At 60.9% G+C, this 56,761-nt stretch carries 50 protein-coding genes (2 of these 50 only partly in view); 31 read left to right on the top strand and 19 right to left on the bottom strand.

Translation table 11 applies throughout. The annotated features are described in order from the left end of the window. A protein-coding gene (locus tag HMPREF2604_RS09790) for a DNA-directed RNA polymerase II (protein ID WP_070564893.1) crosses the window boundary here: on the top strand, positions 1-705 show its 3' portion. 228 nt of this gene lie to the left of the window's left edge; only the last 705 of its 933 coding nucleotides appear in the window; its start codon lies off the left edge, out of view; it ends in the stop codon at positions 703-705. Between the two features lie 50 nt (positions 706-755). Here HMPREF2604_RS09790 and manA read toward each other — a convergent pair whose 3' ends face one another. After that, on the bottom strand, positions 756-1,985 hold the full coding sequence (gene manA / locus HMPREF2604_RS09785; protein ID WP_070564891.1) for a mannose-6-phosphate isomerase, class I: 1,230 nt from the start codon (positions 1,983-1,985) through the stop codon (positions 756-758). A gap of 9 nt (positions 1,986-1,994) precedes the next feature. Beyond that, positions 1,995-2,948: an exopolyphosphatase gene (locus HMPREF2604_RS09780; RefSeq protein ID WP_246818412.1), complete on the bottom strand. Its 954-nt coding sequence runs from the start codon at positions 2,946-2,948 to the stop codon at positions 1,995-1,997. 29 nt (positions 2,949-2,977) lie between these two features. On the opposite strand from HMPREF2604_RS09780, the gene cobA reads away from it, so the two are divergent. Next, positions 2,978-3,706 (top strand): uroporphyrinogen-III C-methyltransferase, encoded by a 729-nt coding sequence (gene cobA, locus HMPREF2604_RS09775; RefSeq protein WP_070564881.1) that lies wholly within the window; start codon positions 2,978-2,980, stop codon positions 3,704-3,706. Positions 3,707-3,728: 22 nt separating this feature from the next. Here the strand turns inward: cobA and HMPREF2604_RS09770 are convergent, their stop codons facing one another. The 4 genes from HMPREF2604_RS09770 to HMPREF2604_RS09755 are packed head-to-tail and all read right to left on the bottom strand — an operon-like array spanning position 3,729 to position 7,366. Beyond that, positions 3,729-4,745, bottom strand: a complete 1,017-nt coding sequence (locus tag HMPREF2604_RS09770) for a sulfite exporter TauE/SafE family protein (protein WP_070564878.1) — start codon at positions 4,743-4,745, stop codon at positions 3,729-3,731. Then, positions 4,738-5,430 carry a sirohydrochlorin chelatase gene (locus tag HMPREF2604_RS09765; RefSeq protein WP_070564874.1) on the bottom strand — a complete coding sequence of 231 codons (693 nt, stop codon included), beginning with the start codon at positions 5,428-5,430 and terminating at the stop codon, positions 4,738-4,740. The genes HMPREF2604_RS09770 and HMPREF2604_RS09765 overlap by 8 nt, the downstream gene beginning before the upstream one ends. 20 nt (positions 5,431-5,450) lie before the next feature. After that, a complete protein-coding gene (locus HMPREF2604_RS09760; protein WP_070530860.1) occupies positions 5,451-5,699 on the bottom strand; it encodes a hypothetical protein in 249 nt (82 codons plus the stop codon). Next, positions 5,696-7,366 carry a nitrite/sulfite reductase gene (locus HMPREF2604_RS09755; protein ID WP_070564870.1) on the bottom strand — a complete coding sequence of 557 codons (1,671 nt, stop codon included), beginning with the start codon at positions 7,364-7,366 and terminating at the stop codon, positions 5,696-5,698. The genes HMPREF2604_RS09760 and HMPREF2604_RS09755 overlap by 4 nt, the downstream gene beginning before the upstream one ends. Positions 7,367-7,595: 229 nt before the next feature. On the opposite strand from HMPREF2604_RS09755, the gene HMPREF2604_RS09750 reads away from it, so the two are divergent. Beyond that, positions 7,596-8,948 carry an FAD-dependent oxidoreductase gene (locus HMPREF2604_RS09750; protein WP_070565242.1) on the top strand — a complete coding sequence of 451 codons (1,353 nt, stop codon included), beginning with the start codon at positions 7,596-7,598 and terminating at the stop codon, positions 8,946-8,948. Between the two features lie 193 nt (positions 8,949-9,141). Here HMPREF2604_RS09750 and HMPREF2604_RS09745 read toward each other — a convergent pair whose 3' ends face one another. Together HMPREF2604_RS09745 and HMPREF2604_RS09740 are read right to left on the bottom strand one after the other, a co-directional pair. After that, complete coding sequence (locus tag HMPREF2604_RS09745) at positions 9,142-10,509, bottom strand: phosphomannomutase/phosphoglucomutase (RefSeq protein WP_070530873.1); 1,368 nt, start codon at positions 10,507-10,509, stop codon at positions 9,142-9,144. Positions 10,510-10,557: 48 nt separating this feature from the next. Beyond that, complete coding sequence (locus HMPREF2604_RS09740; protein ID WP_083299235.1) at positions 10,558-11,001, bottom strand: DUF3499 domain-containing protein; 444 nt, start codon at positions 10,999-11,001, stop codon at positions 10,558-10,560. Between the two features lie 93 nt (positions 11,002-11,094). Between HMPREF2604_RS09740 and HMPREF2604_RS09735 the strand changes: the two genes are divergently transcribed. Then, complete coding sequence (locus tag HMPREF2604_RS09735) at positions 11,095-11,565, top strand: metallopeptidase family protein (RefSeq protein ID WP_070564863.1); 471 nt, start codon at positions 11,095-11,097, stop codon at positions 11,563-11,565. Between the two features lie 128 nt (positions 11,566-11,693). Here the strand turns inward: HMPREF2604_RS09735 and HMPREF2604_RS09730 are convergent, their stop codons facing one another. The 3 genes from HMPREF2604_RS09730 to HMPREF2604_RS09720 form a co-directional block, all read right to left on the bottom strand. Next, positions 11,694-11,942, bottom strand: a complete 249-nt coding sequence (locus HMPREF2604_RS09730; protein ID WP_005528147.1) for a WhiB family transcriptional regulator — start codon at positions 11,940-11,942, stop codon at positions 11,694-11,696. A 489-nt stretch (positions 11,943-12,431) separates the two neighbouring features. Beyond that, complete coding sequence (locus HMPREF2604_RS09725; RefSeq protein ID WP_070522520.1) at positions 12,432-13,526, bottom strand: mannose-1-phosphate guanylyltransferase; 1,095 nt, start codon at positions 13,524-13,526, stop codon at positions 12,432-12,434. 56 nt (positions 13,527-13,582) lie between these two features. Continuing rightward, positions 13,583-14,458, bottom strand: a complete 876-nt coding sequence (locus HMPREF2604_RS09720; RefSeq protein WP_070565257.1) for a glycosyltransferase family 2 protein — start codon at positions 14,456-14,458, stop codon at positions 13,583-13,585. A gap of 89 nt (positions 14,459-14,547) precedes the next feature. Between HMPREF2604_RS09720 and HMPREF2604_RS09715 the strand changes: the two genes are divergently transcribed. Genes HMPREF2604_RS09715 through HMPREF2604_RS09705 form a run of 3 tightly spaced genes read left to right on the top strand, consistent with a single transcriptional unit; the run spans position 14,548 to position 17,691 of the window. After that, positions 14,548-16,200, top strand: a complete 1,653-nt coding sequence (locus HMPREF2604_RS09715; RefSeq protein WP_210384679.1) for an LCP family protein — start codon at positions 14,548-14,550, stop codon at positions 16,198-16,200. Positions 16,201-16,245: 45 nt separating this feature from the next. Continuing rightward, positions 16,246-16,944 (top strand): TIGR03089 family protein, encoded by a 699-nt coding sequence (locus HMPREF2604_RS09710; protein WP_070564858.1) that lies wholly within the window; start codon positions 16,246-16,248, stop codon positions 16,942-16,944. 24 nt (positions 16,945-16,968) lie between these two features. After that, positions 16,969-17,691, top strand: a complete 723-nt coding sequence (locus tag HMPREF2604_RS09705) for a sulfite exporter TauE/SafE family protein (RefSeq protein WP_070564855.1) — start codon at positions 16,969-16,971, stop codon at positions 17,689-17,691. Between the two features lie 88 nt (positions 17,692-17,779). On the opposite strand, the gene HMPREF2604_RS09700 is transcribed toward HMPREF2604_RS09705, so the two are convergent. Together HMPREF2604_RS09700 and HMPREF2604_RS09695 are read right to left on the bottom strand one after the other, a co-directional pair. Beyond that, a complete protein-coding gene (locus tag HMPREF2604_RS09700) occupies positions 17,780-18,400 on the bottom strand; it encodes an endonuclease domain-containing protein (protein ID WP_246818411.1) in 621 nt (206 codons plus the stop codon). 486 nt (positions 18,401-18,886) lie between these two features. After that, positions 18,887-19,768, bottom strand: a complete 882-nt coding sequence (locus tag HMPREF2604_RS09695; RefSeq protein ID WP_246818410.1) for a LysR family transcriptional regulator — start codon at positions 19,766-19,768, stop codon at positions 18,887-18,889. Between the two features lie 130 nt (positions 19,769-19,898). On the opposite strand from HMPREF2604_RS09695, the gene HMPREF2604_RS09690 reads away from it, so the two are divergent. From HMPREF2604_RS09690 to HMPREF2604_RS09680, 3 genes are read left to right on the top strand one after another with little or no spacing between them, the layout of a single operon-like run. Next, entirely contained in the window at positions 19,899-21,554 is a 1,656-nt protein-coding gene (locus tag HMPREF2604_RS09690; RefSeq protein WP_070565236.1) for a thiamine pyrophosphate-dependent enzyme, read from the top strand. A gap of 12 nt (positions 21,555-21,566) precedes the next feature. Continuing rightward, a complete protein-coding gene (locus HMPREF2604_RS09685; protein WP_070565234.1) occupies positions 21,567-22,901 on the top strand; it encodes an aromatic amino acid transport family protein in 1,335 nt (444 codons plus the stop codon). Positions 22,902-22,914: 13 nt separating this feature from the next. Beyond that, entirely contained in the window at positions 22,915-23,955 is a 1,041-nt protein-coding gene (locus tag HMPREF2604_RS09680; protein WP_070565231.1) for a histidinol-phosphate transaminase, read from the top strand. Here HMPREF2604_RS09680 and HMPREF2604_RS09675 read toward each other — a convergent pair. After that, a complete protein-coding gene (locus HMPREF2604_RS09675; RefSeq protein WP_083299234.1) occupies positions 23,952-24,719 on the bottom strand; it encodes a TetR/AcrR family transcriptional regulator in 768 nt (255 codons plus the stop codon). The genes HMPREF2604_RS09680 and HMPREF2604_RS09675 overlap by 4 nt on opposite strands. Positions 24,720-24,767: 48 nt before the next feature. Here HMPREF2604_RS09675 and HMPREF2604_RS09670 point away from each other — a divergent pair, with 48 nt between their 5' ends. From HMPREF2604_RS09670 to HMPREF2604_RS09655, 4 genes are read left to right on the top strand one after another with little or no spacing between them, the layout of a single operon-like run. Then, positions 24,768-26,279, top strand: a complete 1,512-nt coding sequence (locus HMPREF2604_RS09670; RefSeq protein ID WP_070565224.1) for a flavin monoamine oxidase family protein — start codon at positions 24,768-24,770, stop codon at positions 26,277-26,279. 2 nt (positions 26,280-26,281) lie between these two features. After that, complete coding sequence (locus HMPREF2604_RS09665) at positions 26,282-27,226, top strand: universal stress protein (RefSeq protein ID WP_070565221.1); 945 nt, start codon at positions 26,282-26,284, stop codon at positions 27,224-27,226. Beyond that, complete coding sequence (locus HMPREF2604_RS09660) at positions 27,223-28,776, top strand: APC family permease (RefSeq protein ID WP_070565218.1); 1,554 nt, start codon at positions 27,223-27,225, stop codon at positions 28,774-28,776. The genes HMPREF2604_RS09665 and HMPREF2604_RS09660 overlap by 4 nt, the downstream gene beginning before the upstream one ends. Positions 28,777-28,801: 25 nt before the next feature. Beyond that, positions 28,802-30,178, top strand: a complete 1,377-nt coding sequence (locus HMPREF2604_RS09655) for an NAD-dependent succinate-semialdehyde dehydrogenase (protein WP_070565215.1) — start codon at positions 28,802-28,804, stop codon at positions 30,176-30,178. Positions 30,179-30,253: 75 nt separating this feature from the next. On the opposite strand, the gene HMPREF2604_RS09650 is transcribed toward HMPREF2604_RS09655, so the two are convergent. Both HMPREF2604_RS09650 and gabT (HMPREF2604_RS09645) read right to left on the bottom strand, forming a co-directional pair. Beyond that, positions 30,254-31,483, bottom strand: coding sequence for an aromatic amino acid transport family protein (locus HMPREF2604_RS09650; protein ID WP_070565212.1), 1,230 nt, complete (start codon positions 31,481-31,483; stop codon positions 30,254-30,256). Between the two features lie 78 nt (positions 31,484-31,561). After that, positions 31,562-32,890: a 4-aminobutyrate--2-oxoglutarate transaminase gene (gene gabT / locus HMPREF2604_RS09645; protein WP_070565209.1), complete on the bottom strand. Its 1,329-nt coding sequence runs from the start codon at positions 32,888-32,890 to the stop codon at positions 31,562-31,564. A gap of 117 nt (positions 32,891-33,007) precedes the next feature. Here gabT (HMPREF2604_RS09645) and HMPREF2604_RS09640 point away from each other — a divergent pair, with 117 nt between their 5' ends. Continuing rightward, a complete protein-coding gene (locus HMPREF2604_RS09640) occupies positions 33,008-34,453 on the top strand; it encodes a PucR family transcriptional regulator (protein WP_070565206.1) in 1,446 nt (481 codons plus the stop codon). A 4-nt stretch (positions 34,454-34,457) separates the two neighbouring features. Here the strand turns inward: HMPREF2604_RS09640 and HMPREF2604_RS09635 are convergent, their stop codons facing one another. After that, positions 34,458-35,945, bottom strand: coding sequence for a helix-turn-helix domain-containing protein (locus HMPREF2604_RS09635; protein WP_246818408.1), 1,488 nt, complete (start codon positions 35,943-35,945; stop codon positions 34,458-34,460). Between the two features lie 150 nt (positions 35,946-36,095). Between HMPREF2604_RS09635 and gabT (HMPREF2604_RS09630) the strand changes: the two genes are divergently transcribed. The 7 genes from gabT (HMPREF2604_RS09630) to HMPREF2604_RS09600 all read left to right on the top strand — a co-directional run bounded on the left by gabT (HMPREF2604_RS09630) (position 36,096) and on the right by HMPREF2604_RS09600 (position 45,933). Further along, positions 36,096-37,421 (top strand): 4-aminobutyrate--2-oxoglutarate transaminase, encoded by a 1,326-nt coding sequence (gene gabT, locus HMPREF2604_RS09630; protein WP_070565199.1) that lies wholly within the window; start codon positions 36,096-36,098, stop codon positions 37,419-37,421. 35 nt (positions 37,422-37,456) lie between these two features. Continuing rightward, positions 37,457-38,905 carry a flavin-containing monooxygenase gene (locus tag HMPREF2604_RS09625; RefSeq protein WP_070565196.1) on the top strand — a complete coding sequence of 483 codons (1,449 nt, stop codon included), beginning with the start codon at positions 37,457-37,459 and terminating at the stop codon, positions 38,903-38,905. Positions 38,906-38,920: 15 nt separating this feature from the next. Next, on the top strand, positions 38,921-39,901 hold the full coding sequence (locus HMPREF2604_RS09620; protein WP_070523356.1) for an alpha/beta hydrolase: 981 nt from the start codon (positions 38,921-38,923) through the stop codon (positions 39,899-39,901). 99 nt (positions 39,902-40,000) lie between these two features. Further along, the gene (locus tag HMPREF2604_RS09615; RefSeq protein ID WP_070523365.1) at positions 40,001-41,311 is read left to right on the top strand and encodes a YkvI family membrane protein; all 1,311 of its coding nucleotides are present in this window, start codon (positions 40,001-40,003) and stop codon (positions 41,309-41,311) included. 32 nt (positions 41,312-41,343) lie between these two features. Then, positions 41,344-43,062 (top strand): helix-turn-helix domain-containing protein, encoded by a 1,719-nt coding sequence (locus HMPREF2604_RS09610; protein WP_070523368.1) that lies wholly within the window; start codon positions 41,344-41,346, stop codon positions 43,060-43,062. Positions 43,063-43,179: 117 nt separating this feature from the next. Further along, positions 43,180-44,298, top strand: a complete 1,119-nt coding sequence (locus HMPREF2604_RS09605) for an alcohol dehydrogenase catalytic domain-containing protein (protein ID WP_070523370.1) — start codon at positions 43,180-43,182, stop codon at positions 44,296-44,298. Between the two features lie 102 nt (positions 44,299-44,400). Next, on the top strand, positions 44,401-45,933 hold the full coding sequence (locus tag HMPREF2604_RS09600; protein ID WP_070530937.1) for a permease family protein: 1,533 nt from the start codon (positions 44,401-44,403) through the stop codon (positions 45,931-45,933). Positions 45,934-46,099: 166 nt separating this feature from the next. On the opposite strand, the gene HMPREF2604_RS09595 is transcribed toward HMPREF2604_RS09600, so the two are convergent. Next, positions 46,100-46,789 (bottom strand): TetR/AcrR family transcriptional regulator, encoded by a 690-nt coding sequence (locus tag HMPREF2604_RS09595; RefSeq protein ID WP_070708197.1) that lies wholly within the window; start codon positions 46,787-46,789, stop codon positions 46,100-46,102. A gap of 144 nt (positions 46,790-46,933) precedes the next feature. Between HMPREF2604_RS09595 and HMPREF2604_RS09590 the strand changes: the two genes are divergently transcribed. From HMPREF2604_RS09590 to HMPREF2604_RS09580, 4 genes are read left to right on the top strand one after another with little or no spacing between them, the layout of a single operon-like run. Continuing rightward, on the top strand, positions 46,934-48,442 hold the full coding sequence (locus HMPREF2604_RS09590; protein WP_070523376.1) for a flavin monoamine oxidase family protein: 1,509 nt from the start codon (positions 46,934-46,936) through the stop codon (positions 48,440-48,442). 13 nt (positions 48,443-48,455) lie between these two features. After that, positions 48,456-49,346 carry a universal stress protein gene (locus tag HMPREF2604_RS13730; RefSeq protein ID WP_083299233.1) on the top strand — a complete coding sequence of 297 codons (891 nt, stop codon included), beginning with the start codon at positions 48,456-48,458 and terminating at the stop codon, positions 49,344-49,346. Further along, positions 49,343-50,878 (top strand): APC family permease, encoded by a 1,536-nt coding sequence (locus HMPREF2604_RS09585; protein ID WP_070565194.1) that lies wholly within the window; start codon positions 49,343-49,345, stop codon positions 50,876-50,878. Before HMPREF2604_RS13730 ends, HMPREF2604_RS09585 begins: the two co-directional genes overlap by 4 nt. An 8-nt stretch (positions 50,879-50,886) precedes the next feature. Beyond that, positions 50,887-52,260 (top strand): NAD-dependent succinate-semialdehyde dehydrogenase, encoded by a 1,374-nt coding sequence (locus HMPREF2604_RS09580; protein WP_070565191.1) that lies wholly within the window; start codon positions 50,887-50,889, stop codon positions 52,258-52,260. Between the two features lie 47 nt (positions 52,261-52,307). Here HMPREF2604_RS09580 and HMPREF2604_RS09575 read toward each other — a convergent pair whose 3' ends face one another. Continuing rightward, positions 52,308-53,489, bottom strand: a complete 1,182-nt coding sequence (locus tag HMPREF2604_RS09575; RefSeq protein WP_070523385.1) for an acyl-CoA dehydrogenase family protein — start codon at positions 53,487-53,489, stop codon at positions 52,308-52,310. A gap of 87 nt (positions 53,490-53,576) precedes the next feature. On the opposite strand from HMPREF2604_RS09575, the gene HMPREF2604_RS09570 reads away from it, so the two are divergent. The 5 genes from HMPREF2604_RS09570 to HMPREF2604_RS09550 form a co-directional block, all read left to right on the top strand. Then, entirely contained in the window at positions 53,577-53,987 is a 411-nt protein-coding gene (locus HMPREF2604_RS09570) for an acyl-CoA thioesterase (protein WP_070523388.1), read from the top strand. A 77-nt stretch (positions 53,988-54,064) separates the two neighbouring features. After that, positions 54,065-55,036 carry an NAD(P)H-dependent flavin oxidoreductase gene (locus HMPREF2604_RS09565; protein WP_070523392.1) on the top strand — a complete coding sequence of 324 codons (972 nt, stop codon included), beginning with the start codon at positions 54,065-54,067 and terminating at the stop codon, positions 55,034-55,036. Between the two features lie 2 nt (positions 55,037-55,038). Beyond that, the gene (locus HMPREF2604_RS09560) at positions 55,039-55,839 is read left to right on the top strand and encodes an enoyl-CoA hydratase-related protein (protein ID WP_070523396.1); all 801 of its coding nucleotides are present in this window, start codon (positions 55,039-55,041) and stop codon (positions 55,837-55,839) included. Between the two features lie 234 nt (positions 55,840-56,073). After that, on the top strand, positions 56,074-56,454 hold the full coding sequence (locus tag HMPREF2604_RS09555; protein ID WP_209167619.1) for an MmcQ/YjbR family DNA-binding protein: 381 nt from the start codon (positions 56,074-56,076) through the stop codon (positions 56,452-56,454). 55 nt (positions 56,455-56,509) lie between these two features. Beyond that, on the top strand, positions 56,510-56,761 hold the 5' portion of the coding sequence (locus tag HMPREF2604_RS09550) for a MarR family winged helix-turn-helix transcriptional regulator (RefSeq protein ID WP_070530955.1). It continues 195 nt past the right edge of the window; only the first 252 of its 447 coding nucleotides appear in the window; the start codon lies at positions 56,510-56,512; its stop codon lies off the right edge, out of view.

Raw genomic sequence — 56,761 nt, 5'->3', positions numbered from 1 at the left:
GTCGCCGCGCCGGCGGAGGATCCCTACCTGGCACCGAATGCCGTGGTGAACCGCACGGAGCCGGTTGGCCCCACGGCCGTCTACCGCCCGGACAATGTTTCCTCACTGCAGAACCAGCAGCCGCAGGCAACTCCGAACAATCCGTACCCGCAGGCGCCGGTCAGCACGGCCCCTGCCGTGCCGCCAACGGACGGCTCTACTCCGGCCTCCGAAACACCGATTCCGGGTACTCCTCAGCAAAGCTCCGAGCCCACTCAGCCGTCGGCCACGCCGGAATCTCAGACCGCCGTGCCGCAAGAGGGCCCAGTGGAGGACCAGGACGGCAACCAGCCCGCTGAGCAGCCGCAACCCAAGGAACCTACGCCCTCGCAGAACACTGGAGTTCCTGAACCGCTTGGCTCCTTCATCCCGCACCCCGCCGGGTTCACTCAGAACGCGCCCGCGCCTGATGCGGAGCCGAAAGCGCAACAGGGCGAGCCTATCGATGCCGCTCCACAGGGCGGCGAGGTACAAGGCGCCGATGTAGTGGAAGCAGTGGAGCGCGAATCCGCGGCTTACCGCACCAACGAGGCCGCCCCGACTCCCGCCGCGCCGACGGATGATGCTCCCGCGGCGGAAGAGCCTTCCGCAGCGACCCCCACCGCTGCTCATTTAGCCGACAACGGCGAAACTACCGCCGCATCAGCATTGACGCAGTCCGCCTAATACCCGCGCCGTTAACTCAACGGCAGCAGAGTTAACGAAACAGCCGCAGACTAAACGCGGGCGATAAACACCTCGGCGTCTTCGCCACCGGTGGAACGAACGATGGCGGCCGGGTCGCTAGCGGGAATCCACGCCGCGTGACCCGCGCCAAGGCTGACGTTTTCTGCCTCGGCATTGCTCAGTGCCACCGAGCCGGAGGTGCACAACACAATCATGGGGCCATCGCTGTCGACCTCGACGCTCTCCTCACCAGAAAGCTCGACGCGATCCAGCAGGAACTCCTCAATCGGCACTGGGTAGGACCATGCCTCTGCACCCTTTATGCCTCCTGTCTCGGCTGCGTCTTTCAGGTCCACGCGCGGATCTTCTGCCGCCTGGTAGGTGAGGACTTTAACCAGCTCGGGGACGTCAACAAACTTCGGGGTCAGGCCACCGCGCAGCACGTTATCGGAGTTAGCCATGATCTCTACACCCAGGCCAGAGACATAGGCATGCAGCTGCCCAGCGTCAAGGTAAATCGCCTCCCCCGGCTGCAGGACGATGTGATTGAGCAGCAACGCGCCCAACACGCCGATATCCCCCGGATATTGCTCGTTGAGCTTGGCCACGGTTGCCATCACGGTGGCCATCCACGGCTCGCCCGCCTGGTTGCCGCGCAGGCGCTCGCCCGCCGCTACCACCGCGCTGATCAGCTCCTTGCGCTTGGCACCCGGGATCGTAATCCACGTGGTAAACAGCGCGCGGAGGCTGTCGCCTTCAGCGGCAGGATCGGTGTCGAGCATGCCCTCGTAGTGAGCCAGTTCTTCGCAGTCCAAGGCCGCAAAGAGGCTGCGGGTCTGCGCTAGCGGACGGAAACCCGCCATGGCGTAGAACTCCGTGAGCGCCACGATGAGCTCTGGCTTGTGGTTGTCATCCTTGTAGTTGCGGTTTGACGCCGTGAGGTCGATTCCCGCCGCGTTCTCGCGGGCGAAACCTTCCTCGGCCTGCTGCTTCGAAGGGTGCGCCTGCAGCGACAGCGGCTCTGCAGCCGCCAAAATCTTCAGCAAGAAGGGAAGGCCGGCGCCATACTTGTCAGCCACCCGCTGCCCCAGCTGGCCTTGCGGATCCGCCGCGATGATCTCATCCAGCTTTTCTCCCTCAATCGTTGAGGGATCCGCCGGGTGCGCACCAAACCACAGCTCAGCAACCGGGCTTTGAGCCTCGGGCTCGCCGAGCAGCGTCGGAATCAGCGTGCGCGAGCCCCACGAGTAATTGCGGGCAGCACTGGTGAGCAACTTCATTGACTTCCTCTATTTCACGTCGTAGGCGGTCGCGGCATAACTGCGCGTAATCAACTGCAGCGCGCGGGCCAATTCCCCACAGGAGGTATCGGCGCTCGCCGCTGCGAACGAGTGGGGAAGGTTCGCCTCTTCCTGTCCCCATAAAACAATTTTCAAGGGTACCAAAGGCTCTTCCGATTCAAACGGGTCATAGAAGATGTCCGTCGGATTTGTCTGCAGAATCGGCCCTAAGCCTTCCGCGTCGACGACGGTCCCGCCTAGCCCATGGACTGCCCACAGCGTGCCCGCCATGCGGGCAACGAGAGCGTCGAGGTGCACCCGCGTGCGCTCCTCCGAGAACGCATAGGGATCGGGTCCACAGCTGTGGATGATTCGTCCGCCTTCCACAAATTCACGCAACGCGCGCCCGGGGTTCGTCGTGGAATCGCGCTGCGGTGACAGCGCTTCCAGCTCGCGGTCCACGGCATCGGCAACGTCCTCCAACCGGCGGGAGACCAACACCGGGTCTTCGCTTAACACCGCGCTCACCGCATGCACTGCCGTGATGGCGCGCACCGGTGAAATCCCTTCGGCCGTGGGAAGGGTGTCGATGACGACGGTGTCCTCGGGAGCATCCTCGATCTCATTCAGCAGAATCGTCGACGCCCCTCGGCGCGCGGCGTCGTGCAGCGCGCGCTCTGCCCATGGGCTATCCCCCGCCACCACCACGACGTCGAGGGCACCGACAAAGAGCGGCAGCGATTCGCTGACCATGATGGGAACCTCAGCGGGCTCGGCTAGGCCCACGGCAACGTGGGCAGCGGCGCGGGAAACCTGGTCCGCGGCAAGGACGACGATACTGCGCGGGCGCAGCCCACCCAACACGCGAGCCAGCTCCGGTACGGCGGCGGCCACCACGCGAGCTTGGGCACCTTCGTGGGCGATGTCGAAGAAGCTCACGGATTCGGGGTCATAGAAAGTCATAGGCCCGAGCATAGCTAGGATGAGTGGCCATGAGCATTCATCCGGTAGTCCTTGTCGGCGGCGGCCCTGGCGCGTGGGATCTCATCACCGTGCGCGGCATGCGGGCGCTGCAGGAAGCCGAGGTCATCGTGGCTGATCACCTCGGCCCCACCGCCCAGCTGGATAAGCTGTGTGATGTTGACGCCAAGGAGCTTATCGACGTCTCCAAGATCCCCTACCGCGCCCAAGTGGCCCAGGAGCGTATCAACGAGATTCTCATCGAGCACGCCCGGGCAGGCCGCCGCGTGGTGCGTCTGAAGGGCGGCGATCCTTATGTATTTGGTCGCGGCTTCGAAGAGCTCACCGCCCTTACCGCCGCGGGTCTCCCGGTGGAGGTCATCCCCGGCGTGACGTCGGCTGTGGCCGTCCCCGCGCTGGCAGGAACGCCGGTGACCCACCGTGGCGTCGTCCATGCCTTCACTGTAGTCTCCGGGCACCTGCCGCCAGGCCACCCCAAGTCCTTGGTGGATTGGGCAGCACTCGCGCGGTCTGGGGCCACGCTTTCGGTCATCATGGGTGTGAAGAACGCGGCGGCCATTGCCACCGCGCTGATCGACGCCTCCCTTTCCCCCCACACCCCCGTGCACATCATCCAGGAGGGCTCCCTCGATGGTGAGCGGGCCTTCCACTGCGAACTCGCCGAGCTAGGCGCAACCATGGAGGAGAACTCGGTGGCTCCCCCAGCGGTCATCGTTATCGGCAAGGTCGCCGGACTCTAGTCAACGCCAATACGGCACGTTCCTAGGATCGCGGCGAGCTCACTCCGACGGGTTCTGAGTCCTCCGCTGGAGTGCCGGCCGGAAAGCCATCGCGTCCGGTCGGCTCCGTGGTTTCGACAACGCGGCTGCCGCCCCGCTGGGGCGCGGTGCTGGAACCGCTGTGCTCGTTTTCCTTGCCGCTAGCGCGGCGCGCACGGCGGGCATTTCCCCACACGGTCACCGCCACGCCCAGAACGAACGCGATGGACTGCACGATGAGAGTCTGCGGGTGCTGCAGGGCCCACCCCAAAGCTTTGGGGATGTTGAGCGCCACGATGGCAGTTCCGACGAATCCACCGAGGAGTGTGGGATTGATGCGGGAAATGAGCCACGCCGCAACCGGCGCAGTGATCGCCCCGCCGATAAGCAGGGCCACGACCGCGGCAGCGTTGGCCACGATTTCTTCCCAGAGGCCAACGATGAAGCCTGCCGTCGCGCCAAAGGTAACAAGGAATTCTGCGGTGTTGACGGTGCCGACAATGCGCCGCGGTTGTTCGCGGCCGACCGCCAACAGTGTCGAGGTGGAAATCGGGCCCCATCCGCCGCCACCCGAGGCGTCGACGAAGCCTCCCAGCACTCCGAGGCCGGCGAGGAAAGGAGTCGAATGCGGCCGGGATTCTCGCGGTGCGGCGCTGCGCGTTCGCGAAAAGCGCCAGACCAGGTTGATGCCCAAGACGATGAGGATGGCGGAGGTTACGGGCGCGGCTGCTTCCAGTGAGAGGTTGGACAGAACCGTCGCCCCGACGAAGGCAGACAGGCCTCCCGGCACACCGAGCTTGAGCACGGTGGGCCAGTGCACGTTGCCGAAGCGCCAGTGGCTGATTCCGGAGACCAGGGTGGTGCCGAGCTCCGAGGTGTGTACCACGGCGGAGGCCGTTGCTGGGCCCAGACCAGCCAGCAGCAGGATGGTCGTGGAAGTTACGCCAAAGCCCATGCCGATGCCGCCGTCGACAAGCTGCGCGGCAGCACCCGCCAGCGCGATGAGGATGAGGCTACGCATGGGCCACCTCCGCATAGCGGTGCGACACAATTCCGGCGAGCGCCTCCCCCAGGGGCGGGAGCACACACCTAGACTGGCCGCCGCCATCCCCGGAATCCGTGTCGAGTCGGTCTAGGAGCAGTCCTGGGCTCACGAAGAGCGGCACGACGACTTCCTGATTCCCCTCCGGCCCCACGGGCCGGCGCTCGCCGCGCGTAGCAAAAGAGACCTCCGCCGCGCAGCCGGTGAGCTCGCCCACGCGCCGCGCCAGATCAGCTACCGCAGCATTAGCACGCTCATCGGAGGAACCGACGGAGTACACCACGACGGTATCCGTTCCTTCCGGCACCTGCTGCGCGAGCAGCCTTGCCATATCCTCCCCGGTGCCGAGGCCGCGTGCTTGGCGGAGGGTGACTCCGGAGGCCGCGGAGGCCTGGGCCAGTGCAGCGGGGACGTCGACGCGCTGGTGGTAGCCCTCTGTAAAAAGCAAGGGCACAACAATCGCCTCGCGCACGCCTTGTTCAGCAAGGTTGTGCGCGGCCTCTTCGAGGGGAGGATCGTTGAACTCGAGGTGCGCGGCGGTGGCTGGCGCACCGGCAAGCTCGCCGGCAGCGCGGGTCAGGGCCGCCACGCTCGCTGCGGCCGCGGGATGGCGCGAGCCGTGCGAGAGGGTCAGCAGTGCGGTGGTGGAATTCGGGGCTGTCATGACTGGGCGGTGTCCTTTTCCTAGGCGGTGGCGGTGGAGTGGCCGCGGCGAGCGAGGGAGCGCTGCAAAGCCTCCGTTGAGGACACCGCCAGCGCGGGCGCTACCGGGGCATCGTCTTGGCCGTGGAAGCGTACGGAAAAGATGCGGAGGCATTCTTCGCACTTCCAGGCGAAGTCATCTTCTTCATCGGGGAACAGGTTGGTCCCAGCGCAATAGGGGCAGTAGGCGGGATGGTTGCGGTTGGGGTTGGGCTTGCGGCGGAAATTCATTGCAAGTCCTCCTCGTCCGCGCGCAGCACCCAGTGGCGGAACTGCTCGCCGTCCTCGCGCTGCTCCTTGTATTTATTGACCAAGCGGATGACATAGTCGGGGACTTCATCGGCCACCACCTTGTGCCCGCGCAGCTTGCGCCCCCAGTCTGGGGATAGGCCGAGGGCACCACCTAGGTGAACTTGGAAGCCTTCAACGCGATTGCCATCAGAGTCAGTGACTATCTGTCCCTTCAACCCAATGTCCGAAACCTGCGAGCGAGCGCAGGCATTAGGGCAGCCGTTGAGGGCGATGGACAGCGGCACGTCAAGGTCGCCAAGGGTATCTTCCAGGATATCGACAAGCTCGATGGCGCGGGCCTTGGTGGTCACGTGCGCGAGCTTACAAAACTCCAGGCCGGTGCAGGAGATGACGCCGCGGCGAAACTCCGAGGGCTGTGAGTACAGGCCCGTCTCATCCAAGGCACGGGACAGGGCGGGGATATCCTCTTCTTCTACGTCGAGGAAGAGCAGCTCCTTCATCGGGGTCGTGCGGATGCGAGTGATTCCGAATTTCTCGGCCACGTCGGCGATGGCGATGAGCTGCTCGCCGGTGGCATGCCCCACGGTGGGTTTCACGCCGACGTAGAACTTGCCGTCCTGCTGGCGGTGCACGCCCACGTGATCGCGGTTGCCGGGTGCGATGGGGAGCGGGAGGCCGTCGAGAAGCGGCGCGTCCAGATACTCCTCTTCTAGGACTCTGCGGAACTTCTCAATGCCCCACTGCGCCACGAGGAATTTGAGGCGCGCGCGGTTGCGGTTGCGGCGGAAGCCATAATCGCGGAAGATGCGCGCGACACCGGCCCACACCTCCGGGACACGCTCAAGCGGGATCCATGCGCCGAGGGATTGCGAGAGCATCGGGTTGGTGGACAGGCCACCGCCCACAAAGCAATCGAAGCCTGGGCCATACTCCGGGTGCTCCGTACCAACGAAGGCGACATCCTGGATCTCGTGGGTCACGTCCTGACGCACATTGCCGGAGATGGCGGACTTGAACTTACGCGGAAGGTTGTGGAATTCATCGCGCAGGAGGTAGTCATTCTTGATCTCCTCGATGGCCGGGGTGGCGTCGATAATTTCGTCAGCAGCCACTCCCGCTACCGGTGAGCCCAGGATGACACGGGGGACGTCGCCGCAGCCCAGCAAGGTATCCAAACCAACAGAGCGCAGTTTCTCCCAAATGGCGGGGACATCCTCAATCTGGATCCAGTGCAGCTGGATGTTCTGGCGGTCCGTAAAGTCCGCGGTGGAGCGCGCATAGTCGCGCGAAATCTCTCCTACGGCGCGCAACTTGGCGGGATCGGCGCGGCCGCCGTCGAAGCGCACGCGCATCATGAAGTATTCATCCTGCAGCTCGGTGTTGCTGAGCTTGGAGGTCATCTCCCCGCCCAGGTTCTGGTTGCGCTGGGTGTACAGGCCCAACCACTTGAAACGGGGAGCGAGATCCTCGGCGGGGATGGAAGAAAACCCCTGCTTGGAATAGATATCGATAACGCGCTGGCGCACGGCCAGGGCATCGTCGGCCTGCTTGATCTCCTCGTCGGAGTTCAGCGGCGCGGTGCCATCAATCTTCCACTGGCCTTCTGGCTTCTTTGCGCGGGCTGGCCGCTTCGTCGCGGTGGTCATAATCTGCTGCCTTTCGTCGGATACTGAAAACCTACCGGTCTAGCTAAAACAGACAAAGCAGTCTTTTTTATTTTCTCCCGAATATGCAAAGCACGCTGGGTTTATGCCACAATGTTCTCCGAATGTAATTAGGCCCAGTTGCCCTACAGCAGACAAGCCGGTTCAATGAAACCCACGCTTGTTTAGACCTAAGCTTTCGTTAGTTACTACAACATTCCGAAAGGCCATCATGACCCAGCAGCCCCTGAAAGTAGCCGTCATCGGCGCCGGCCCAGCCGGCATCTACGCCTCCGACATCCTGGTGAAGAAGACCGGCGGCAACGTTCAGATCGATCTCATCGAGCAGATGCCAGCCCCCTTCGGGCTCATCCGCTACGGAGTGGCTCCGGACCACCCGCGCATTAAGGGAATCATTAACTCCCTGCACCGAGTGCTCGACACCGAACAGATCCGCCTTCTGTCCAACATCACTGTGGGCCGCGATGTCACCGTCTCCGAGCTTGAGGAGTACTACGACGCCGTCGTCTTCGCCACCGGCGCCGTTGGTGACCGGGGCATGCAGATCCCGGGCTCCGATCTCGAGGGCATCCATGGTGCGGGCGAGTTCGTCGGCTTCTACGACGGCAACCCGCGCTTCGAGCGCTCCTGGGATCTGTCCGCCACCGACGTCGCCGTGATCGGCGTGGGCAACGTGGGCCTCGACGTGGCCCGCATCCTGGCCAAGACCGGCGATGAGCTTAAGGAAGCCACCGAGATCCCCGATAACGTCTACGAGTCCCTGGCCAAGAATCAGGCCACCACCGTGCGCGTCTTCGGCCGCCGCGGTCCGGCACAGGCTAAGTTCACCCCGCTGGAGCTCAAGGAGCTCGACCACTCCCCCACCATCAACGTGGTGGTGGACCCGGAGGACATCGACTACGACGAGGCCTCCCTCAAGGCCCGCGAAGAGGCCAAGTCCTGCGACCTGGTCTGCCAGACCTTGGAAGGCTACGCCATCCGTGAGCCCAAGGATGCCCCGCACACCCTGCAGATCCACCTCTTCGAACAGCCGGTGGAGTTCATCGGTGAAAACGGCAAGGTCACGGCAGTAAAGACCGAGCGCACTGCCCTCAACGGCGATGGCTCCGTCACCGGCACCGGCAAGTTCACCGAGTGGCCGGCACAAGCCGTCTACCTGGCCGTGGGGTACCGCTCCGATGCCATCGAGGGCGTTCCCTTCAATAAGCAGAAGAACGTCATCAACAATGACGGCGGCCACGTCATCGACCTCGACGGTGACGTCGTGCCTGGCCTCTACACCACCGGCTGGATCAAGCGCGGCCCGGTCGGGCTCATTGGCAACACCAAGTCCGATGCCACGGAGACCATCGGCATGCTGCTTGCCGACGCCGATGCGGGCAACCTCTCCCACTCCCGCGAGGAGGACATCGTGGAACTCTTCAAGTCCAAAGGCTTGGAGCACCTGACCTGGGAGGGCTGGAAGAAGCTCGACGCCGCCGAGCGCGCACTGGGTGAGGCCGAGGGCCGCGAGCGCAAGAAGTTCGTCGAGTGGGAAGAGATGGTCACCCACTCGCGTGACTAAGGGCCAACCCACGGCTGGGCCACTCGGCCCAGCCCCCATGGCCCGGCCCCTCTCTACGGCTGAGCGCCCCACGGCCCCCAACCAGACCAACTAAAACTGCCCTATCTGACGAAGTTATCGCTCTCGCCGCAATGAACGCGGGGAAAATCGTCAGATAGGGCAGTCTTTCTTCAAGGAATTAGTGCGTCACACGCTAGGCGCGGATGATACCGAGGACCTCGTCGACGATGGCCTGCACCTCGTCAGCGGTCTTGGCCTCAACGTTGAGGCGCAGCAGCGGCTCGGTGTTGGAGGCGCGAACGTTGAACCAGGCATCGGTGCCCTTGAGCTGTACGGTCACGCCATCGAGCTCGTCGACGGACTCAATCTTGTCCGCCAACTCATCGAGCACGCGCTGCGTCGTAGCCTTCTGGTCATCCACGGTGGAGTTGATTTCACCCGAGGCCTCGTAACGCGAGTACTGCGCCATGAGCTCGCTCAGCGGCTTGTCCTGCTCGCCCAGAGCAGCCAGCACGTGCATGGCAGCGAGCATGCCGGAGTCCGCATTCCAGAACTCCTGGAAGTAGTAGTGCGCGGAGTGCTCGCCACCAAAGACCGCCTTCTCCTTGGCCATCTGGGCCTTGATGAAGGAGTGGCCCACGCGGGTACGCACGGCCTTGCCGCCCTTCTCCGCGATGAGCTCCGGAACGGTCTTGGACGTAATCAGGTTATGGATGACGGTGGCACCAGGGAACTTGTCCAGGTAGCGCTCCGCCACCAGCGCACAAATAGCAGAAGGCGAGACCGGCTGGCCCTTCTCATCCACCACGAAGCAGCGATCCGCATCGCCGTCGAAAGCAAGGCCGATATCCGCCTTCTGTTCGACGGTGAACTTCTGAAGATCCACCAGGTTCTTCGGATCCAGCGGGTTAGCCTCGTGGTTGGGGAAGGTGCCGTCGAGCTCAAAGTAGAGATCCCGGACGTCGAAAGGCAGGCCCTCAAAGACCGCCGGGACGGTGTGGCCGCCCATGCCATTCGCGGCGTCGACAGCCACGACCAGTGGGCGGGAGTTCTCCAGCGGCACCAGGCCGCGAAGGAATGCCGCGTAGTCCGGAAGAACCTCACGCTCAGTGACGGTGCCCGGCTCACCGTCGAAGGCCGGGGTGCCGTCGATCAGCATGTCCTTGATCTGCTCCAGCCCCGTCTCCTGCCCCACCGGAACAGCGCCCGCGCGGCAGAGCTTGATGCCGTTGTACTTAGCCGGGTTGTGGGAGGCGGTGAACATAGCGCCCGCGCAATTGAGGTGGCCGGCGGCAAAGTACAGCTCATCGGTGGACGTGAGGCCGAGCTGGATAACATCAAGGCCCTGCGCGGCAGCGCCCTCAGCAAAGGCGGCTGCCAGCTGCGGGGAGGACGGACGCATGTCGTGGCCCACTGCCACGGTGGTCTCCCCTTCCCCGCGGAGGATGGCGGCGTAGGCCGCGCCAGTATCGCGCACGAGGGTTTCGTCGATGTCCTCACCCACGACGCCACGGACGTCATAGGCCTTGATCACTGCATTGAGCTGTTCACGAGTTCGCATAGCCCACAAGCATACCCCCGTCAGTCGCGGTAATCCGCGTGCGACGAACTAGTCGGCGTCCGGAACCACCGTCAGGTGAGCGCGGCGGCGCTGGCGGGCATCGTGGACGCGGCGGGTTCGGAACACGGGGTGGTTCGAATTCCGCGGATCCGCGCCGTCGAAAGTAGCGGAATAGTCAATGGGATCGGCGCCGGAACCAGCAGTGGAATCATCCACCAAGCCAGTGGTCACGCGCCCAGCCTCACGGACCGCCTCGGCGAGAGCTGTAAGGTCATCATCCTCATCGAGCTCGATGCGGTCAACGCGCACCATTTCCCATCCTTGCGGGGCGGTAATTCGTGCGCTGTGCTTTTCGCACAGATCCCAGGCATGGGGATCGGTTTCTTCGGAGAGCGGGCCCACGACGGCGGTTTGCTGCGCATAGGCATAGGTCAACGTCGCCACGGCGGGACGGCCGCAGCCGGGGCGGGAGCAATGGCGAGAGCTATTCACGGGCCCAAGTCTAAACCCTAACTTGAGATTTAGATAGTTCAGCGCGGCGCGTCTCGCCGCGAGCCCACCTCGATGCGGCTTAGACTAAGCCGCATGACCACGCCTCGCCCGCATATTCGCCCGGCCCGCCACCGCCATGGCCGTGGTGCCCGCGGGCCGCTGTTGCCGCAGAATACGCCGCGCTACCGCAGCAGCGCCGAGCGCTTCGACATGGCCGTGCTCGAGGCCTACTCCCCCATTCACAATGCCTTTGCCGAACAGCTCACCGGACTCGATCTCGCCGTTGATACCGTGCCCCGCATGCGCCTCTCAGTTGATATGACTGTGTTGCCGGATGAAATCATCGCGGATGGCCCCGTTCCGCTCGGGCGCATCGTCCCGGCGGGCGTGGATTCCGAAGGCCAACCCACGCGCGCCCGACTCGTCATTTTCCGCATGCCCGTGGAGGAGCGCGTGCACTCCGCGCAGGAGCGTGAAGAGCTACTGTCCACGGTGCTAACCGCTCTGGTGGCCAATTACCTCAACGTCGATCCCGGTGATATCGATCCGCGTTTTACTTGGTAAAGGCTAGGGGTGCAGAGCGCCCCTGCCCTAAAACCACTACTCCCCCTCACCGCCGAGACCCGAGCCAAATGACATAGGACTGTGCAGTGAGGGGGAGCACTGATGCTGGTTAGTAGCTGCTTTGAGCTCTAACCAATCTCACGCTTGAGGCGGCGACGCTCACGGTCCGAAAGCCCGCCCCAGATACCGAAGCGCTCGTCATGCTCCAAGGCATACTCGAGGCATTCATCACGCACCGCGCAGGCCTGGCAGATACGCTTAGCCTCGCGGGTAGATCCTCCCTTTTCCGGGAAGAATGCTTCTGGATCCGTCTGGGCGCACAGCGCCTGGTCTTGCCACTCCTGCTCGACGGCACCAAAGAGTTCATCGAGCGACATCTCTGCAGCAGCACCGCCACGGAGAATAGCGCTGTTATTCGTTGTATTGTCCACGCCGCTTCCTTTCTCCGAGGTCGTTTCTCTCTTAATTCGATGGCACCGACCCTACACCGAAAAGATTTTTCGGTGCCGTGCCCGCCGTGCCGTTGATTACACTGATGTCATTTCACACCGAATCACTAAATATCGTCAACCTGTCGCGAGAGATTTTTCGGCGGCTCCAGCGAAAACGCTGTACAGCATCCCCAACTTTCACATCCGTCACAGATCGCCCATCTAGGGGGCAATCATCGGGGGTACTACATGTAGTGGCCACCCCCAACCCTGTGAACAATTCTAAGGTTGCTTCGGCGTGTCGCCACCCAGTTGGGCAAAACACATGGATCTCATTCGCACCATGAAAACCATGCGTCACGCCCAAAAGATACGGAAAGCACCGAGAAGGTTCCTTCCTCCTCGGTGCCTTTTCCTCCTTTTACGGCGCAGCGCTTAGGCGTCGGAGCTGAAACGCACGCCAGCGTCCGGAATGCTCACGCCCGGGAAGACGCGCATGCCGCCCTGCAGTTCGCAACGCGCGCCAATGGTGGCGCCTTCACCAATAACGCAACCATCAATATGCGCGTTGGCACCGATGTGCGCGCCCGAGGCAATGATGGAGTTGTTAATGATGGCACCCGGCTCAATGGTCACGCCGTCAAAGACCACCGTGCCGTCCAAACGCGAACCCGCCCCAATGACAGACCCGCGACCCACAGCCGTACCCGACAGCAACAGCACGCCACCGGCAATACCCGCGGACTCATCCACCACGGACTCGCCCGTGCGGCCCACCAGCAACGGTGAATGCGCAATGCCGCGCACCAGATCGGAAGAACCACGGACGAAATCATCCGGGCGGCCCATGTCGCGCCAATAGGAGTTGTCCACATGCCCAACCACTAGGCGGCCAGACTCCAGCAGCTGCGGGAAGGTCTCGCGCTCCACGGAAACCACACGGCCCTCCGGGATGGTCGCAATAACATCCTTCTTAAACACGTAGCAGCCAGCGTTAATCTGGTTCGTCGGCGGATCCTCGGTCTTCTCCAAGAAAGCGGTCACCCGCCCGTTGGAATCCGTCGGGACGCAGCCAAACGCGCGGGGATCGGCGACGTTGAGCAGGTGCATCGTCACGTCGGCATCCTTCGAGTGGTGAGTATCGAGGATGCCGTTGAGGTCCATACCGGACAAAACGTCACCGTTGAACACCATGACCGTATCCTGACGCAGCTTGTCGTAGACATTGCGGATACCGCCGCCCGTACCCAGTGCGGTTTCCTCCACGACGTACTCGATCTCCAGACCCAGATCTGAGCCGTCCCCGAAGTACTCCTCAAAAACCTCCGCCTTATAGGAGGTGGAGAGCACCACGTGCTCAATCCCCGCGTCCTTGATGCGGGCGAGGAGGTGCTGAAGGAATGGGTAGTTGGCCGTGGACAGCATCGGCTTCGGTGTGCCAATCGTCAGCGGGCGCAGGCGAGTGCCGCGACCTCCCACCAGAATGACGGCATCGGCCGTCGATCCCCACTGGGGCGCTGATTCAGTCATATCGTTCCTTAATCTCTTTTCAGATAAGCCACCGTTAGTGTATAGGCGCACCTAGCTCAGGAGCCGTCGCGGCACGCGCTTAATACCAGCCCACGTACGCGCAGCCCCAGCCACAAGGCCACGCGCAGGGGCGCTTGGTACCAGTGCGGGTGCCTGTCCGCCTGGAAGCGATAGGCCGAATCATGGTGCGCGCGCAGCATTGCGCCGCGGTGCGCCTGCGTCGAATGGCCTTTGGCGTGGGTAATCACCGCCGTGGGGCAGAAGATATTGCGCCAGCCGGCGCGGACGAAGCGGTCACCTAAGTCCACATCCTCCAAATACATGAAGTAACGCTCATCAAAGCCGCCAATCTGTGCAAAAGCCTCCCAGCGCACCAACAGACAGGAGCCGGATAGCCAGCCGGCGGGGCGCTCGCTGTCCATGTCGGCGTCATCGCGGTAGGCGCGCGACCACGGGTTGGAGGGCCAGATCGTTCCGAACAGCGCATGGCCAATTCCCGTGAGCAACGTGGGCACTGCGCGCGCCGAAGGATAGTTACTGCCGTCCGGCTCCACGATGCGCGGCCCCACCGCCGCGGCATCCGGGTGACGGCGTGCGCACGCAATCAGCTCATCCAGGGAGCCTTCGCTAAAGGTCACGTCCGGGTTGGCGATGAGGAAAAATTCGTCATCGACCCCACGCGCACGCACAAAGCGCGCGCCGGCATTCATCCCCGCGCCGTAGCCGATGTTGCCGCCGGTATCGAGGAATTCCACGTCCACGTGTTCCCGCGCGGCGGCTTCCGGCACCCCGTCGGTCGAGCCGTTGTCGGCAAGGATGGTGAGGGTAGGGCGGGACGTCGCCAAGCGCAGCGATGCCAAGAAGTCGCTGAGGTAACGGCCAGGAGAAAAGGTCACGGTGACCACGGCCAGGGGTTTCTGTAAATTCTTCACGATGAATCTGAGCGTACCCAACGCCAACGCGCGCACGCGCCCGCGACACTGCTTCACGTTTTTGCAGCGAGCTCACCTAAACTAGTCCCGTGACTTCCCCGAACTCCCCGCGCGCCGCCCGCCATATCCAGGCCGCGCCCTCGCAGTCCGCGCCCACCGCCCAACGAGGATCGACGCCGGTGAAAGCCATCGTCGCTTTCTTGTCCGCCGTTGTCCTCGTGGTCTCCGGCGTGGGTTACTTCACCGTGGGCAAGCTGGGAAATGACATCTCCTCTGCGTCGAACCTGGCACTGGGTAACCAGGGTGGTTTCAAGGACAGCAGTCTCGATGGCGCGGTCGATATCCTGCTCGTGGGCAAGGACTCCCGCACCGATGCCAAGGGGAATCCGCTTTCCGAACAGGAGCTGGCAGATCTGCATGCCGGCGTGGACGAAGGTGAGGAAAACACGGACACCATCATGGTGATCCGTATTCCGAACGACGGCTCGCGCGCGACTGCCGTGTCTATCCCGCGCGATACCTATGTCCACGACAGCGAGTTCGGAAACACCAAGATCAATGCTGTCTTCGCGCTCCACAAGTCCGCCAAGATGGAGGAGCTCCAGCAGGAGAACGCTGAAGCTGAGGCAGCAGGTAAGAAGCCTCCCTACACGGAGAAGGAGATGGAGAAGGAGAGCACGGAGGCCGGCCGTGCTGGGCTCATCTCGATGGTGCGCACGCTTACGGATGTCAGCGTTGATCACTACGCTGAGGTGGGGCTCTTGGGCTTTGTGCTGCTTACCGACGCCGTCGGGGGCGTCGATGTCTGCCTCAACAATGACGTGGATGATCCGATGTCCGGTGCGAAGTTCCCGAAGGGGCGCCAGACCCTCAAGGGCTCCGAGGGCTTGTCCTTCGTGCGCCAGCGCTATGACCTGCCGCGCGGCGACCTTGACCGCATCGTGCGCCAGCAGGCATACATGGCATCCCTGACCTCGCAGGTTTTGGATTCGGGAACGCTGACGTCCCCGGGCAAGCTCAACAAGATTGCCGATGCCGTGGAGCGCTCCGTTGTCATCGATGATGGCTGGGACATCATGGGATTTGTCACCCAGCTGGCCGGGCTGGCCGGCGGCAACGTGACCTTTACGACGATCCCGGTGACCTCAATTACCGGCGTGGGTGACTATGGCGAATCGGTGGTGACCATCGATACTGCGGAGGTACATCGCTTCATGGATGATCTGGCCAAATCCCAAGAGAAGGCTGAGGAAGAAAAGAAGTCTGAGGATGCCCCAGCCGACCAGGAAGGTGAAGACGGCGAAAAGCCCGTGGCCGAGGACCTCAACCTCCACGTCCTGAATGCAGGCACCGTCGACGGCATGGCCGGCGGAATCGGTGCGTGGTTGAAGAACGTGGGCTACACCGTTGAGCGCACCGCCAACGCGCAGTCGGGCCTGTATACCGAGTCCCAGATTGTGGCCGCGGATGCCAACGATGAGCGCGCCCAGGCCTTGGCTGAGCAGCTCGGCGGCCTGCCGGTCACGGCCAACGAGGAGCTCGAGCCGGATACCTTCATCGTGGTGGCTACGGATGATTACTCTGGCCCGAAGGATGACTCCGCGCAGGAAGAGGAGGCTTCCGCCGAGACGAGCGAAGGCGGCGACACCCAGCAGGTGGGTACTCCGGGCGATGACTTCGGTACCGCGGAGGTGGCACCGGAAATCGACGCCGGCGGCGACGGCCCGCGCTGCGTGAATTAACAGCGTCGTGGCGGGCTGAGCGCCCGCCACCTACGATGGGCGGACATGGAACTCCTTCAGCATCTCTTGACCGCCGATGCCTCCGCTCCCCGCCTCAGCGTCTACAACGAAGCTGACGGCACCCGCATGGACTTCTCGGCGCAAACGCTGGAGAACTGGACCTCCAAGATTGCCAACATGCTGTTGGAAGAGCTCGACCTTGAGCCCGGCACCGATGCCCGCATCCTCATCGACCTTCCGGTGTCGTGGCAGGCTGCCGTCATTGCGCTTGGGGCACTAGCCGCGGGCATCCCCTTTGACATTACGGATGGTGCGGCTGCCCCAGAGCCGCACGTCGATGATGTCGCCGTAGTTTTCACCTCCCCGGAGGCCTACCTCGAGGCCACCGCCGGCTCGGCTTCTACCCCACTGGTCGACACGGTGCTGGTCACGCGAGATCCTTTTGGCCGCGGCGTTGTCGAAAGCGGCGGCGAGTTGCCGCTCGGCACCATCGACTTCGGCCCCACGGTGCGCTTTTATGGCGATCACTTCTATGGTTCTACCACTCCGCTTCCGAAGCTTTTCCCCACGGATTTGGGCGCTGAGCGCGTGTTGTCTCCAGGGTGGAGCGACACCGCCTCCTTCCAACGTGCTGTGTTAGAGCCACTGGCTGCGGGTGGCTCGGCCGTCATCGTGTCCGGATTGTGCTCGGCGGACCGCTTGGAGGAAATCGCGGCCAACGAGAAGGTCACTGTCCGCGCTTAAAGCTTGTCGTGAGATAGTAGAGCGATGTTCAGCTGGCTCTACGTCTTCATCGGCCTACTCATCCTTGTGGGCACAATCTGCCAGGGAACCATCGGATTCGGCCTGGGCACCATCGCCACCCCAATCTTGGCGCTGATTAAGCCGGAGCTTGTTCCCACGCTTATCCTCCTGCTGGCCTTCGTCATTTCAACCACGACAATGCTCAAGTCACGCTCAGCGGTGTCGTGGGACATCGTGGCCATTTCCTCCATCGCGCGAATACCCGGCTCCCTGCTCGGCGCGTGGGCCATTGCCTCCCTCTCCCACCGCGGGCTCTCCCTTTTCATCGGCTGCGCCGTCATCTTTGCCATGACCTTGTCTAGTCTTGGCTGGTCGCCGAAGCGAACCACCACCAACATCGCGGTCGCGGGTGCTGCTTCCGGGCTCCTGGGCACGTCCACCTCCATCGGTGGTCCACCCATGGCGTTAGTACTCAAAGGATACGACCCCACCCGTGTGCGCGGCACCCTGTCGGGCACGTTCATCATCGGCTCCACCATCTCGCTAGCCACCTTGGCCTTGAGCGGGCAAATCACCAGCCTGCAGCTCACCGCGGCCGCGGCCTACCTTCCGGTAGCCATCGTCGGCCTCATCGCTGCCGGATACCTCAACCGATTCATCAACGCCACGGTGCTCAACCGCATCGTCATCATCGTGGCCATCAGCGCGGCTGTGGCGCTCATTGTTGAGGGGCTGGTTGCTGCCTAGCGTCCGCGGCCTACTGCCACGACCACGCTCCGCACTGCCCGTTCTGCCAAAGTTCTCGCCTCCGACTCAAGATCTGGCAATAACTTTGTCAACTAGGGCAGTTGGGTGGCTCCGGGAAATCTGGCGGTTCCGGGTAATCGGGTGGCTCAGGCAAGTCGGGCGGCAGATACCCTAAGTGCTCGCTGTATTCCCAGGGCTTTGGCTTGGGCGGCAACACTCCCTCATGCCAGAAGCCGATGAATTTGAAGTAGCGCTTCTCGAAGTCCGGATTCCTGGCATTGGCTATCTGGTCGATGACATAGTCCAGATGATGTGCCACGCAATGACCTGTGTAGCGCAACGTGAGCCACCCAATCAGCGCACCCTCGTTGTTCTTCCAATGGTCTCGTAGCCATGCCTCTCGCTGGGAATGGAATTTCATCCCGTTGATTTCTACCGCAACCTTGAGCTCTGGGAGCACGATGTCCCAGGTGTAGTGGCCGATAACAACGTTGCACTCAACTTTGAGCCCACGCCTCTTCAGTCCCTTCGCCACCTTGACCTCCGCACCGGAATCCGTGAACAGGGCGGCTTGCTCCAGCATCCGTTGGCTTGCAACAGGGATGACATTGAGTGCTTCGCGGTGGCTGTCCAAGCGAGCACGCCCCGACTTCGAAGAATAGATAGATTCGAAGACGCGAATCCCCAGATCAGGACTAACGGACTTCATAGCGACAAGAGGATTAAGAATCCGGATCCCCGACAAAGTGACAAAACTAGTGACGCTCACCCGCGAGTGCACATAAAAGGTCGATGTCGGCATCCTCTCTGCACTAGCGAGCCTCAGCGGAAAAGTGACAGGCTCGCCAAGGAGTACCTGGGCAGCCGTTGTACCTGTCGCCTTAAGGTATGGACGGTGCTCCTGCAACAGCTTCAAAGCTCTAAAGGCTCGGGCCTGCCCCAGACGTAGATTCCCTTGGCGATTCTCGCAATCTCCCCACGGCTCACGCGAGTTGCAAGCGCGCCTTTAGATAGGCCGCGCACAACGCCATGGTTCATGTCATTCCCCCCCGGAAAGTTTGGCCTCCACGCTAACATGGCGCCCCGCCACATGCCGAGCAACTGCCCGTTCTGCCAAAGTTATAGCCTCTGATTCAAGATCTGGCCTGATCTTTGGCAACAACGACAGTTATGCCCACTGCAAACTAAGCAGACCCTAGCGAAGCGACCCCTCAATAAAACTGCGGAACCGCCGAGCAATCTGCGCTATCTCCTGCCCCGCGAAGTGGCCCGGGGACCATGCCGCCACCAGCGGCACACCGCCTAGAGCGCGCTCGCCATCAACGACATCAAAGCCCACCAGCCGCGCCGGCTGCAGCTCCGTCATTAAAGCTACGGCTCGCCCGGCACGCGCCAAGGCGCATAACGTCGCCGTATCATCGCACTCCACGTGCGAGCCCAGGGCATAGCCGGCCGTGCCCACGAAGGAATCCACCACCCCGCGGGACACGCTGCGCCGCGAGGGCAACGCCACATTTTCCTGCAGCAAGCGCTCGACCTCCACGCTTGTCGAACCCGCGCATTCCAGCGCCAGCGGGTGCGTCGGCGGCGCCCAGGCGCGCACCGGAATCGTGCCCAGCGGCAAGGAAGCCACGTCATTGCCCGGCGGGATGGTAGCAATCACCATGTCGGCGGTTCCTTCCAGCGCCTCGAAGACGTCGTAGTGCGAGACCGGAGTCGTCGTAAGCAGAGGAATCGACGAGCCGGCGGCCTCTATAAACGGGGCGAGAAGCGTCGACATCGTCGTCGGCGTGGCCGCCACGCGCAGCGCCGGAATTCTGCCAGCCCGAAGTGCCTCCACCGCCTGCCCGGCGCGCGCGGATGCAGCGAGGAGGCGGCGGCAGGTGGGAATGAGGGCGTGCGCGGCATCGCTTAGCACGAGCGAGGAACCGGCCCGCACAAAGAGCTCAAGGTCCAGCTCTTTTTCAAAACGCCGCAGTTGGCGGCTCAACGCCGGTTGGGTAATTCCGAGGCGTGAGGCGGCAGCGGTCACCGTCCCGGCCTCAGCCACCGCGAGGAAATATTTGGCCTTCACCATGTCCATTCCCCTACTTTTACCAGCCCCCATGCCCTATATGCATGGCTTTAGAGCTTTAGCAACATTAGACAACATGACATCACCAAAGAATAATGAGACCACTACCACAACGAAGTCAGGGAGGTTCTCCATGTCACATGTCGGCGCCGCCATTGCCGCATCCCTTGCCGCGCACAATGTGCCCCGCGCATTCCTCGTACCCGGCGAAAGCTTCCTTCCCGTGTTGGACGGACTCTACGATTCCCCCGTCGAAGCCATCGTCTGCCGCCACGAAGGCGGCGCCACCTACATGGCCGAAGCCCAGGGCAAAGCCACCGGCCAGCCCGGCGTCGCCATGGTCACCCGCGGGCCCGGCGCGGCCAACGCCTACGTCGGCATCCACACCGCTTGGCAGGACGCTACCCCGCTCGTCCTCTTCGTCGGCCTCATCCCCACTTCGGACCGCGACCGCGAATCCTTCCAGGAATTCGATCCCAAGGCGTGGTTCGGCACCCAGGCCAAGCAGGTCTTCGTCCTCGACGATCCGGAGCGCGCCTCTCGCGTCGTGGCCGAAGCCTTCTTCCAGGCCCAGCAGGGCCGCCCCGGCCCCGTCATCGTGGGCCTGCCGGAAGATGTTCTCCACAAGGAGTTCACCGGCACCATCCACCCGCCCATCCCGGTTGCGGAAGGCGCGCTTTCCGACGATCACCTGGGCCTCCTCTCCCGCGAACTGAGCCACGCAGAGCGACCACTTATTTTCGCCGGCGGTCCGCGCTGGACCCCAGAGACCGCGGAGAAGATCACTCGCTTCGCCGAAGAGCACCGTATCCCGATCATTCAAGACTTCCGCGCCGCCGACCGCGTGCCTTTCGACTCCCCCGCCAACGCCGGCTGGCTCGGCTACGGCCGCGACCCCCGCGCGGCGCAACTTTTGGAAGCCGCCTCCCTCGTCATTGAAGTTGGTGCCGTTCTCGGTGATGTTCCTACCGACGGCTATACCCTGCGCCAGTCACCGCAGGCGCGCAACATCGCCATCAATCCCGACACCAGCCTGCGCGGGCACTCGGTACCCCTCGAGAGCCACATCGTGGCAAGCCCTGTGGCCTTCGCCAACACGCTGGACCGTCTAACCGTCGAGGGCACGGAGCAGCGCGGCGAGTGGTTTGATTCCGCGCACGCGAACCACCTCAACTTCGCCACCCTCCCCGAGCCCGCAGACTACCGTCCAGGCAAAGAGGGCACCGCCCACATGGAGGCCATCCTCGCAGCGCTCCACGAGCAGTTGCCCAAGGACTCGATCTACACCTTTGGCGCCGGCAACCACTGCATCTGGGCCCAACAGTTCTTGCGCTCGACGGTCTACCCCTCCCAGTTCAGCGTGCGCAACGGCTCGATGGGCTACTCCATCCCGGCCGCAGTTTCCACCAAGCTGCAGTTCCCGGAGCGCACCGTGGTCACCATTGCTGGCGATGGCGAATACCTCATGAACGGCCAGGAGCTGGCCACCGCGCTGCAATACGGCGCGCCTTTCCTCATCATCGTGATGTCCAATGGCGAGTTCGGAACCATCCGCGATCACCAGAAGAAGCACTTCCCCGATCGCGTTTCCGGCACGCAGCTGGTGAACCCGGATTTCGCGGCGGTTGCCCGCGGCTTCGGCGCCCACGGCGAGCTCGTCACCGATGACGCACAAGCACCAGAGGCAGTCGCGCGCGCTCTAGCCGCCATCGCCAACGACGGGGTACCGGCACTGATCAACGTCATCACCGATCAAGAGCATTCCCTGCCTATTCCGCCCACCAACTAAAGGAGGCTCATCATGAGCTCTACCAACACTCCCCCAACAACCACGCCACCCACTACTGAGCTGAAGGAGGGCGAGCACATTGTGGGCGATGGGGTCGTCGCCAAGCAGCGCCCCGCCGCATCCACCGCATCGTGGATCATTACGCTCTTCGGTACCGCCGTGGGTGCCGGCATCCTCTTCCTGCCGCTCAACGCCGGTGGTTTCGGGTTCTGGCCGCTGGTCTTCGCCACGGTCTTCATCTTCCCGCTGGTGTTTTTCTCCCACCGCACCTACGCGCGCATCGTCGCGGGCGCCCCCAAAGAGGACCACGGCAAGGACATCCTCGAGCTGGTCTCGCAGTACCTGGGCAAGGGCCAAGGAATCGTCTTCGCGGTGCTGTATTGGATCACGGTCTTTTCCACGGTCCTGATTTACGGTGTCTCCATCACTAACGCGGTGGATAGCTTCATCGTCAACCAGCTGGGCGGGCCTTCGCTCGACCGGTGGCTACTGGCCATGCTCTGCGTCGGCGTCATGACCGGTGCCTTCGCCATCGGCCGCAAGCCCATGATTTGGCTGGCCCAGGTGCTGGTGTACCCGCTGATTATTGCGCTGGCCGTCACCTCCATTTACCTCATCCCGCGCTGGGACCTGCAAAGCTTCCTTCACTTTGATGACGGCTCGGATGGCTACGGCGGCATTTTCAAGGGAATTTTCCTCATCCTGCCGGTGCTGGTCTTCTCCTTCTCCCACATGGCAGCGCTGTCGCAATTCGCCCTCGATATGCAGCCGCAGTACGGCGAGAAGACCGAGAAGCGCGTCTCCCGCACGGAGTTCTACACCTCCATCCTGCTCGTGGTCTTCACCATGTTCTTCGTGTGGTCCTGTGTCCTCGCGCTCGGCGCCGACGGCATGAATGAGGCCCTCGAGCAAAACATCCCGGTGCTCTCCTACTTCGCCAACGTCACCGGCACGCCGTTCATGGCCTACATGGCGCCCATCGTGGTCATCTGCGCCATCGTCTCCTCTTACTTCGGCCACATGCTCGGCACAGAAGAAGGCACGGAGTACCTGCTGAAGAACGCCGCTCCGAAGCTGGCGGAGAAGGTCTCGCACCGCACGCTGCTCAACATCATTTATGTCATCGCCTTCGTGTGCACCACGCTCGTGGCGATCTTCAACCCCTCCATTATTTCCATGATTTCCGTGGTCTCCGGTGTCTTCGTGGCGTTCATCGTTTACCTGGTTCCGGTGTACATGTTCAAGAAGTTGGACGTGTACAAGCACTTCCGCAATGACCCGTGGAACTACTTCGTCTTCGGCATGGGCCTGCTGATTATGGCCGTGACCATCTGGGACATGATTTAGAAAGGACGTGATTATGCTACGCAATGATCTCTCGAGCTTCCCCGAGTACAAGGTGGGCAAGGACTTCCCCAACGCGCTCAAGCTCTCATCCAATGAGGTCCCCTTCCCGCCAGCTGAGGACATCATCGCCGCGGTTGCCGACGCCGCCCGCACCACCAACCGCTACCAACAGCCCGGCAGCCTGGAGCTCACCAATGCACTGTGCAACTACTTGGGCGTGCCGGCGGATAATATCTTCGTCTCCGCGGGCTCCACGCCCATCCTGCAGGCCACCATCTTGGCGTCCTGCCATACAGGCGATGAGGTCATCGTGCCCTGGCGCAGCTTTGAGGCCTATCCCCTGTACGTGCGCATGGCCGGCGCGGAACCGGTTCTGGTCCCACTCACGGAGGATTACCGCGTCGATCTGGAAGCAGTACTCGAGGCGCTAACGGAGAAGACCAAGCTCATCATCTTGTGCAACCCCAATAACCCGACGGGCACCGTGATTACCCGCGGTGAATTCCGCGCCTTCATGGACAGGGTGCCCAAGGACGTGGTCGTGCTGCTGGATGAGGCTTATTGGGAGTACAACGACGCCCCCGATACCCCGGATTCGGTGGAGGAATACCAGCGCTACCCCAACCTGCTCGGCGTGCGCACCTTCTCCAAGGCGTGGGGTTTGGCCGGCATGCGCGTGGGCTACGCGGTGGCGGGCGAAGAGATCATCAACGCGCTGCGTCTGCTCTCCCTGCCACTGACGGTGACCGCCATGGCGGAAACCGCCGCCGTGGAGGTGCTCAAGCGCCACGACGAGCTTGCCGACGCCGTCGAGATCACCAAAGCACAGCGCGACCGCGTCTGCGCGGAGCTGGGGGCTGAGAAGTCCTACGGCAACTTCGTCTGGCTGCCGCGCGCGGATGCCGCGGAGGTGGAAACGAAGATGCTCGATGAAGGCGTGGTCATCCGCCGCTACCTCGACGAAGGCGTGCGCGTGTCCATCACTGATGAGGCCGAGACTACGCAGTTCTTGGAGGCCTGGCGGCGCGCGGGCATTGAGCCTTGGAGGGGCTAGCCATTCTTCTCGTCGGGGAGATCTGACAGGAGGGCTTCAAGGCCTAAGCGGAACGGCTCGTCGGCATAGGGATTCCTCTGAGCCTGGCTCTCTGCCATGGAGGCGTCCGGTGAGAAAGCACCGCGCGCATCGGCCAGTGCCGGTGCGCGCGCCTCACTATCCACCGGAAGGTCAAAGATGTCTTCGGGGGCGTGGACATCGTAAGCACTGCCATAAATGAAGGATTCCAATGCCACGATGCGCGGCATGATGGCCGAGCGCGGAAGACCAGTCAGCTTCAAAACTCGGGCTAGTACCTCGTACATTTCAACCGTACGAGGTGCTCCAGAAATAGGTGTCAACGCAATAATCCGCACGAGCGGAACATGCCGTGCGCAGACATCGCGGTAGGACGTTGCCCAACGTATGAGTGCATCGCGGGGTGAGAGTGTCGGGGTGGCCTCCAATACGGCATACAAGGAACTGCATTCCACTTGCTCCATGACGGCATCTTCGATCAGCGCGAGCAAGTCATCTTTCCCCGAAAGGTGGTTGTACAACGCGCTGGTTCCCACGTTTAGACGGCGGGCAATGCGCGCCATTGTGAGTTTTTCATATCCTTCTTCCCCCACAATGGTGAGCGCAGCCTTAGCGATTTTTTCGCGCGTAACCAGCGCTTTATGGGGACGACCTTTAGACCGATGTGAATTCCCAGCTTCAAAACCTTGTCTCACGTTACGTTCCTTCTGTACAGTGATACGAGACACAAAATGAATGATGTTCATTTTGCCACACCTGCCCCTTCATCGTCCCATAGGAACGGAGACACCTTCATGACTTCACTCGTCAATCCAGACAATCCCGTTATCGAGCGCGATGTCGTCGTTATCGGCGCCGGCCCCGCTGGCCTCATGGCCGCACATACCCTAAAGAAGAAGGGCCTGAGCGTAGCCGTCCTGGAAGCTCGCGAGCGCGTCGGTGGCCGTACTTGGAACGGCAAGGTCAAGGATGCACAGGGAGTTGAGCACTTCGTAGAGCTCGGAGGCCAGTGGATCTCCCCCGACCAGCCCCGCCTCATCGAGCTCGTTGATGAACTCGGCCTCGAAACTTTCTCCCGCTACCGCGAGGGCAAGTCGATCTACGTCTCCCCTGATGGCACCCGCCACGAGTACGAAGGCACCGTATTCCCAGCCGATGAGAAGACCATTGCTGAGATGGACCGCCTCATCAAGATCATGGATGAACTCGCAGCGGAAATGGACCCGGCAAACCCTTGGTCCCACCCGCGCGCCAAAGAGCTAGACTCCATCTCTTTCCGCTCTTGGCTTGAGGAGCTTTCCGACGACACTGAAGCCATCGACAACGTTTCGATTTATGTGGCGTCCGGCATGCTGACCAAGCCCTCTTACACGTTCTCCACTCTTCAAGCAGTGCTCATGGCTTGCTCCGCAGGCTCCTTCAGCAACCTTGTGGACGAGGACTTCATCCTGGATAAGCGCGTCGTCGGCGGTATGCAGTCCGTTTCCTTAACTCTTGCCAAGGGCTTGGGCGACGATGTCCACCTCGGCACTCCTGTGCGCGAGCTTCACTGGGCGGAGCCGGATGCATCTACCGCGGACGAACTCAACAACATCAAGGCAGATGTTCGCAACGGTGTCGCGGGTAATGGCGAGGCTGGAAACGTTACCGCCATTTCGGAGAAGGTCACTGTCAAGGCCCGTTTCGCTGTCCTTGCTGTTCCGCCAAACCTGTACAACCGCATCTCCTTCGTCCCGCCGATGCCGCGCGACCAGCAGATTGCGCACCAGCACATCTCCATGGGACTGGTTATCAAGGTCCATGCCATCTACGACACCCCGTTCTGGCGCGAAGAAGGACTCTCCGGCACCGGCTTTGGTGGCGGCCGCCTCGTTCAGGAGGTTTACGACAACACCAATTACGGCAAGAATTTTGCCGAATCTACCGCAGATAAGGAAGACACCTACGGCACCCTCGTGGGCTTTGTCTCCGACGTTTATGCAGAGGAGATGTGGCACCTGCCGACTGAAGAGCGCAAAGAACGCATTCTCGACGCCATGGCAGATTACCTTGGCCCAAAGACCAAAGAGCCCATCGCTTTCTACTTGTCCGACATGGCAGCCGAAGAGTGGACGCGTGGCGCCTACGCTACCTCCTATGATCTCGGTGGACTCTCGCGCTGGGGGCACCTCCAGAATCAGCCGACCGGCCCCATCTACTACGCATGCTCCGACATCGCTGCGGAAGGTTACCAGCACGTCGACGGCGCAGTACGCCAGGGCGAGATTGCAGCATTAGCCATCGCAGAGCAAGCAGCGAAGGCTTAAACATGGCTCCCGCAAGTTTCCCTCGCCGCAGCACTAGTGGTTGCATCCTCGTGGGCTACGTCGCTACCGATTTCGGCAAAGACGCGTTGCGCTTAGGAATTGCTCTCGCAAAAGAGCGCAACGTGCACCTCGAACTCGTTATGGTAGCCCCCGCGCATAGCTCCTTCTCGGGCGTTTACCCGCACGACCGTGGCTATGACTCCATTGTGGAGGAACAAATCGCTGGATGGCTGGAGGAGGCTCTCGCGGAGGTTCCTGAAGAAATCACTGCAACCGCACGCATCGTGACGGGAGATTCCGAAGCTGCCGCGCTCTGCGAAACTGCGGAGACCCTTGGTGCTGACTTGCTCGTCGTTGGTGCCCGGAAGGGCGGCCTCTTCGGACGTTTCCAGATGGGTTCTGCGGTCAATGCGCTCTTGCACTCTGCCCCTGTTCCTGTCGCGCTTGCACCACGCGGATACTCCTACCCAGGCCCTATCACTCGAGTCACAACCTTCTTCGGTCCTCGCCGTGGCACCTCCGACGTCATTGCGATCGGCCTTGATCGTGCGCGTCGCCGTGAGATTCCCTTGCGGCTCGTTTCGCTCGTCCTAAGCGGTGAGTCTGACATGCATGGGCTCGGAACCGACGTGCCCAGTGCGCTCAATGCTTATGCCAACCGAAAACTGGCTGACTCCGCCCAACACATGCTTGACGCCGGGCACGCCACCACCGAGGTGGCCTCTGGCAAGGATGTCAGCACTGCGTTGGAAAAGCTGAACTGGCAAGACGGGGAAATCGCCGTTGTCGGTTCCTCCCGCATGGCCGTTCCTGGACGCCTCTTCTTAGGCTCAACAGCGTCTCGAATGCTCCGCTTGATCCCAGTCCCCATGATTGTTGTGCCCGCCGGCTACATGCAGGCCGGCGAAGAAAACAATCTTTTATCGAAAGGTGGTGACAACACATGACCACCACGACCCCTTCGACGCCAACCACCCACTCGGTAAATGAGACAGCGTCGAACAAAGGCCTAGCTACGGGCCGCGTCGGATTGCTTGGCGCAGTAGTCATTGGCGTCAGTTGCATCGCCCCTACCTATACGCTGACCTCCGGTATTGGCCCAACGATTTCAGCTGTGGGCCAATACGTCCCGGCAGTGCTGTTGCTGGGCTTTATCCCCATGCTGCTTGTAGCGTTTGCCTACCGCGAGCTCAACAACGCAGTCCCTGATTCAGGTACTTCCTTCACGTGGGCTACAAAAGCCTTCGGCCCGTGGGCCGGCTGGATGGGAGGATGGGGGCTTATCACCGCCACGATTCTGGTGCTATCAAACCTGGCGGCGGTGGCCGTCGATTTCTTCTATCTACTTCTTGGCCAGCTCTTCAACAACCCGGCTATTAGGGATCTAACCCGGAACCTGTGGGTTAATATCCCGACTACCTTCGTCTTTATCGCTATCGCGGGCTACATCTCTTACCGCGGCCTCGACTCAACACAAAAGCTGCAGTATGTACTCGTAGCGATTCAGATTGCTGCCATTGTGCTTTTCGACGTCGTCGCAATCCACAACGCCTATAACAACGGCGGATTCGACTTCACACCGATTTCGCTCGAATGGTTCAACCCGGTTGGCATCGGTAGCTTTTCCCTCATTGCTGCGGGCATCTCACTGTCCATCTTCATGTTCTGGGGATGGGACGTAACCCTCACGATGAACGAGGAAACGAAGAACCCCGAAAAGACGCCGGGTCGTGCAGCTACGATCACGGTGCTCATCATCATCGCGCTGTATATCCTCACCGCGCTGGCAGTCATCACTTGGGCCGGCACAGGTGCCACAGGCCTGGGCGCTGGTAATCCAGAAAACCAGGAATCGATTTTCGCGGCGCTTTCAGAGCCTGTCTTGGGCAAGGCCTCGATCCTGATTTATATCGCGGTTCTGTCCTCTTCCTTCGCCTCCCTGCAGTCCACGATGGTGGGCCCCGCCCGCACCTTGCTGGCTATGGGCTACTACCGCGCTTTGCCGCCGGTGTTCGCAAAGATCAGCCCCCGCTTCCGTACACCGTCGACGGCCACCATTGTTTCCGCTGCAGCAGCAGCCGTGTTCTACGCGGTAACCCGCCTTATTTCGGAAAACGCGCTATGGGACACCATCGCTACGATGGGCCTCATGGTCTGTTTCTACTATGGAATTACGGCCGTGGCCTGCATCTGGTACTTCCGAACCGAACTGTTTAGCTCGATGCATAACATCGTGTTCAAGTTCCTCTTCCCCACTGTGGGCGGCGGATTCTTGCTCATGATGTTCTTCATCACTGCATTCGATTCCATGGATCCGTCCTACGGATCCGGGTCTGAAATCGGTGGTATCGGCATGGTCTTCATATTGAGCGTCGCTGTCTTAGGACTCGGCGTATTCATCATGCTGTTCACTCGCTTTGCCCATCCAGGATTCTTCAAGGGCGAAACCCTCACGCGAATTTCCTCGCGCGACGACGACCAGCAACCGCTGGTCTAACTACACACGAGAAAAGGAGTAATCAATGTCCAACACCTATCGCGTACAGAACCCCGTAACCAATGAGGTAGTCGAAACCTTCGATACCGCTACCGACGCTGAAGTCGAAGCAGCACTGGCAAAGTCCGCCGCGGCTTATAAAGAGTGGTCTGCACGCCCCATCTCTGAGCGCGCAGAAATCATGACCCGCGTCAGCGAGCTCTTCGAGGAGCGCAAGGAAGAACTAGCCCAGATCGCCGGCGAGGAGATGGGCAAGTTCCACTCCGAGGGCATCGAGGAAGCTGAGTTCTCTTCCGCCATTATCAAGTACTACGCCGATAACGGCGCAGACTTCACCAAGGACCAAGAGATCCCAACTGCCTCCAACGGCACGGCAGTCATCCGCCGCCTGCCTATCGGCCCACTGCTCGGCATCATGCCGTGGAATTTCCCCTACTACCAGATCGCCCGCTTCGTGGCACCCAACCTGATGCTGGGCAACACCATCATTCTCAAGGACGCGGAAATCTGTCCGCGCTCGGCCCTCGCCGTTCAGAAGATCATGGATGACGCTGGCGTTCCTGAAGGCGTGTACAACAACGTCTTTGCTTCCCACGACCAGATTTCCACCATCATCGCGGACTCTCGCATCCAAGGTGTATCTCTTACCGGTTCTGAGCGCGCAGGCTCCATCATCGGCGCGCAAGCCGGCGAAAACCTCAAGAAGGCTGTTCTCGAGCTCGGCGGCTCTGACCCGTATGTCCTGCTCGATACTGACGACGTCAAGGCAGCTGCGGAGCTGGCATGGGGCACGCGTATGTACAACACCGGCCAGGCCTGCAACTCGAACAAGCGCATGATTGTCATGGAAGACATCTACGACGAGTTCGTCGCTGAGCTCGAGCGCCTCGCCAACGCTGCAGTAAAGTCCACTCCGGACAACCAGACTGAAGGCGCATACTCTGCGCTGTCCTCCCGTGAGGCAGCCGAAAAGCTGCGTGACCAGCTGGACCGTGCCGTTGCTGCCGGTGCTAACTTGCGTGCAGGCGGCGAGCTCTCTGAGGAAGGTGCTTACGTCTCCCCTGCTGTCATCACCGATATCCCGGTTGGCTCCGATATTTACTACGAGGAGTTCTTCGGCCCAGTCGCGACCGTTTACAAGGTAAGCAGCGACGAAGAAGCCCTCGATTTGGCTAATAACACCCAGTACGGCCTCGGCGGCACCGTGTTCTCCCAGGACACCGAGCGTGCCGCCGCTGTCTCCCGCCGTCTCGAGTGCGGCATGGCCAATGTCAACACTCCCGCAGGCGAAGGCGAAGAAATGCCATTCGGTGGCGTAAAGCGCTCCGGCTTTGGCCGCGAGCTCGGCCCACTTGGCATGGATGAGTTCGTTAATAAGCAGCTCTACTACGTGGAGAAGTAGCCCGAAATAGATCACCAAAAGGGTGTTGGATTATCGACGGATAATCCAACACCCTTTTAGTTCACTTTGCTGAGGTTAAGCCCAACCCGCCGGCACCAGCCCGACGATCGAAATGATCGAATAAATGAAAGCCAAGAAATACACCACGATGATGGTTGCCTGAATAACCGGGTGCGCAAGACCACCCACGGTCCAGCCGGGATCGCGGTCGCCCTTCTTGCGGGAGGCGTGCAGCAGCATCACCGGGATGACGGACATGATGGCACCCGCAAAGCCGCCCGCATAGGACAGCGCCGCAACGAAGCCGCCGAGGCCTGCAATCGAGATCACCAGTGGCGGTACCACCGTCAGCGCCACCGCGACGATGCGCTGCCCCTTCACACCTTCCCAGTGGAAGATGTCGAGGACGTTGCGCATGGTGGTGAAGCCAATCGCCAGGAATGACGTCAGCATGGCCGCCAGGGCAAAAATGTTGGCCAAGTAGTAGGCAACCGGGCCCAGTGCCTCACCCCAGGCAATGGTCACCACTTCGGTGACTTCCATACCGAGAAGGCCGAGGGCTGCAAATGGAACCAGCGCCAGGGTAAAGCCCGTGATGACCATGCCGACGACGATCGCGCGCGCGGTCTCCTGCGGCTTCGACGGATCCATCCCCTGGACCAGCTCCGGAACCACATACTGCGCCAGGAAGGAGAACACCGCCAGGTTCAGAATCGGGACGATGAAGAAGGGGTGAAGAACCAATAGGTTTTCCACCTTGATACCTGGTCCCAGGATGGTCCATCCGCAGAGGACAGCGATGATGATGGCCATACCGGCGGTAACGGCGCCCTCAGTGGCACCCGTGGTGTGCAGACCGCGGTACATCACCCACGAGCCAAACCCAAAGAAGATCAACGTGCCCAGAAGCGGCGGCAGGCCGAAAATGTTGTTGATCAAGTCACCGGAGCCGGCAGCATAGGCAATGAGCGCACCGATACCGTTGACGATGATGGCGACGAAGACCAGCCACCGCCCCCACTGCCCCAGGTAGTGTTCGGCCAGTCCCGAGACTTGCAGTGTGGCCTTGGTGCGCATGGCGGACTCCGCCACGTACAACATGGAAATGGTCGTGAGCGTGCCAGCCACGAGCAGGGCGATGACGAGCGCGAGGAATCCACCGTTGCGAGCGGCATAAGGAATGGAGAGAACTCCAGCGCCGATGTTGGTGCCGAAGATGAGGGCGATGCCCTGCACGAAGGACAGGGCGGGCTTGAATTCCTTCGTGGATTCATCCTTCTGAGGCACAGAAATGTTGTTGGACAAAGACTTCTCCGATGACTATTAAATGGCTATTAAAACGTGAACTCACCCGGCCATCGCCGGGTGAGAACTGCATTCGCCTTACTTGAATTCGTTGAACTGCTTGACGACGACCTGCAGCGCCTCACGCCACAGGTCCTCCGGGATGGCCAGGGAAGGCAGGAAGCGAATGACATTGTGGTCCAGGCCGCACGTCAGCAGCAGGACGCCCTCGGCCTTGGCACCGTCAGCAATCTTGTGCACCAGCTCGGAGTCCGGCTCGCCCTCAGCGGTAACAAACTCGAGGGCAAGCATGGCGCCGCGGCCGCGGAACTCGGCCACGCGCTCATCGCCCAGGATGGGCTCCAGCTCCTCGCGGGCGACCTTCTCCAGGTTCTGAGCACGCGCACCGAAGTCCTTCTCCTCAAACTCCTTGAAGGTTGCCAGCGCAGCCGCGCACGCCACCGGGTTACCGGTGTAGGTACCGCCCAGGCCACCAGGCTGCGGGGTATCCATGATTTCCGCACGGCCGGTCACTGCGGACAGCGGCATGCCGGAGGCAATGCCCTTCGCAATGGTCACCATGTCCGGCACGATGCCCTCGTGGTCGGAAGCGAACCAGGTACCGGTGCGCATCATGCCCGCCTGGATCTCGTCGATGATGAAGACGACGTCATTGTCGTTGCACCACTTCTGGATTGCTGCGAGGTAGCCCTCGGCCGGAACGACGAATCCGCCCTCACCCTGAATCGGCTCGGCAACGACGCAGGCCAGGTTGGTCGCGCCGACTTCCTGCTCGATCATGGTGATGGTCTTCTTGGCGGCCTCGGCACCGCTCAGGCCATCGCGCAGCGGGTAGGACATCGGTGCGCGGTAGATCTCCGGGGCGAAGGGACCGAAGCCGTTCTTGTAGGGCGATTGCTTGGCGGTCATCGCCATGGTCAGGTTGGTGCGGCCGTGGAAGGCGCGGTCCATGACCACCACACCACGCTTGCCGGTGTAGTTGCGGGCAATCTTTACTGCGTTCTCGACGGCCTCCGCGCCGGAGTTGAACAGCGCAGTCTTCTTCGGGTGGTCACCCGGGGTGACCTCGTTGAGCTTTTCTGCCACGGCCACGTAGGACTCATAAGGAGAAACGGTGAAGGAGGTGTGGGTGAAGTGCGCGACGGCCTCCTGGACCGCGGCCACGACGGCCGGGTTCGAAGCGCCAGCGGAGGTCACGGCGATGCCGGAGGCAAGGTCGATGAAGCGGTTGCCGTCGGCGTCGGCAAGAATGCCGCCATCGGCATCCACTACGTAACCCGGAAGCGACGGCGCCATGCCCGCGGGGAGGGCGTTCTTGCGGCGCTCATCCAGGGCGGCGCTCTTCGGGCCCGGGACCTGCTGGCCCAGGTGGCGAGACTGCTCAATGTGGTACTGAAGTTCCTGCATGATCTTCCTTTTGTGCTCGGATGAATAGTGTGCCCCTTAGTGTGGTCTCCACCACCCTCCGCACACTATGGACGAGATGTATAAATTTCCTCCCCTTAGCTGTGTACCCTGTCCACCATGCGTGAGATTTCCTTCCGCTGGCTGCTCAACCAGCGCTCATTGAACCTGCGAAGCATCGTCACCGGTAGCGCCACATTCAACACCATCCACGCCTCCGAGCTCGCGGACCCCAGCGAGTTCACCTCCCCCGGCGCGCTCATGCTCACGTTGGGGCTTGCCTTCCAGGAAGAACCGGAGGGCTTCGAACGCTATGGTGCGGCCCTGGCCGCGGCCGGCGTGCAGGGCATCGGCTTCGGCACCGGACTGGCCTTTAGCGAGGTCCCCACCGCGCTCATCCATGCCTGCTCCCAGCACAATCTCACCCTCTTTGAGGTCCCGCGCGCCACCCGATTCGTCTCCATCACCACGGCCGTGGCTCAAGAACAGGCCCGCTTGGACAACAACGCGCACTTTGCACTCCACCGCCAGCAGGAGCGCCTCAACCAGGCCGCGGCCACGAGCATCGGGGCGCTCGTCATGCAAGCCGGCAAAGAACTCGGTGCCGCGGTAGCGGTGGCCAGTTCCTCCGGAGCGGTGGTCAGCCGCAGCGATCGCGGCCAGCTCAGTGCGGCCGACGCCGCGGTGGAGGCCGCGGAGCAGACGGGGCGGGGAACGGGGACGTCGACAAGCACAGGCGCAACCATCACCAGCATCTTCGGCTCGGCGGGACGACGCTGGGCCATCGCGGTAACGCGCGCGGAGAAGTTCGATTCCTACTCCCGCGCGCTCATCCGGCACCTCGCGGGCCTGGCCAGCCTGCTCTTAGATCATCCCGACACCACTGCACACACGATCCTCGGGGCGTTGGCGCTTGACGCCCAACTGGCCGGGGTTGACTCCCCCGCCTTACAGGCGGCCTTCCATACGGTCGATAGCCACGACCTCGTGGATGTTCTGTTTCTCACGGCACCATCCCCCTCCCGCCTCGCGCGGGCATTAAGCGAGATTGGAAAAGCCGAGCCTCTCAGCCTCATCCGCCCGGAACACGATTCGGCGCTTATCGCGCTTCCCCCGGGCACCGCGCACACGAACTTGTGCGGGAAACACACCCGCTACCTCCGAACGTCCATCCTGCAGCGCATCCAATGGCAGGCGTTGACACCGGCGCTCTTGTCCTCTCTCCAGAGCCACGCGCGCAGCCTGCCCCTCGGCACGGCGGCCGTTTTCGATTCGGCTGCCCCTACCTGGCTGGCAGAACCCGGCGTACCCGAGGCCCTCGCTGCCCGGCGCGCGGCGACGGTCAGCCTTCTTACCGAGCACGATGCGCAGCACAACACAGAGCTGTGCGCCACGCTGCGTTCCTTCCTCGTGGGCAACGCCAACTTGGCCACCGCCGCCGCGGAGCTCGGCGTTCACCGCCACACCGTGCGCGCCCGCTTGGACAAGATCGAGCAACTCTGCGGCGTGGACCTGGGCAACCCCGTCACCCGCGCGGAGCTGCTCTTGCTCAGCCTTGATTCTTAAGATCTCAGTCCGGAACGCTCACGCCCAGGATGAGAAGTTCCGCCGCCACGAGGGGATCCTTAAGGTCCACCTCCAATAATTCCTCCAAGTCCGCGATGCGCTTGCGCACGGTGTGGCGGTGCGAATGCAGCTCCTCAGCGGTGCGGCTTACATGCCCGCCGGCGCGCAAGTAAACCTCCAGTGTTTCCGCCAAGTCGGTGCCGTGCTCGGCGTCAAAGGAACGCACCTTGCCCCAGGTCTCCTTCGCGCGGTTGTGCGCCGCTCCTTTAACCCGAGGGTCCCTAGTCCAGCTCAAGGTGCGCGATTCCGGCCCCGCGAGCATCCCCGGCTGCAGCCCGAAAGCGAAAGACTCCAGCTCGTGGACAATCCCCACCCCCAGCTCGGCCCACGGCATGGGTTGGCCCACGACGATGCGCTTGCTCCCGCGAATATCGCGCAGCAAATCCTGCAGATTTTTCATCGTTCGGCTTCCCCTAAAGAGCAGGAGGCTGGAGGACTTATCCAGCGCGTACTCGAAGAGCAAACGCCCGTGGTCTTGGAGTCGGGCGTCCAGGGCCTGGATGAAGCGCTGGTGAGCCCGCTCCCCCTCGGATTTCACCAAGACCGGGCGCACCCTCCCCTGCGCATCACCCACGAGGTGGAAGATGCGCCGCATGGGATCTTCGGGTTCGTCCAACCCCAGCTGAATGGCCAAAGCCATGGAGTTGAGCTCATTCTGTGTGCGCCGCAGCTCTTGTGGGCGCTTCACGCTAAGCTCCGCTAGGCCCGCGGCCTGCTTGAGTAGCGCGCGCTCGTTCACGCCGAAACCATCACGCGCCACTGCCAAGAGCCCGAAGGAGCGCGCACCGTGGTCGGCCAAGCGCTGGGCCAAGACATTCCACCCGCCCACGCGGCGCGCGGCGTAGAAGTTCTGGGCGCGCGTATCGGCGATCACCGGCGCCCAATCCACCGGGGGCAGTCCCGGGTAGCTCGACTGCGCAAAGACGCGCCCGTCTTTATCGACGAGACAGGAATGCGCGCCTAGGAGGCGACTGGTCTTGTCCACGAGGGCATCGAGGCCGGCCACGGCGGCGTCGTTGAGCGCACCCTGCTGGGCGATGAAACGCTCCAACCCTTCCTCGCGCTGGCGCTGCAATTCGTCGTGCAAACGCGCGAGCACCGAAACGAAAGGGACGCGCCGCGCCACCGTGAAGAGCGAAATATTGCATTCCCGAGCGGCCTCCAGCATTCCGGGCGGAACCTCGGCAAAGGCCAGCCCAACGCCGAAACCCACCCCCGTTACCCCACCCACGGACACCTTGCGGATGTACTCTGCCAGTTCCTCAGGCTGTCCTTCAAATGCCATGCCGGTGAGCAAAATGACGGCCCCGGATCCCACAAATTCGCGCGGATCGCGCAGTTCACACGGGTGCATCACGGAAAAGGAACGCCGACAATCGTGCAGAATCTCTATCCCCAGATCGGGTTGATTGGCCAACCACGTGAGGGACACGCTCCCCTCTTCCAGCCCGGCCGCTACCCCCTTATCCACTGTGGACAATTTCTCACCATTCTTTCACCAGATCGTCTGTGGCCCTCCTGAAGTTTAGCCGCCAGAATGACCTACGTCATAACAAATCCCGAGCATTAAGGAGCAGACAGCATGCAGGATCTCAAGCACCGTCTCCCCCAGGAGCGGAACGTTTCCACCGCAATCCCTGGCCCCCGCAGCCAGGAGCTGAATGCCGCCCGTGAAGCAGACGTCGCCGCTGGCGTCATCCCGGGCTACCCCTCCTACATCACTGACGGCGACGGTGGCGTGCTTGTCGACGTCGACGGCAACACCATCGTCGACTTCGCATCCGGCATCGCCGTGACTTCCGTCGGCGCCTCCAACCAGCGCGTTGCCAAAGCCGTCGCCGAGGCTGCTAGCCACCTCACCCACACCTGCTTCCTCAACGCTCCTTACGAGGGCTTTGTCCAGGTAGCCAAGAAGCTCAACGAGTTGACCCCGGGCACCCACGAGAAGAAGTCCTGCCTCTTCTCCACCGGTGCTGAGGCAGTGGAGAACGCCATCAAGATCGCTCGCCGCTACACAGGCAAGAACCGCGTCGTGGTTTTCGACGGTGCCTTCCACGGCCGCACCAACCTGACCATGACCATGACCGCCAAGAACAAGCCGTACAAGTCCGGCTTTGGCACTCTGGCCGCTGACATCTACCGCGCGCCGATGTCCTACCCGCTGCGCGACGGCCTCGACGGCAAGCAGGCAGCAGCGCGCACCCTGCGCTACATCGAGCAGTACGTCGGCACCGAAGAGTTGGCTGCCGTCATCATCGAGCCGGTGCAGGGCGAGGGCGGCTTCGTCGAGCCGGCCAAGGGCTTCCTCCCGGCGCTGCAGGAATGGTGCACCGACAACGGCGTTGTCTTCATCGCCGATGAGATCCAGGCCGGCATCTGCCGCACCGGCTCCTGGTTCGCCTGTGAAGACGAGGGCATCATCCCGGACCTCATCACCACCGCCAAGGGAGTGGGCGGCGGCATGCCGCTCTCCGCTGTGACCGGCCGCGCCGAAATCATGGATGCCCCGGACCCGGGTTCCCTCGGCGGCACCTACGCCGGTAACCCGGTGGCCTGCGCTGCTTCCCTGGCAGCCTTCGAGGAGATGGAGGAGCTGGACCTCAACTCCCGCGCTCGCGAAATCGAGGCCATCATCCGCGAAGATCTGGAGCCGCTGCTTGAGCTCACCACCGTTGCTGAGGTCCGCGGCCGCGGCGCCATGATCGCCATTGAGCTGGTCGATGACAACAACCAGCCGAACGCCGACCTCACCGCCAAGGTGGCCAAGACCTGCCGCGAGCAGGGCGTGCTCATCCTCACCTGCGGCCTCGATGGCAACGTCATCCGCCTCCTGCCGCCCCTGGTCATCAACGAGTCCACCCTGCGTGACGGCCTCCAGGTTCTGGCTGAAGCTATCCGCGCGAACTAATCCGAAACACCAACACCTCAAGGAGACACACCACCATGAAGATCTACGACTGCATCATCCTCGGCACCGGCTACGGCGGACTGGGCATGGGCGCCCAACTTGTTCGCGACGAGCAGCAGGACTTCCTCATCCTCGAAGCAGCCGACGAGGTCGGCGGCGTCTGGCGCGACAACACCTACCCGGGCGCTGCCTGCGATACCCAGGCTCTGATCTACTGCTACTCCTACTTCCTCAACCTCGGCGTCTCCCGCATGTTCGCCGGTCAGGACGAGATGCAGGGCTACCTCAAGGCCCTTGCCGAGGAGTTCAACCTCTACGATCACATCAAGTTCAACCACCGCATCACCCGCGCCGAGTGGAAGGAAGACCTCAAGGCATGGGAGATCGAGGCCAACGGTGAGACCTACTACGGCCGCGTCTTCGTCGGCGCCTGGGGCCAGCTCTCCAAGCCGAAGATCCCGAACTTCCCGAACCGCGAGGCATTCCAGGGCGTGCAGTTCCACTCCGCCGAGTGGAACCACGACGTCGACCTGAACGGCAAGAAGGTCGCCGTCATCGGCAACGCGGCCTCCGCTGTCCAGCTGGTTCCGGAGGTTGCAAAGGTTGCGGAGAAGCTCTCCGTGTTCCAGCGCTCCGCAAACTACATTCTGCCGCGCAACCAGGTCATCTTCACCGAGGAGGAGACCAAGGAGTTCCAGGAGAACCCGGATTCCTACCGCGCCATCCGCCAGGAAATCCACGAGGTCCGCGAGGAGGGCTTCGACCGCACCCGCAAGGGCACCGACTCCGCCGCCGAGGGTGTCGAGCAGGCCATGGAGCACCTGCGCTCTCAGGTCAACGACCCGGAGCTGGTGGAAAAGCTCACCCCGACCTTCGCCTTCGGCTGCAAGCGCATCCTGCGCTCCGATGACTTCTACCCGACCTTCAACCGTGACAACGTGGAGCTTGTCACCGCTGGTATCGAGAAGTTCACCGAGACCGGCATCCGCACCGAGGACGGTGTCGAGCACGACTTCGACGTGGTCATCTACGCCACCGGCTTCCACTCCCAGGAATTCCAGGGCGACCTGCCGATTGCCGGCCGCGACGGCATCGACCTGCGCGAGCGCTGGGGCAACTCTCCGGAGGCTTACCTGGGTATGACCGTGGATGGCTTCCCGAACTTCTTCATGCTCTACGGCCCGAATACCAACCTCAACCACCACTCCGTGGTAGCCATGCTCGAGGCACAGGACCGCTACATCTCCCAGGCCGTTGCTTACCTGCGCGAGAACCCGGAGGCAGCCCTCGACGTGAAGAAGAACGTCATCGACGAGTTCAACACCCGTATCCAGAAGGAACTCGAGGAATCTGCGTTCTCCGCTGACTGCTCCTCCTGGTACAAGAACGAGGAAGGCCGCGTCATCAACAACTGGTCCGGCAACGTTGCTGAGTACTACGAGCTTACCGACAAGCTGGAGATCAACGACTACGAGCTGGTCTAGAAGGTAGTGATCACGATGCACACTCTGCACGACGAATACTCCGGGCGCCCCGTCGCCGAGGATGCGTGGAAGGCGCTGAAGCCCTTCCGCGATGGTGGAGCGAAGTCCTTCCATAACTTCCCCATCCCGCAGGTGCGTGAGAACTACGTAGCCTCGGCCCACGCCAACCCACTCCACGAAGAGAAAGAACCTACGACCACAGATTTCCAGGTCGACCAGTTCCAGGTTCGCCTTTATGACCCCCGCCCGGAGGCAGAACGCGACCAGGAGACCCCCGCGGTGCTCTACATGCACGGCGGCGGCTGGCTCATGGGCAACCTGGAGACCCACCACTCCTCGGTACGCCGTATCGCGGTGCTGACCGGACTCCCGGTCGTCGCGGTGGATTATCGCCTCGCCCCGGAGCACACCTACCCGGCGGCTATCGACGATTGCCGCGCCGCCTACCGCTGGCTGTCCAACCCCGAGGCAGAGCACGGACTGACCGTGACCTCCATCGCGGTCGCCGGTGATTCAGCCGGCGGCCAGCTGGCTGCCACGTTGGCGAATGAGTTCGCGGTGCTTGATGACGTCGCCAAGCTCAGCGCCCAGATCCTGCTCTACCCGATCACGGATTGCTCCCGCGAGCGCACCACGAACGGCGCCTCCTACAAGCGTTTGGAAGAGGGCTTCCCTCTCGCCTCCGACACCATGCGGTGGTTCATCGATACCTTCGTCACGGAAGAATCCCAGCGCACAGCCACGGATCTCTCTCCGCTGCTGTTGGAAGAGCTGCCGGAGGGCCTGCCCCCGTCACTCGTCATCACGGTGGACAACGATCCGCTGGCGGATGAGGGCATCGAGTATGCCGGCAAGCTAGCTAAGGCTGGCGTGGATGTCACGCACAAGCACCTTCTGGGATACCACCACGGGCTCTTTACCTCCGCGGCGATCATTGACCGCGGCGAGGAGGAGCTTGCTGGAATCGCCGAGTTCATCAAGGCGGTGACGAGCTAACAGCTTTCGCTCCATCACACACGGGGCAGGCACCTTTCCTAGGCGGCCTGCCCCGTCTGCATAAGTAGAAGCAATTATCCATCCACAGTTAGGTTCACCATGCTTAAACGCTCATTCGGCATCGCGATGGCCTTCATCGGCGTGCTCGCGGGGGCCTCCTTCGCGTCCGGCCGTGAGGCCCTCCAATACTTCGTTGCCTTCGGCAACATGGGCATCGTCGGTGCCATCGTCACCGCACTGGCCATGACCATTTCCGGAATCACCATTCTCCAATTGGGTTCTTATCACCGCGCCAAAGAACACACTTCTGTGTTCAACGCGGTATCCACGCCAATTGTGTCGAAGATCCTTGACTTCGCCACGCTGACCTGTCTCTTCTGCATCGGCTTCGCCATGTTCGCCGGCGCCGGCACCAACCTCAACCAGCAGTGGGGCTGGCCGGTGTGGATCGGTGCGATCCTCATGCTCATTCTCACGCTGCTGACTGGTTTGCTCGATGTGGACAAGGTGACCATCGCCATTGGCGCTATCACCCCGTTCATCATCATCCTGTTGACCATCGGCACCGTATATACCGTGTTGACGTCCAGCCCCGATTGGTCACACCTCAACGAGCAGGCGCAGAACATTCCCACCACGCTGCCCAACTGGTGGGTCTCCGCCATCAATAACTTGGGCCTCAACGTCATCGTGGTGGTCTCCATGATGATCGTCATCGGCGGCAACTTCCTCGATGCCAAGGAAGTGGGCTATGGCGGCATCCTCGGCGGCCTGTGCTTCCTGTTCCTGCTTGCGGTCCTGGTGGGCGGCCTCTACGTTTCGGTGGGTCCGATTACCGACGCCGAAATGCCAACCTTGGCCATGATTGAACAGATTCATCCAGCGCTCGGAGTCGCCATGTCCATTGCTATCTACGGCATGATTTATAACACCGCCATCGGCATGTTCTATGCCTTTGCCAAGCGCCTGACCCGTGGCAAGCCACAGCACTTCTACAAGGTTTATGTCATCTCGGTGCTCATCGGATTCGTGCTCTCCTTCGTCGGCTTCTCTAACCTCATCGGATGGGTATACCCGATTCTGGGCTACATGGGTATCGCCATCATGTTCATCATCGGCTTTGCTTGGTTGAAGAACCGCAAGGACCTGCAGTCTGAGGCCGATCTGCGCCGCCGTGCGCGCGAACTACTCAAGAAGCGTTTTGAGAATGACAACCACCTCTCTGATGAGGAAATGCGCGAGCTTTCCGCTATCGCCCGCAATTCCTCCATTCCCGAATCTGACTTCATCAGAGAAATCATGACTGAGGTCGATTCCGAGGACGTGCCCGAAGAGCTACAGATTGGTGATGGCAAGCTCCACGCGCTCATCACTGGCAAGCCCATTCCGCGCACTAAGAAAAAAGTCTGATCCTAATAATCTGATCCAAATAAACTATAGGCATGTCTCTCCTCGGCACCGTACTCTCCCACCTCGCCAGCGGCACCCGCGTCCCCGACGAGCTGCGAGAGCAGCTGGATGCCGAGGAGCTCAGTTCGCTTCGGGCCGTTGAGGAGACCATGCGCGCCAACCACACATGGCGGGTGATGTCGACCAAGCTGCTCGATGTTTCCCAGATGCTCAACTCGGGCCGCGAATCCTCTGACATCTTCCACGCCATCGTGCGCCACGCGCGCACCACTATTGGCACGGACGTGGGCTACCTCAGCCTCAACGATGAGGACACCGGTTTTACCAAGGTGCTGGCCACCAGCGGTGTCGTCACCGAGGACTTCCGCACCATCAACATGCCGATGGGCTCTGGAATCCTCGGCATTGTGGCCGCTACCAACCGCCCGGCGTGGACCTATGACCATTCCGCCGACCCTAACGTCACGCACGTGGATTACGTGGACCGCGCGGTGGAGGCCGAAGGCATCCGCGGGATCCTCGGCGCCCCGATTCGAATTGCCGGGCGCACCATCGGTGCGCTGCTCGTGGGTGACCGCCACCCCCGCCACTACACGCACGAGGAAATTGCCGCGCTCGAGGTGCTTGGCTCTATCACCTCTGTGGCATTGGAGAATGCGCAAGTCATCGAGAGCCAGGGCGAATCCGTTGCCGAGCTAACCCGATCGCAGATAGCTCTGAGCCGCCATGTAGAAGAGCTGCAGTGGCTCAATGAGGTCAACGCGAAACTGCTCCACGTGCTCATGAACAATGCCAGCTTCGAAGAGCTGGAACGCGTGCTGACTGAAAGTCTCGACGCTCCGGTGATGCTGTGGACCACGGAGGATGCCCCGGACGCTCCCCCAGCAAGCACGTTCCCCGTGGAGTTTAATGGCCGCGCACTGGGCACGATTGGTGTGGACAAGCAGCTCAGCGACGCCGAACTGCGCGTCATCAGCCATGCTTCCGCGGCCTTTACCGCGATTGCCCTTTTTGCCGAGGCGCTTGTCGACGCCACCGCGCGCAAAGTCGATGACCTGGTCTATGCCGTGGCGCTGGGTAATGCCGGGCGTGAGGAGATCGCCCGCCTGCGACACCTGACGGGTATCAGCCTGAACTCCTCAGCACAGCTGTATTTCGTCGGCCTGCACTCAGCAAAGGGCCTGCCCACTCGTCCGCAGCTGGAACACCTCTTGCCGGGTAATGCCGCTATTACGCACCACGATCAGCACGTGTGCGTGCTGTACCAGCCGGATCGAGGTATCGATGCGGCGCTGGCCCCGCTGCTATCTGAGTTCCCCGATTTAGCGGTCTCCGCCATCGGCTTTGATGGCCTGAGTGAAGCACGCAGCGCACATGATTCCGCCATGTCTTACCTGGAATCAGCGCTCGCCCTGGGAGTGCGCGGCCGTCTGATCACCGAGGACTCCCTGGGCACGGTGGGCCTCATTTTAGGCGCGGACCCACACGCATTGAACGCTCTTTCCACACGCACCATCGGCCCGCTGCTGCGTTATGACGAGGAGCATTCCACGGAGCTGACCGATACCGCCCACCACTACCTGCTCTCTGGACACAGCATCCCGCAGACCGCCCAGGCGATGTTCATCCACCCCAATACGGTGCGCCAGCGGCTCGACCGGATCTCGGAGTTGATGGGTGATGAGTGGGCCGTCGGCCAGCGCGGGCTCGATGTCTTCGTGGCGCTGCGCGCCCACACGCTCAGCAAGTAGAGAATTCCCTATCTAATTAGCCGTCTGATGTAATTTCTCCCATACCATTCCTGCTCTCATCGATATCCTGTGGCGTACATTACGTTGCATTAGCCCACCCGATGTCTGGAGGTAGATATGTCTGACACGATTACCATTCGCGGCGCCGTCCTGGAACGCTCCGGCGATGAGCGTCCCTACGCCGACTCCAAGCCCATTACCGTGAGCGAGCTCGAGCTCACCGCCCCCGGCGAAGGCGAGATCTTGGTCAAGATCACCGCCGCTGGCCTCTGCCACTCCGACCTCTCCGTGGTCAACAACAACCGCCCCCGCCCGCTGCCGATGCTGCTGGGCCACGAGTCCGCAGGCATCGTCGAGGAGATTGGCCCGGGCGTTACCAACGTCAAGGTCGGCGACCACGTGGTCATGACCTTCCTGCCGCGCTGCGGCGAGTGCGCTGGTTGCAAGACCGACGGCAAGATGCCGTGTGAGGTTGGCTCCAAGACCAACAACGAGGGCACCCTCATCCGCGGTACCCGCCACCTCACCCGCAATGGTGAGATGGTCCAGCACCACCTCGGCGTTTCCGGCTTCGCAACCCACGCAGTGGTTTCCGAGCTCTCCGTCGTACCGGTTGGCTCCGATGTCCCGGCGGATATCGCCGCCATCCTCGGCTGCGCCATCCTTACTGGCGGCGGCGCCATCCTTAACGAAATTGATCCGAAGCCGGAGGACAGCATCGCCGTCGTCGGCCTCGGTGGCGTGGGCATGGCCGCCATCATCACCGCCGCTGCGCTCGGCGTGAAGGAGATCGTGGGCATTGACATGCAGAAGGACAAGTGCGAGAAGGCCCTCGAAATCGGCGCCACTTCCGCCATGACCCCGCAGGAAGCTGAAGAGTCCGGCAAGAAGTTCACCGCCGTCGTGGAGGCCGCCGGCCACCCGAAGGCCCTGGAAACCGCCTACAAGGTCACTGCACCGGGCGGCCTGACCGTCACCGTTGGCCTGCCAGCACCGGGCTCCACCATCACCATCGACCCGCTCGTGATGACCTCAGAGGCACGCCGCGTACATGGTTGCTACCTGGGTTCTTCCGTTCCGTCGAAGGACATCCCGAAGTACGAGCAACTGTGGCGCGAGGGCAAGCTCAACGCCGAGGCCCTGATCTCCGACCACATCAAGCTCGAGGACATCAACACCGCCATGGACCGCCTGTCCGACGGTGTGGCGCTGCGCCAGATCATCGAGTTCGACTAATCAAGACTCGGCTAAACCTCAACCACTTCACCTTTCCTCACCAAGCCCTGCGCGGTTCGCGCCCGTAGGGCTTGGTCCCTTTTTCTTTGAAAGGAGGCCGTCATGGCCGCAACCACCGAAGCCGCCGAACCCGAAGAACAGGGAATCGGTCAAGCTTCGCCCCACTGGAAGATGGGGCCCTTTGATGTCCGCTTGCCGTTCGTGCACTACCGCATTGAGTGGCCAGACTTCGCACAAGGCTTGTTCATGTGCGTGGTCGATCTGGGTGCTATCCCCCTCATGACTGAGGCCCTCGGCATGCCCTATGAGGCGGCACTGGCCGTCGTCATGCTCAACGGCCTTCTCTACCTGACCCACCACCTCTTGGGTGACCCGGTTGTCCCGGGTTGGATTACCCCAGCTATTCCGCTGCTGACGGTCTACATCCAGACCTTCCCGGAAGGAGAGCAGCGAATCTGGGCGCTCATCAGTTTCCAGCTCTTGTTGGGCATATTCTCCTTAACACTGGGTATAACTGGGTGGGCGTCAAAGGTCGTTCGCCTCATTCCTTCAGGCCTGCGCGCCGGTATCGTGCTTGGTGCCGGTATTGCAGCGATTATCTCGGTATTTCAAGAAGACGGACGTTTCCACTCCTTCCCTATCACCATCACCATCGCGGTGGCCGTGGCCTTCTTCCTCATGTATTCGCGCGGCTTCCAGGCACTGCGGCAGAAGGCCGCCGGCTGGCGTTTCCTGGCTTCGCTAGGCATCCTGCCCGCCATCTTCGTCGCGGTCTTCGTCGCACCGCTGGCCGGCGAGGCACCGTGGCCGGACGTGGAGTGGGGCTTCTCCAAGCCTGACTTCATCACGCTGTGGTCTGAGTACACGGTCTTCGGCGTTGGCTTGCCGCCGGCGCACATGTTCCTTACCGCCATCCCCACAGTGTTGGCTGCCTACATCGTCGTCTTCGGTGACGTCCTGCAAGCCAACGCCGTTCTCAAGGAAGCCGACCATGTCCGTACGGATGAGGCCGTGGTCTACAGCCCGTCGCGCGCACACCTCCTCTTCGGCGGCCGCAACATGCTGATGTCCATCATCGGCCCAGACATCGCCATGTGTGGTCCACTGTGGGCGGCGATGCACGTGGTCATCGTTGAGCGCTACAAGCAGGGCAAGCGCGCCATGCGCACCATATTCGGTGGCGCGGGCTCCTTCCGCTGGGGCACCAACACGGGCCTCCTCCTGCTACCGATTACCTCTTTCGTTGAGCCTATCCTGCCGGTGGGCTTGGCACTGACGCTCATCATCCAGGGCTTCGTATCCGTGCGTGTGGGCATCATGGAGGCCAAGAACCAGAAAGACCTCGGCATCGCAGGCATAACCGCTGGCGTGCTGGCCACCCAGGGCGCCGCGTGGGGATTCGCCGCCGGCATCATTATGGTGCTGGTCATCTACGGCAAGGACATGTTCAAGGACGAGCGCGACGGCACCATCCGCAACTTCGATGAGATCGATCCGGAGGAAGGCTTCGCCGACGCGCAGGCGGATTTCACGGAGCTGGCAGAACTCAATGATCTAGACGCTGACGGGCACCCGATCGATCCGAACGCCCACCGCACAGGATCCAAAGAATCTCCAAAATCTAGCGAGACCTAAGCTCAACCAGCTTATTCCCCAAGGTGCTTCCCTCCCCAATAGCAGTTCACCCCTAGCTGCAGGGGAGGGTTTCGCACGTCATCCTTCTTTGTCAGCTATTCGAGAAGCTGCTGGATGGAATCCGTTTTATCCGTGGGGCTGTGTTCTCTAAATAGACGTCACAAATCTAAGCCTCATTTGATGATAGGAACTGTTCCAACAGGGCTTCCAAACCAGTTTCAAACGACTTGTCCGCACGAAGTTTAGATTGTTCGCTCTCCTCCGAAGACTGCTCTCGGAATTGAGCCAAGTAGATGTCATTCATCTTGTTCAATGGACTATCTCCAGGCCCAGGCGATTCAAAAATATTCAAAGGCGCATGAACGTCGTAAGCAGAACCAAAAACAAAAGACTCTACTGCGACAAGCCTCGTAATAACTTCCGCTTCGGGAACTCCAGCGAGTGCAATTACTTGGACGAGCAATTCGTACATCGAAATCGTTTGGGGCGAACCATAAAGTGGAAGCTCAGTAATTACGCGAATCAGCGGAATATTATCAGCCAGAATATCCCGATACGACCATGCCCATTGCCGAAGCGCATCAGCTGCTGGTAGTTCCCCTGCAAGGGCGTGCTTCAGCGACGAAGTATCGACCTTTGCAATGATGTCATCTTGTACCAGAGCCAGCAGTTCTTCTTTGTTGGAAATGTGATTGTAGAGCGCTGCCGTACTAACCTTCATTGACCTAGCTACCGCTGACATCGATAAGGCTTCAAGCCCCTTGCGCTCAACAATTTGCAGTGCGGCTGATGCTATTTTTTGCCGGTTCACCAGCGCTTTCAATGGCCGCCCTTTGGGGCGCGAAACATTTACCACTGTGATCCCTACAATTCTTGCCGCGCGTTTGTTACTGTAGTCACAACGTTAAATTAAACCCTTTAATTTAACGTTGAAACACCATCGTCCATACGAAGGTCTCACTCACCGCATACCTACTGCACGCGAAGGAGAAACGCTCCAATGGTCACGCAACGTAATGGTAATCCCAACGCCGAAGAGCGCACAGTCGATGTTGTAATCATCGGCGCCGGTGCTTCAGGGCTAATGGCTGCCCGCACTCTCAAGAAAGCAGGAAAATCAGTCTGTGTTCTCGAAGCCCGCAATCGCGTGGGCGGCCGTACCTGGAACGGAAAGGTACTCGACGACCAAGGTACTGAACACTTCATTGAGATCGGCGGCCAGTGGATTTCCCCCGATCAAACGCGCCTCACCGAACTCGTCCAAGAGCTCGGACTCGAGACTTTTGATCGGTACCGCGAAGGAAAATCAGTCTACGTGTCCCCAGACGGCACGCGCCACGAATTTGAGGGAGATACCTTCCCAACGTCAGAGGAAACCGCCTCCGAGATGAATCGATTGATCGCTGAGCTCAATCAGCTGGCCGAGGAAGTCGACGCTAACGCCCCTTGGGAGCACCCACGAGCCAAAGAACTCGATAGCCAATCCTTCCGTGACTGGTTAGAAAGCCTATCTGACGATTCTGAGGCAATTGACAACATCTCGCTTTACATTTCCTCTGGAATGCTTACTAAGCCTTCCCGCACCTTTTCCGTACTTCAAGCAGCTCTGATGGCTTCATCTGCTGGTTCTTTCGACAACCTTGTTGATGAAAACTTCTTGCTTGATAAGCGAGTTGCCGGCGGCATGCAGTCAGTTTCCATAACGATGGCAGAGGAACTCGGCGATGACGTCATTCTCAGTTCACCTGTTCGCACTCTCGAATGGGCTACGCCAGATCCTTCTACGGCAGACGCCCCCAACAATGTTGAAGCGGACGTCCGCAATGGTGTGGACAACAATGGTGGACCGGGAACCGTAACTGCCTATTCTGATCGCGCTGTTGTCCATGCTAAAAACGCTATCCTTGCGGTTCCGCCAAACCTCTATAATCGCATTTCCTACGTGCCTCCCCTGCCGCGAGAACAGCATGTTGCCCATCAGCACATTTCCATGGGTCTCGTCATCAAAGTTCATGCAGTCTATGAAACTCCCTTCTGGCGTGAAGAGGGACTGTCCGGTACTGCATTCGGTGGCGATCGACTCGTTGCCGAAATCTATGACAACACCAATTACGGCAAAAACTTCGCAGGCGGTGAGGAAGGAAAAGAAGACGCATTCGGCACATTGGTTGGCTTTGTTTCCGACGTTTACGCCGAAGAGATGTGGGCTCTCCCCGCTGAAGAACGCAAAGAGCGCATCCTCGATGCAATGTCCATTTACCTTGGTGACAAGGTGAAGAAGCCAATCGCATTCTTCCTCTCCGATATGGCGGCCGAAGAATGGACTCGCGGAGCCTACGCAACGTCATACGATTTGGGTGGACTATCGCGTTGGGGCCATCTTCAGAACAAACCAACCGGCCCTATCTATTACTCCTCTTCTGACATCGCTGGTGCAGGTTACCAGCACGTCGACGGCGCGGTGCGTATCGGTGAAGCCGTTGCGAAACAGATTCTTGGGCAGGGATAAGCGGTGACTGTTCATGAATCCACCCACAGATTTTCCGCGCCGCAGGGCTAACGGCTCTCTGCTAGTCGCATACATCGACACCTCTGACGGTCATGATGCTCTCCATTTAGGAATTGCTCTCGCGCGTGAGCGCCAGGTCAACCTGAAGATAGTCTCGGTTATTCCTCCTGTTAGTCCTCAAGGTTTTGGTGTTCAGACTCAAGATCCTGGTTACAACGCGATTGTGCGAGAACAAACCGAACAGCGTCTCGCCAGTGCGTTAAATAGTCTTCCCGCTGACATTTCTGCGACATGGCACGTCGTCGAGGGGACAGAACCCGCACTTGCCTTGAATGATGCCGCGCAAAAACTTGAGTGCGATTTAATCGTCGTCGGAGCACGCTCAGGCGGACTTTTGAACCGATTCCGCATCGGTACAGTACCAAGTTCATTGCTATACACAGCACAAACACCAGTAGCGCTAGCTCCTCAAGGCTATTCATATCCAGGACCGATAACGAGCATTTCTGCCCTTGTTGGCCCGCGCCGAGGACGATCAGATGTCGCGGCAATCGGACTCGACCGCGCAAACCGCCGAGAGATTCCATTACGCATCATTACTTTGAAGATCTCCGGAGAAGATGCCGGGCACGGATTTGAGCTCCCACTCTCAGAGGCAATCGAAGGAGCGGTTTCCAAGGGACAAGCGTCACGCATCACTACTTCGGGATCAAGTGTCCAGTCAGCGCTGCGAAACCTTAGCTGGGAAGAGGGCGAAGTGGCAGTTCTTGGTTCTGCGCGTATTGCCGGCGATGGTCGGCTCTTCCTTGGCACAACTGCTCATCGAATCCTCAAGCACTTACCAGTTCCAACCATTGTTGTCCCTTCGGGCTACATGTCGCTGAAAGGAGGTGCTCCCTCATGAGTGAACAACCAGCAGTTTCAGAGAAAGGATTGGCAGTCGGCAAAGTCGGTTTGCTCGGAGCTGTCGTCATTGGCATTAGTTGTTTGGCGCCAACTTACACACTCACTTCGGGAATCGGTCCTGCCATCTCGGCCGTGGGCGTCTTCGTTCCAGCCGTTCTCATTCTGGGGTTTATCCCCATGCTGCTTGTGGCCTTTGCTTACCGCGAGCTCAACAACCGTGCTCCTGATTCAGGAACCACTTTTACATGGGCGACCAAAGCCTTCGGCCCGTGGGTCGGTTGGATGGGTGGCTGGGGTCTGATCGCCGCCACGATATTGGTCCTATCGAACCTTGCCGCAGTGGCCGTTGACTTCTTCTATCTGCTCATCGCACAGCTTGCCGGTAGACCAGAGCTCGCTGAACTCACACGCAACCTCTGGGTAAATATTCCAACCACACTTGTGTTCTTAGTTGCTGCAGCTTGGGTCGCGTATCGAGGTATGGACACAACGCAGAAGATGCAATACATCCTCGTTGCAATTCAAATCATCGCAATTGTCTCCTTCGATGTCGCAGCATTATGGAGGGCTTACAACGGAGATGGATTCGATTTCACCCCCATCCAATTCAGCTGGTTCAACCCATTTGAAATCAAGGACTTCTCGGTGGTTGCTGCCGGAATCTCCCTATCCATCTTCATGTTCTGGGGCTGGGATGTCACCCTAACTATGAATGAAGAAACGAAAAACCCAGAAAAAACTCCTGGCCGGGCGGCTACCGTCGTCATCGTCATCACGATCATTTTGTATGTACTTACAGCGGTAGCCGTTATGGCATGGGCGGGCATCGGCGAAAGCGGACTAGGCGCCGGTAACCCAGACAATCAGGAATCAATTTTTGCAGTGCTTTCTTACCCGGTTATGGGCCCATTTGCCATCCTTATTTATATCCTTATTTATATCTCGGTTCTAGCTAGCTCTTTTGCATCCTTGCAATCCACGCTGGTTAGCCCCGCCCGCACGATTCTGGCGATGAGCTATTACAAAGCTCTTCCCCCACAATTGGCTCGAATCAGCCCACGATTCCAAACTCCAACCGTCGCAACGATTGTCGTAACCGTCGTTTCTGGAGCCTTTTATGCCATAACAAGAGTGCTCTCAGAGAATGCACTTTGGGACACAATTGCTGCTCTTGGTCTCATGATTTGTTTCTATTACGGCATCACAGCAGTTGCCTGTCTGTGGTATTTCCGAAAAGAACTCTTTACTTCAGTAAGGAACTTCCTGTTTAAGTTTCTATGCCCGTTGCTGGGCGGTGGCTTCCTTCTCTTAATGTTTTTCATCACCGCTTATGACTCCATGGACCCGAGCTTTGGTTCCGGTTCTTCTCTTGGAGGGGTCGGAATCGTCTTCATCCTGGGCGCCAGCATCCTCGTGCTCGGATTAATCCTCATGTTCATTACCCGACTCCGCAACCCAGATTTCTTCACGGGCTCAGTAATCAGCCGTAGTGAATCCAGTTCAGATACAACAACCCCAAACTTTTCCTAGGAGGAAAAATGTCTCAGTACCGTGTACAGAATCCAGTCAACAACAAGATCATTGAAACTTTCGATGCTCTCGATGATACTGCTATTGAGCCAATCCTCGAAGCTTCTTCCGTAGCTTTCACCGAATGGTCTGGAACTCCAGTCTCACAACGAGCAGAAATTGTGGCCAAGGCAGCTTCACTCTTTGAAGAACGCAAAGAAGAACTCGCTGCCATCATTGCTGAAGAGATGGGGAAGCCACTTCCGGAAGGCGTTGAAGAAGCCGAGTTCTCATCTGCCATCATCCAGTACTATGCGGACAACGCGGAGAAGTTTCTCGCGGATCAAGAGATCCCTACGGAGGCGGACGGTAAGGCATTCATTCGCCGCCGCCCATTCGGGCCTCTGCTCGGCATCATGCCGTGGAACTTCCCGTACTACCAGGTAGCGCGATTTGCAGGACCCAACCTTGTCGCAGGAAACACCATCATCCTTAAACACGCGGAGATTTGCCCGCGTTCTGCTCTGGCGATCGAAAAGATCTTTCTCGATGCCGGCCTTCCGGCAGGGGTGTACACCAATGTTTTTGCTACCCATGAGCAAATCTCTACCTTGATCGCAGATCCCCGCGTTCAAGGAGTTTCTCTTACCGGATCCGAGCGGGCCGGAGCTATCGTTGGTGCACAGGCTGGCCAGCACCTCAAGAAAGCTGTACTCGAGCTTGGAGGTTCAGATCCATATGTCATCCTCGACACGGATGATGTTAAGGCTTCAGCCGAACTCGCTTGGGGTACGCGTATGTACAACACCGGCCAAGCCTGCAATTCAAACAAGCGGCTTATTGTCGCAGAAGACATTTATGACGAGTTTGTTCAAGAACTAGTTAATCTTGCGCAACAAATGGAGCCAGGACTACCGGATACTGCCGGGGAAACTGTGTATGCCCCGCTATCTTCCCGTAGCGCTGCAGAGAACCTCAAAGAACAGATCGAGCGCGCTGTTTCTGCTGGAGGCCAGCTACTGGCGGGTGGTGAACTCTCAGAGGAGGGCGCCTACATCTCCCCTGCAGTAATCACAGATATCCCTCGAGGTAGCGATTCCTATTATGAGGAATTCTTTGGACCGGTCGCCACGGTCTACAAGTTTAAGACTGATGAGGAAGCGCTCGAGATAGCTAACGACAATGTCTTCGGCCTTGGCGCAGCAGTGTTCTCTCAAGACTCCAAGCGAGCCCAAGCAATTGCTGAGCGCATCGAATCTGGCATGAGCAACGTCAATACACCAACTGGTGAAGGTCCTGAACTCCCCTTTGGTGGTGTCAAGCGTTCAGGTTTCGGTCGCGAGCTTGGTTCACTTGGTATCGAGGAGTTCATCAATAAACAGATGTACTTCATCGCCAACTAAACACAGCTAGGCCCGAAGCCTCTTCATCAAGGGACTTCGGGCTACTTTTAGCTAAACGCCTGCTCCCCCGTCAGCACACGCCCCAGAATCAGCGTGTGGATCTCATCGGTGCCCTCGTAGGTGCGCACCGATTCCAGGTTGGCGGCGTGCCGCAGCGGCGAGTAGTCCGCGGTGACGCCGTTGCCGCCCAAGATGGTGCGGGCTTGGCGGCAAATCTCGATGGCGGTGCGGCAGTTCGCCAGCTTGCCCACCGAAATTTGATAAGGCTCCAACGTTCCCGCGTCCTTGGCGCGGCCCAGGTTGAGCGCCAACAGCTGCCCCTTGTTCAGCTCCACCGCCATATCGACCAGCTTTTGCTGCGTGAGCTGGAAGGATGCCAACGAGCGGTCGAATTGCTTGCGCTCCTTGGCATACTTCAGCGCCACCTCCAAGGAATCGCGCGCAGCGCCCAAAGCGCCAAAGCTAATGCCGAAACGCGCCTCATTAAGACACATGAACGGCCCCTTGAGGCCAGGGTGCTTGGGCAGCAGGGCGTCGCCAGGCACGGCCACACCATCCAGCGAAATATCGCACTGGATGGAAGCGCGCATCGACAGCTTGCGAGTGATTGGGGTAGCTCTAAAACCCGGCGTAGATGTCGGCACAATGAACCCGCGCACGCCCGCCTCCACCCCGGCGGCGGAGGCATCCTCCTCGGACACCTTGGCCCAGATGATGGCCACCCCGGCCACGCTTGCCAGGCCAATCCAGCGCTTCGCGCCATCCAGAACCCACTCGCCTGAGCGGTAGCGCGCCACCGTCGCCATGCCCGCCGGGTCGGAGCCCGCGGTCGGCTCCGTTAGCCCGAAGCAACCGATGACGTCACCCGCGGCCATCTTAGGCAACCACTGCTTCTTCTGTTCCTCCGAGCCGTGTTTATAAATGGCCGACATCGCCAGCGATCCCTGCACCGAGACCACCGTGCGAATTCCCGAATCGCCGGCCTCTAGCTCCTGCATGACCAACCCGTATTCCACGGCAGTGCGCCCGGCGCAGCCGTAGCCTTCCAGGTGCATCCCGAACAGACCAGCCTCCGCCAGCACCGGGAAGATCGAGTCCGGCAGCACCGCTTCCTCGTACCACTGCGCCACGTGCGGGCGGATGTGCTCATCCACCAGTGCGGCCACGCGGTCACGCGTGGCTTTTTCTTCTTCGCTCAGGAGGGCATCGATTCCCAGCAGATCCATCATTGCATTCTCCTCACGGTTCGAGTGACGAACCACAATTCGTATGTATAGTAATACGCATCACTCTACCCGCTCCCCCAAGGAGGAACAATGCGCGCGCCCGCCAACGCCATCCCAGTGCCCCTCGCTTTGCGGTGGTCCGACCAGGACGCGAACGCCCACGTCAACAACGCCACGATAGTCACCCTCCTCGAGGAGGCACGCGTCCGCGCAGCCGCCGCACTGACCGGACCCGTCGCCACCGATACCTACGCTCACGTGGTGCGATCCCTCGAAGTGCAGTACGAGGCCGAGCTCACCTACACCGATTCCATCGAGGCGCGGGTCTGGATTTCCCGCATCGGCAACACCTCCTACCAGGTCGCCCACGAACTCATCCAGGACGGCACCTCGTGCGTGTTCGCCACGGCGACGCTGGTGCTTATCGACGTCTCCGCGCGCCGCCCCATCCCCCTCCCCGAGGACCTCACCGAGCGCCTGCGCGCTCATTTCTCCGAATAGCCATTCACTGCCTATCGCCCAAAACTTCCATCCGCTTCTCTCCAATTGCTAGTCACTCACAAAGGAGCACCACCCTCATGATTTCCACCCGCGTCACCGAGATGCTCGGCATCACTCACCCCATCATCCAAGGCGGCATGCAGTGGGTCGGCCGCGCCGAGCTCGCCGCCGCTGTATCCAACGCCGGCGGCCTCGGCGTCGTCACCGCGCTCACCCAGCCCACCCCGGAGGATCTCCGCCACGAGATCCGCCGCACCCGCGAGCTCACAGACAAGCCCTTCGGCGTCAACCTCACCATGCTGCCGGCGATTACCCCGCCGCCCTATGCGGAGTACCGCGACGTCATCATCGAAGAAGGCGTAAAGATCGCCGAAACCGCCGGCAACAATCCCAAGGAGCACATGCCGGCCTTCAAGGACGCGGGTATCACCGTCATCCACAAGTGCACCTCCGTGCGCCACGCGCTCAGCGCGCAAAAGGTAGGCGTGGACATCGTCAGCATCGATGGCTTCGAATGCGCTGGCCACCCTGGCGAGGATGACATCCCGGGCCTAGTCCTCATCCCCGCCGCCGCGGATCAACTCGATATCCCCATCATCGCCTCGGGCGGTTTCGCGGATGGCCGCGGCCTGGCCGCCGCGCTCGCTTTGGGCGCCGAGGGCATCAACATGGGCACCCGCTTCGTAGCCTCCGCAGAGGCGCCGGTGCACGAGAACGTCAAGCAGGCCATCGTGGAGCGCTCCGAGCTGGATACCCAGCTCATCCTCCGGGAGCTGCGCAATTCCACCCGCGTGGCCAAGAATGCCGTGAGCGATGAGGTAGCCGAGCGCCTCGCTCAAGGCGCGGAGTTCGGCGATATCCGCCACCTCGTTGCCGGCAAGCGCGGCCGCGCGGTCTACGAGACCGGTGACTTGGATGCGGGCGTGTGGACCTGTGGTACCTCGCAGGGGCTTATCCACGACGTCGCCCCGTGCTCCGAGATCGTCTCCCGCATTTCCGCCGATGCCCAGCGCATCATTTCCTCCCTCACCGAACTCGTTAAGGACTAACCATGACCGACGCCATCCTCACCCGCCGCGAAGGCTCCGCCCTTATCGCCCAAATCAACAACTCCGCGCGGCGCAACGCCATTGCCAAGGAACACTGCGAAGCACTTTCGGCCGCGCTTGCCGACGCCTCCCAAGACCCCTCCATCCGCGCCCTCATCATCACTGGTGATGAGACCGCCTTCTGCGCGGGCGCGGACATCGTGGCGGCGGCACAGGCTGCGGCTGCAGCGCAGCAGTCAGGCGAGACCCCCAACCCGGCTGAGTCGACGATGCTGCCGCAGCTCAACGCGCTCGTCACCGAAATCCAGGCCGCCGAGATTCCCGTCATCGCTGCGGTCGAAGGCGCAGCCGCCGGCGCTGGGGCATCGCTGGCCTTCGCCTGCGATCTCATCGTGGCCGGCGAGCAATCTTACTTCACGCTGCCCTTCGGCAAAATTGGTCTCATCCCCGACGGCGGTGTCAGCCTCACCGCGCTCGCCTCCGTGGGGCGCCACCGCGCTCTTGCCTTGGCACTGCTGCAGGACAAGCTCGGCGTCGCCGAAGCGGAGGCGGCTGGGATCGTCGCCAAGCGCGCGCCCCAGGGCCAAACCCTCGAGGCCGCGCTGCAGCTAGTCCAACGCCTGCATATCGCGCCACGTGACGCCCTGGCCAAGGCCAAGGAAGCCATCAACCGCACTGCGCTTGGACAGCTCGATGAGCAGCTCGCCTGGGAGGAGCCCACGCAGTACGCACAGATGGATTCGGCAGGCCACAAGGAAGGCGTCATGGCTTTCCTGGAGAAGCGGCCCGCGCGCTTTGATTAGCGGCGGTTTTGACTAGTAGAAAACTGCCAGGGAGACCACATGGTGAATCCAGCGTCGCCCGCCATACTCATTCTTGTGCGTTTGAGAGAGCGCATGCGAGAGAGAGAACCCCTCACCCTCCAGAGGGCGGCCAGTGGCCGATACACGGAGGGACTTGATAGAGACGCCGTTGGGCCCCTTTCTTCGAGAAATCGAAAAAGGGGCCCAACGGTGTTTTCACCTAGTGTGGACCTCATGAGCACCGCTGCCCTAGACCTCCATGCCTGCGCCACCGCACGCGCTGCGGAGCTTCCCGGCGCCACGCTGACACACCCCTTCGGGCCGGACTGGGACGTCTTTAAGGTACGCGGCAAGGTCTTCCTACTTCTCACCGCCGTGACTGGTTCCCAGCAAGCCATCCTCAAGGTCGAGCCCCTCGATGGCGAAGCGCTGCGCAGAGAGTATTCCTTCATCGCACCTGGCTACCACATGAATAAGCGCCATTGGGTTTCCGTGTATCCCGACGCCAAGCTCACCCCGCAGCTGCTGGCCGAACTCGTGACGGACTCGTACCGCCTCGTGGTGGAGAAACTCCCTCGCTCGCAACGGCCCATCGATCCCTCCACCTTTGGTTAGGGTTGTCAACGTAAACATTTGCGGACGCGAGTCCTCAACTCTTACGCTGGATCGCGTGAGCAAAAATGAGCTAATCGATGAGACCATTGCGGAATATCGCCGCTTCGAGCGCGCCCGCGCGCGGTTCGATACGGAAGCGCGCCGCGAATACGGGATCACCGGCTCCCATCTTTCGCTTCTCCGGCTCATCGATAAGAAGAGCCCCATCCCCATCCTGCAGCTGCGCAAGGAGTTGGGATGGCAGCCCGCCACCATCGGGCAGGCGGTCAAGCGCTTGGTGCGCGATGAGCTTATCTCCATCGATGAT

It is taken from the genome of Corynebacterium sp. HMSC055A01, from assembly GCF_001809405.1.
Lineage (GTDB): Bacteria > Actinomycetota > Actinomycetes > Mycobacteriales > Mycobacteriaceae > Corynebacterium > Corynebacterium hesseae.
The sequence above is the reverse complement of the archived record's forward strand: the minus strand, read 5'-3'. Positions and strand labels throughout refer to the sequence as shown.

What these genes read in the sequence shown, in the direction of transcription:
- manA (WP_070564891.1), bottom strand. Translation starts at nt 1,985, where the DNA reads ATGAAGTTGCTCACCAGTGCTGCCCGCAATTACTCGTGGGGCTCGCGC.
- HMPREF2604_RS09780 (WP_246818412.1), bottom strand. Translation starts at nt 2,948, where the DNA reads ATGACTTTCTATGACCCCGAATCCGTGAGCTTCTTCGACATCGCCCAC.
- cobA (WP_070564881.1), top strand. Translation starts at nt 2,978, where the DNA reads ATGAGCATTCATCCGGTAGTCCTTGTCGGCGGCGGCCCTGGCGCGTGG.
- HMPREF2604_RS09770 (WP_070564878.1), bottom strand. Translation starts at nt 4,745, where the DNA reads ATGCGTAGCCTCATCCTCATCGCGCTGGCGGGTGCTGCCGCGCAGCTT.
- HMPREF2604_RS09765 (WP_070564874.1), bottom strand. Translation starts at nt 5,430, where the DNA reads ATGACAGCCCCGAATTCCACCACCGCACTGCTGACCCTCTCGCACGGC.
- HMPREF2604_RS09760 (WP_070530860.1), bottom strand. Translation starts at nt 5,699, where the DNA reads ATGAATTTCCGCCGCAAGCCCAACCCCAACCGCAACCATCCCGCCTAC.
- HMPREF2604_RS09755 (WP_070564870.1), bottom strand. Translation starts at nt 7,366, where the DNA reads ATGACCACCGCGACGAAGCGGCCAGCCCGCGCAAAGAAGCCAGAAGGC.
- HMPREF2604_RS09750 (WP_070565242.1), top strand. Translation starts at nt 7,596, where the DNA reads ATGACCCAGCAGCCCCTGAAAGTAGCCGTCATCGGCGCCGGCCCAGCC.
- HMPREF2604_RS09745 (WP_070530873.1), bottom strand. Translation starts at nt 10,509, where the DNA reads ATGCGAACTCGTGAACAGCTCAATGCAGTGATCAAGGCCTATGACGTC.
- HMPREF2604_RS09735 (WP_070564863.1), top strand. Translation starts at nt 11,095, where the DNA reads ATGACCACGCCTCGCCCGCATATTCGCCCGGCCCGCCACCGCCATGGC.
- HMPREF2604_RS09730 (WP_005528147.1), bottom strand. Translation starts at nt 11,942, where the DNA reads ATGTCGCTCGATGAACTCTTTGGTGCCGTCGAGCAGGAGTGGCAAGAC.
- HMPREF2604_RS09725 (WP_070522520.1), bottom strand. Translation starts at nt 13,526, where the DNA reads ATGACTGAATCAGCGCCCCAGTGGGGATCGACGGCCGATGCCGTCATT.
- HMPREF2604_RS09710 (WP_070564858.1), top strand. Translation starts at nt 16,246, where the DNA reads ATGGAACTCCTTCAGCATCTCTTGACCGCCGATGCCTCCGCTCCCCGC.
- HMPREF2604_RS09705 (WP_070564855.1), top strand. Translation starts at nt 16,969, where the DNA reads ATGTTCAGCTGGCTCTACGTCTTCATCGGCCTACTCATCCTTGTGGGC.
- HMPREF2604_RS09700 (WP_246818411.1), bottom strand. Translation starts at nt 18,400, where the DNA reads ATGAAGTCCGTTAGTCCTGATCTGGGGATTCGCGTCTTCGAATCTATC.
- HMPREF2604_RS09695 (WP_246818410.1), bottom strand. Translation starts at nt 19,768, where the DNA reads ATGGTGAAGGCCAAATATTTCCTCGCGGTGGCTGAGGCCGGGACGGTG.
- HMPREF2604_RS09690 (WP_070565236.1), top strand. Translation starts at nt 19,899, where the DNA reads ATGTCACATGTCGGCGCCGCCATTGCCGCATCCCTTGCCGCGCACAAT.
- HMPREF2604_RS09685 (WP_070565234.1), top strand. Translation starts at nt 21,567, where the DNA reads ATGAGCTCTACCAACACTCCCCCAACAACCACGCCACCCACTACTGAG.
- HMPREF2604_RS09680 (WP_070565231.1), top strand. Translation starts at nt 22,915, where the DNA reads ATGCTACGCAATGATCTCTCGAGCTTCCCCGAGTACAAGGTGGGCAAG.
- HMPREF2604_RS09675 (WP_083299234.1), bottom strand. Translation starts at nt 24,719, where the DNA reads ATGAACATCATTCATTTTGTGTCTCGTATCACTGTACAGAAGGAACGT.
- HMPREF2604_RS09670 (WP_070565224.1), top strand. Translation starts at nt 24,768, where the DNA reads ATGACTTCACTCGTCAATCCAGACAATCCCGTTATCGAGCGCGATGTC.
- HMPREF2604_RS09665 (WP_070565221.1), top strand. Translation starts at nt 26,282, where the DNA reads ATGGCTCCCGCAAGTTTCCCTCGCCGCAGCACTAGTGGTTGCATCCTC.
- HMPREF2604_RS09660 (WP_070565218.1), top strand. Translation starts at nt 27,223, where the DNA reads ATGACCACCACGACCCCTTCGACGCCAACCACCCACTCGGTAAATGAG.
- HMPREF2604_RS09655 (WP_070565215.1), top strand. Translation starts at nt 28,802, where the DNA reads ATGTCCAACACCTATCGCGTACAGAACCCCGTAACCAATGAGGTAGTC.
- gabT (WP_070565209.1), bottom strand. Translation starts at nt 32,890, where the DNA reads ATGCAGGAACTTCAGTACCACATTGAGCAGTCTCGCCACCTGGGCCAG.
- HMPREF2604_RS09640 (WP_070565206.1), top strand. Translation starts at nt 33,008, where the DNA reads ATGCGTGAGATTTCCTTCCGCTGGCTGCTCAACCAGCGCTCATTGAAC.
- gabT (WP_070565199.1), top strand. Translation starts at nt 36,096, where the DNA reads ATGCAGGATCTCAAGCACCGTCTCCCCCAGGAGCGGAACGTTTCCACC.
- HMPREF2604_RS09625 (WP_070565196.1), top strand. Translation starts at nt 37,457, where the DNA reads ATGAAGATCTACGACTGCATCATCCTCGGCACCGGCTACGGCGGACTG.
- HMPREF2604_RS09620 (WP_070523356.1), top strand. Translation starts at nt 38,921, where the DNA reads ATGCACACTCTGCACGACGAATACTCCGGGCGCCCCGTCGCCGAGGAT.
- HMPREF2604_RS09615 (WP_070523365.1), top strand. Translation starts at nt 40,001, where the DNA reads ATGCTTAAACGCTCATTCGGCATCGCGATGGCCTTCATCGGCGTGCTC.
- HMPREF2604_RS09610 (WP_070523368.1), top strand. Translation starts at nt 41,344, where the DNA reads ATGTCTCTCCTCGGCACCGTACTCTCCCACCTCGCCAGCGGCACCCGC.
- HMPREF2604_RS09605 (WP_070523370.1), top strand. Translation starts at nt 43,180, where the DNA reads ATGTCTGACACGATTACCATTCGCGGCGCCGTCCTGGAACGCTCCGGC.
- HMPREF2604_RS09600 (WP_070530937.1), top strand. Translation starts at nt 44,401, where the DNA reads ATGGCCGCAACCACCGAAGCCGCCGAACCCGAAGAACAGGGAATCGGT.
- HMPREF2604_RS09590 (WP_070523376.1), top strand. Translation starts at nt 46,934, where the DNA reads ATGGTCACGCAACGTAATGGTAATCCCAACGCCGAAGAGCGCACAGTC.
- HMPREF2604_RS13730 (WP_083299233.1), top strand. Translation starts at nt 48,456, where the DNA reads ATGAATCCACCCACAGATTTTCCGCGCCGCAGGGCTAACGGCTCTCTG.
- HMPREF2604_RS09585 (WP_070565194.1), top strand. Translation starts at nt 49,343, where the DNA reads ATGAGTGAACAACCAGCAGTTTCAGAGAAAGGATTGGCAGTCGGCAAA.
- HMPREF2604_RS09580 (WP_070565191.1), top strand. Translation starts at nt 50,887, where the DNA reads ATGTCTCAGTACCGTGTACAGAATCCAGTCAACAACAAGATCATTGAA.
- HMPREF2604_RS09575 (WP_070523385.1), bottom strand. Translation starts at nt 53,489, where the DNA reads ATGATGGATCTGCTGGGAATCGATGCCCTCCTGAGCGAAGAAGAAAAA.
- HMPREF2604_RS09570 (WP_070523388.1), top strand. Translation starts at nt 53,577, where the DNA reads ATGCGCGCGCCCGCCAACGCCATCCCAGTGCCCCTCGCTTTGCGGTGG.
- HMPREF2604_RS09565 (WP_070523392.1), top strand. Translation starts at nt 54,065, where the DNA reads ATGATTTCCACCCGCGTCACCGAGATGCTCGGCATCACTCACCCCATC.
- HMPREF2604_RS09560 (WP_070523396.1), top strand. Translation starts at nt 55,039, where the DNA reads ATGACCGACGCCATCCTCACCCGCCGCGAAGGCTCCGCCCTTATCGCC.
- HMPREF2604_RS09555 (WP_209167619.1), top strand. Translation starts at nt 56,074, where the DNA reads ATGAGCACCGCTGCCCTAGACCTCCATGCCTGCGCCACCGCACGCGCT.